This window comes from Rhodococcoides kyotonense, assembly GCF_900188125.1.
Lineage (GTDB): Bacteria > Actinomycetota > Actinomycetes > Mycobacteriales > Mycobacteriaceae > Rhodococcoides > Rhodococcoides kyotonense.
Genome location: NZ_FZOW01000008.1, coordinates 1 through 55,150, shown reverse-complemented (window position 1 = coordinate 55,150; position 55,150 = coordinate 1). Strand labels below are relative to the sequence as shown.

Below are 55,150 nucleotides of genomic sequence, written 5' to 3'. Positions count from 1 at the left end.
CGGCGGCGGACCCACAGCTCGGCCTGACGAGCAAACCGGCGTCCGCGGAGGAGTACGGGCAGTACGCGGGGCAAGTGGCACAGCACTTCTCGGGTCGCGTCCAGCACTACGAGATATGGAACGAGCCCAACGGCAAGGTGTTCTTCGCGCCGTGGGCCGACCCTGAACTGTATGCCGCGATGCTGCAGCAGGCGTATACACAGATCAAGGCCGTGGATCCGGATGCGGTCGTCGTCGGTGGGGCCATCGGAGCCGTCGGTGACAACGAGAACACGATGAACGGGCTGACGTTCCTGCAACGTATGTATCAGGCTGGCGCACAAGGATATTTCGATGTCCTGTCGGTTCATCCGTACTCGTACCCGGGCACGCTCGTCGGCACCGAGTCGATTCCCGACGGCGCGTTGCGGATGATCGCGGACATGCGACGCGAAATGCTCCACAACGGTGACGACCAGAAGCAGATCTGGGCTACCGAGTTCGGCTCACCGACCGACGTGGGTGCCGGAATCACCGAAGATCGTCAGGGCGAGTTGATGTCGTCGTTCATCCATGAATGGAGCCAGCTGCCCTATGCCGGGCCGATGTATGTGCACGAGATTCGTGATCGTCTGGCCGATTCGCAGAACCCGGAGGACAATTTCGGGGTTCTGCGTCGTGATTTCACGCCGAAGCCCGCGTACGAGGCGGTGACGTCGGCGATCGCGTCGGGCATGCTCGTCGATCCGGACTACCTCGGGATGCACGCTGTGGCGCAGAGTATGTCGTCGTTGGGAGAGGCGCTGACTCCGGTGTATCCGGGCCACGACAGGATCGGCAGGCCGTACGTCGCGCAACAGTTCGAGGGTGGGATGCTGTTCCGCTCGCACGACGGGTATGTCATGTCGCCGCATCAGGTGTCGGCTGCGGTGCTGGAGTCCGGCTTTCTTCCTTCGGGCCCGTATGTGCAAGGGATGCAGCAGTTGAACGCGGACGGCGGGGCTCGGGTGTTCTATTCGGAGCGGACCGGTGTGCATCTGGTGCGCGGCGCCATCCTCGACGCGTGGACACCGGAGATCGGTTATCCCACGTCGGAGGAGTACCAGGACGGCACGGCTCGGGTCAGTGACTTCGAATTCGGAAGTATCCGTTGGGAATCCGACTCGGGTGCGCAGGTGCAGTCCCAATGAGGATCGCAGCGGCAGTGATGCTCGCAGCGTCGGCACTTCTGGTATCGGGCTGTGCGGCCACGCCGTCGGTGTTCGCCGTGCCCGGTATCGCTGCGTTCGCGTTCCGCGACAAGCCGTCCGAGCCCATCGAGGTCGCCGATCCGGGAACCGGACCTGGCTCGATCGTCAGTGCCGAGACGATGCCGAATCTTCCGTGGACGGTTACCAGATCGGGGGTGAACGCTGCCCGCGTGGTGTATCGATCCGTGGACACCGAAGTGTCCGGGAGTGTGTTCACTCCGAGCGGTGTTGCGCCGGACGGCGGGTGGCCCGTCATCTCGTTCGGCCACGGTACGACGGGGATCGACGAAGCATGCGGTCCGTCGTTGTCGTCCGATCTGCTGGGCGTCGCGCCACTCGTAGCGGGGTACGCGGCAGCCGGATATGCCGTTGCGATAACGGATTACGAGGGCCTCGGGCACGCCGGGGTTCACCCGTATCTGGACAACATATCGGCCGGGTACACCATGATCGACGCCGTGCGTGCATTGCGGCACGTCTTTCCTGACGTCTCGGAGAGATGGGTCGCGTTCGGGGGTTCGCAGGGCGGCGGTGCAGCATGGGCGGCCAACGAACAAGCCGGTTACGCACCGGAATTGGACTTGCTGGGCTCTGTGAGCCTGGCCCCCGGCGCGAACATGGTGGGTCTCGTCGACAAAGCGGAGCAGGGAACGTTGACAGCGGATCAAGCTCCGCTGCTGCAGTGGGTGTTGGAATCTCTGTCGAGACGACTCCCGGGTCTGGACTTGGACCTCTACCGCAGCGGCAACGCAGCCGAGAACTGGGACGTGCTGAGTGGCTGCACCCCGGATGTCGCGTCGGCGCACAGTGATGCCGCCGATCGGATCGGTGCAACGGACTTCGCGCCCCGAACCCCCGAAGCGGCAACACGATTGCGCCGACTGCTCGAGCAGATGGCGGTCCCGCAGCAGGGTGCGTCGGCGCCGATGCTCGTCGTCTACGGCGACGCCGACACATACATCGATGCGGAGTGGACGGATGCCGCGCTGGACAAGGCGTGCGGCTTGGGCGACGTGATCGCGATCGACCGTCAGCCGGGTAAAGGACACGGCGATGTCGACGGGGATGCTGTGAATCGATGGATTGGCGAACGATTCGCCGGCGAACCCGCCGTCGACGACTGCGAGTAGAGGCGAGAAGTCATGAGTCTTGTTGTGCGGGCGAAGGATATCGTGAAGCGTCGATTGGGAACCGGAATCGCGGTGCCGCCGTCGAGCGAGCCGTACCTCGTCGTCGCAGTTCTCGGCCAGTCCAACGCGCACGGTGCTGGCATCGGCCTCGACCCGAGTGGGCTGGACAAGCCACATCCGCGGGTGCATCAGTGGGCGTCGTCGGGTCGTTCGAAAGACACGATCGTTGCGGGCTGCGACCCGCTGTTCCACGAAGTGCCCTCCAAGGCAGTGGGATTCGCGACGACGTTCGGACGCAATCTGGCTGAGGCGTCGGGCATGCCCGTTCTTCTCGTTCCGTATGCGCGTGGTGACTCCGCCTTTGCGCGGAAGTACGGGATCTCATGGGACCCGGCGGACCGCGGAGCACGCGTCAACCTGTTCTGGGATGCGGTGGCGCGCGTGAAGTCCGGGCTCGCTCTGAACTCCGAGAACACGCTGGCGGCCGTACTGTGGCACCAAGGCGAGAGCGACGTTCCGCTGACGCCCGGTCCGGTGTATGCGGCGAAGCTCGACCTCGTGATCGATACTCTACGAGCACAATTCGGCCAGGTGCCGTTCGTGATCGGGCAGATGGTGCCGGACGAGATCGAGTCGGGACATCCTGACTATCCGGTCATCGATGCGGTGCACCGTGATACGCCGAACCGTCGTCGCCAGGTGGTGTACGTGGAGGGTCCGCGCGGGCTGTACAACGGCGAAACCGAGAAGATTCACTACAACGCGGCGGGGCAGCGCGAACTGGGTGAGCGGATGTGGGCCGCGTTCCGCGCTGCCGCACCCGTGTCGGAGAAGTAGTGCTACGTGCGCTTCAACGCCGCACTCAGAGTGTCTGCTGCCGTCCTGGCCTCATGAGCGGACTTGCGGTACTTGTCCTGAAGCGCTCCTGCTTTCGCACGGACGGCGAGGGACGTCGCGAGGTGGATTCGCTCGTGCAGGCTGCGCAGCGCGATCGACAGCGCTTGTTCGATCCGGTCGTCCTGGGCGTCGAGGAGAGCAGCCCCGGTCCATCCGTGCCCGATGTGGCAGCGGTAGTTGTTGTTGTCGTCCACGGCGATCAGCGCACCCCCGCAGTCGGGGCACACATATCCCGACGGGGAGCCGAGGTTGTCTCCGGTGGGTCCGCGTTCGTACCGACTGCTGCGTGCGATTTCGTCTTCGAATTTCAGCCGGTCGTTCTGGGGCGGCGCGACGTCGACCGGGGGAATGACGAGGGTCGCGAGTTTCGGGCCGATCTGGCCGACAGGAAGGACGTGATCGACGGTGATGGCATCGATCGCATTGCACGGCAGGGTCGGGTAGACAGCGTCGTCGGGATGTTGCGCGACGGTCACACCGCCGCGTTCCGCGATGGCGGCGAGACCTTCCACGCCGTCGTCGCCCACTCCGGACAGCAGGACGCCGATGCCGCGAGGCCCGGAGTGCAACGCGACCGACCGGAAAAGAGCGTTGATCGACGGCCGGTGCCCGCTTTCCGTCGGGCCGTCGCTCAGCAAGATCGTGCCGTCGTGGACGAGAAGGTGACGATCGGGTCGCGCGGCGTAGATGACGCCGGGCTGCAGGTGCATACCGCTCTCTGCCGTGACGGCCGTCAGCAAGCCGGATCGGTCGAGGATGTGGGCGAGGGCGCTGGTCCCGTGCGCGGGCATGTGGAGTGTGACCAGAACGGCGTGTGGAAAGTCCCGGGGCAGGTGAGCCACGAACGCGGTCAGCGCCTCGACACCCCCGGCGGAGGCGCCGACAGCTACTACAGAGGGGGTGGACGATTCGGGCACGTCACGGGCTTACCCGTCGGAACCACTTCTAACCGAATTGTCGGGCTGTCCGATCAGGGCGCCGTGGATGCGTCAGAATGGACGCTGCAGTCATGGTCGCCGATCGGCAATGAACTGCGCTGTGAAAGGACTTGGGTGTGGCCGAGGAACTCGACGACGACTTCGAGGCGTTGCTGCGGTACCTGCGTGATGCGCGTGGATTCGACTTCACGGGGTACAAGCGCACGTCCCTGATGCGTCGGGTTCGCCACCGCATGGAACAGGTCGGAATCGAGGGATTCCCCGACTATCTCGACCACCTGCAGGTCAGTGCGGACGAGTTCGCGGCGTTGTTCAACACCATCCTGATCAACGTCACCGCGTTCTTTCGCGACTCGGACGCGTGGGACGTTCTTCGCACGATCGTCATTCCACAGTTGCTCGCGCAGCGTGGTCCCGACGATCCGATTCGAGTCTGGAGTGCCGGATGCGCGACGGGTGAGGAAGCCTATTCACTGGCCATGCTCATCGCCGACGCAGTGGGCGCGGAAAGCTTTCGGCAGCGCGTCAAGATCTATGCGACGGACGTCGACGAGGAGGCACTGTCGCAAGCCCGGCAGGCGTCGTACGAGGCGAAGGCAGTGGAGAACATTCCGGCCGGATACCTCGCGCGTTATTTCGATCAGGACGGCGCGCGGTACGTCTTCAGCAAGGATCTGCGTCGAGCCGTCATCTTCGGCCGGAACGATCTTGTTCAGGATGCGCCGATCTCACGAATAGACCTACTGGTCTGCCGCAACACACTGATGTACCTGAATGCGGAGACGCAGCGACGCGTTCTGGGCCGTCTCCATTTCGCTCTGGCACCGCACGGCATTCTGTTTCTCGGTCACGCCGAGATGCTGCTCAGTCACAGTGACCGGTTCGTACCGTTCGATCTCAAGAACCGACTGTTCCGAAAGTCGCTGAACCAGCGGGGCGTTTCGCTGCAGTCCTCTGCCGACGCGCTCGCCGACGTCGGTCACGACCAGCCTGCGGTGTCCAATCTGCGTGAGCTGGCGTTCCACTACACACCCGTCGCGCAGGTGGTGCTGACGAGCGACGAGACCGTGGCGATGGTGAATCAGCAGGCGGAATCGCTGTTCGGATTGTCGGCTCGCGATGTCGGACGACTGCTGCGGGACCTCGAATTGTCGTACCGTCCGGTCGAGCTTCGCGGATATGTCGAGCAGGCCAAGGTGGAGCGACGGTCGTCGCGCATCCGTGAGGTCGAATGGCTGCAACACGGGAGCCAACCGATCTGGCTCGAGATTCACGTGAATCCGTTGATCGATTCGAGCAACGGGTTGACGGGTGTGTCGATCGCGTTCTTCGACGTCAGCACCACGCGGGCATTGCTCGACAAGGTCGAGGAGACCAACAAGCAACTCGAGAACGCCTACGAGGAATTGCAGTCGACCAACGAGGAGCTCGAGACCACGAACGAAGAACTCCAGTCGACGGTGGAAGAACTCGAGACCACCAACGAGGAATTGCAGTCGACCAACGAAGAACTCGAGACGATGAACGAGGAGTTGCAGTCGACCAACGACGAGCTTCACGAGATCAACGGGACGCTCGGGGACAAGACGATGGAATTGACTCAAGCGCAGGAATTCTTCGATTCGATACTCGACTCGGCGAACGTCGGCATAATCGTCGTCGACCGCGATATGCGCGTGACGGTGTGGAACCGCGCGTCGACCGAGTTGTGGGGCGTGACCGACCAGGAAGCGCGGGGGAGGGCGCTGCTCAATCTGGATATCGGGTTGCCGACTTCCCCGCTGAGACCGCTGATGGGTAATGCCTTGGTCGACGAGAACTACTCCGAGTCCATTCGCCTCGACGCGATCAATCGCCGGGGACGTGCGGTCCGAGTTCTCGTGCGCTGCAGTCCGTTCAAGGTGCACGATCGAGAAATCCGAGGGTCGATGCTGCTGGTGCACATCGACGACGAGAACTAGCGGTACATCGAGAGGTACTGCTCGGGACCGAGAACGGCCCAGACGGTCTTGCCGTTGCCTGTGGGAGCGCTGCCCCACGAGTGCGACAACGCCGCCAGGATCGCCAATCCCGACACGTAGACGTTGTTGGTGGCCGCGGCTTCACGCAGCACTGCGGGAGCATCGCTGTCGTCGGACATCGCGAATTTGATCTGCTGACCGATCACCTCGATACGTAGATCGAGATCGCTGTCGGTGTGTTGGAGGACGTTTCCGCTCAACACCGAGACGATGCACCGCGCCGCGGGCACGCACTCGGGGAGGCCCCAGCCTTCGAACGTGTCGGTCACCAGGTCGCGCATCTGCACCAACGCGGAACCGCTCCGCGGGCGGTGATGGCGGACGCGCAGGCGCGTGCCCTCGTCGTGACGGTCGATGTCGACCGCGGCCAATGCGTCGTCGAGCGTCGCGTGCAGTGGCACGTATCTGGTGATGGCGTTGCGGGTGAGTTCGGTCTTGCGGCCGGGAGAGCTGGAGACGGCCAGAAGCGGAATGCCCGGCCACTGGCGGATGAGCCAGCTGGCGCTCGTCAATACCGTCCACGCCGAGGGCGACGACGCCACCAGATGATCGATGACGACGACGACGGCTTTCGGTCCGTCGGTTGCCGCCTTGACGATCGCGTTGCGAACGTGCAGGTAGCTCCGAGCGTCGAGAACTCCACACAGATGTACGACGGGGATCTGACCGACCCACTCGGTGGAGGTGGAAACGTCTACGGACACAGGGTCTGCCTCACGGAATCTGCCTCGCAGCCGCAATTCGGTCGGGCTCGTTTTCGTTTGGTACGAACGTTGCCGAGTCTACCCTTCGTCGTGGCCGGTCACGCGATGCCGAGCGTTCTATAGTGGAATGCACCGAGATCGAGGTAACGAGTAAGCGGATGTCCGGGCAGGTGAATCCGTGAGTGACGAAACGAGGCCCGTCGGCCCGGCCGAGCGGGGTAGCGCAGCGGCCGCGCGTGCGCGCGAGTTGCAGCAGCGACGCGTGGACTTGGGCGCCGGAAAGCCGTGTACGCCGGAGACCGCGCGGTCTGCTCAGGAACGCGCCGAACTCGCGTACGACCGCGCAGCGCGAGCGCATCTGGCTGCGTCCGTCGGCCATCATCGCGCGGCGATGGCACATGTGCGGGCAGCGGAAGTGCACGAACGCGCGATCGCGCAAGGGTTCGGCGACATCGAGGAGCACAGGCGTGCCGCAGCCGACCATCGTCGTGCTGCCAAGGAGAACGATATCGCCAGTGTCATCAGTGCGCGCGAGGCTAACGCGGACTTCAACGCGAAAAAGACTCAGCCGCAACGGAAGAACGTCAGGGATGCTCGGAATCGATGACTTGCTGAGCAAGTTGGAGTACGGGAATGTTCTGGTCTTGCGACAGCTTGCTCAATAGTCGAAACGCTTGAAGAGCGTCGATCGCGAAGCGCTCCATGACGATCCCCTTTGCCTGCCCGATGATGTCGCGCGAGGCGAGGGCAGAGCGGAACTGCTCGTCCCTACGCGCGCCCGAAATTCCGACGGCCGCATGTGCGGCGAGCGCCTCGGCCTGCTCGATGATGTCCTCGTCGAAGGAGTCGGTCGTTTCCGAATAGAGGTTGAGCGCCCCGATCGACTGCTGATCGGTGTACAGGAAAATCGAGAGGCTGGATCGGACGGCGGTGCTGCCGAGGATCGCTTCGGTCAGTTCCGGCCACCGCGCCTCGACGGTGTAGTCGGCGACCCGCAGAGTGGCTTTGTCGCGAATGGCATCCAGGCACGGACCGATCCCGAGTTTCTCCTGAAGATGATCGATGTACTCGGGAATGTCCCCGGTGGGAGCGACCGCCTCGAACGAGCGCTTCTTGCCGTGCTGATGAATGAGGCTGACGCCCGCGTGGTCGACGCCGGGAACGAATCGCGTCGCACCGGCTGTGACCTCGGCAATCACGGTGTCTGCAGTGACCGGATTGGAGCTGCTCGAGGTATGCATTGCGCGAGCCAACTCGGCGATCGCGCTATGTACTGTTTCAGCTCTGGTCCCCATCCGAGTCTCCCCGTCGTCTAGTGATCCCTCTCACCAGACTGCCATACCGACGCCGCTCAGGGGAGTCGCAACTCGGACACGATGGCGCCGATCAAGGGCTCATCCGGACCGGACGGTTTGTCGAAATGGCCATGTGGCGCGGTATCGAGGTGCACTGTATCGAAAAGAGTGCATTTCTCGGGGCCCTTTGTCTTGCGTCCTATCGGCAATTCGTTGCTCCAATTTCCGCATCGAGATCTACAGTGGTTAACCTGGGGGTAACTCACCGAACTTCGAAAGGCATCGGAACGTGGCCAAGCAAGTCATTTACGAATTGATCGACGACATCGACGGCACTGCAATCGATGAGGGGCAAGGGGAATCGATCGAGTTCTCGCTCGACGGCGTCGACTATGTGATCGATCTGAAGAACAAGAACGCCAACGACTTTCGGAAGAAGTTGGATTACTACGTCGGCTTCGCCACGCGCGTCGGCGGCCGTAAGAGGAAAGCAGCACCGGCCGGAGTGACGACCAAAGCGGCGCCGGCACCCGCAGCTCCCGTGAAGCGCGATGCCTCGCAGACCCGCGCCATCCGTCAGTGGGCGGCCGACAGCGGCTACGAAATCAACGATCGCGGACGCATTCCCGCGGGCATCGTCGAGGCGTATGAGGAAGCTCACTAGACGCTGCGCACGTAAGCAGAGAGGCTGCGCACGTGAGTGAAAATGTATAGCCCGCTATACATTTTCACTCACGACGGCAGTGGTCACAGCCTGCGCATCCCCCGCAGAATCTGAATCAGCGGGAGTGAAGAAGCAAGGCCGACAGACAGTTTCGTGTGAACGGCGCTGATGTTGCACAGCACCGCGTATCGAAGCCCGTGGTCACGCCACTCACTGGCTTGATCGAGAATCTCGGACGGAGTCCCCGTCAAACAGACCTCGCGAATCAACGACGGCGGCACACGCTTCACGTAGTCGAGCGCCGTCTCAGCATCGAAGTTCTGCGGCAACAAGTCTTGGATCCCTGAGAAATTCGCGCCCAGCGGATGCTCGACGCCGTGTCGTGCCCACACCTCGGCGGACACACACAGCGCATAGGCCCGGGCGCCGACGGATTCCACCATCTCGTCGACCTGTCCGGAACTGCGTGCGGTCAGCACGAACAGAGTCGCTGCAGGGATGATGGTGGTCGGGTCGCGGCCAGCGTCGACGGCGGCTGCTTGAACTGCGGCGAGCTTTTCGGCGTACTGTTTCGGCTGCTGCGGATAGGCGGGGAACCAGGCGTCGGCGTAGCGACCCGCGATGCGCAGCATGCGAGGACCGTGCGCCGCAACCCAGATCTCCGGCCATTTCCCTTTATGGGGAGGAATGTCGAACACCGCTTTGTCCAGCGGGAAGAACTGCGACTCCCGCGTGACGGGTGAGCCTCCGGAATTCCACAAAGCCCGAATCGTGGCAAGTGCTTCGCCGAATCGTGCGACGGGTTTCTCCCAATTCACCCCATAGGGTTGGTTGCCTTCGCGTTCGCCTGGGCCGATGCCGAGGATCGCTCGGCCGCGGCTGAGCTGGTGAATCGTCGCTGCGGCCTGGGCCGTCACCGCAGGATTTCGACGACCCGCATCGGTGACTCCTACGCCCAACCGCAGGCGCGTCAACCTGTTCTGTGCGGCGACGTACCCCAACGTGGTCCACGGCTCGAGTGTCGCATCGGCCTTGGGCAACAGTTTTGCCATGCCGAGATGTTTCGGCGTCCAGATCGATCGCGGCAGAATTCCGTTGAGATGGTCGGGAATCCACATCGAGTCCGCTCCGCCCGCAGCGGCGGTCTGTCGTGTGGTCCGAAGAAGTAGATCGGATGCGAACCGAGGGTGCAATGCACTGTCCATCAGTCCAGTTCTGAAGCCATTCATGAGTCCTCCCCGCGCAGTGCGATTTCACGCTCCCGCCCAGTGGCAGGGCCACATTCGCTGGCTGGCTCGGAGTGCGGCAGCCCCGCAATGACGAAGCGCGTTCCGACCGGTCGAGACGAGACCGGTTGTTTCGATCGTCCTCGCATCGGGTCGGGATGTCACTGACGGTTAGGGCACCGAAACACCGCGGGCTACCGCGCAGGCGTGATCGCCAGAGTCGTTGTATCCGCCAATTCGGCCGGCACAGGCGCACCGGTCGTCACGACAAGAGAAAAACGAGAAGGGTCGACGACGGTCTGGCCCCGCCTGAAGTAGCGAATTCGGCCCGGGTCGGTCGCTTCGGCGGCCATGGCTTCGCGGTCCTCTTCGCTGGGCATCCGCGCGATCGATTTCGACACCGTTCCGCCCTGCTCGGAAGTCTTGGCAGGCAAAGGGTCGTCGGTCGGGGCGTCGAGGTCCAGAATGCGCGCCGTCAGACCGGCGCGAATTCGACTGGCAGCCAGGGCGAGTGTCGACGGTTCGGTGAAGTCGATGGCGACCGATTCTCTTTTCTTCAACTGCTGCAACGCATCCCACGCCGGGTGTCCGGGTTCGAGGAGAGCAGCGCCGGGTGCAGCGGCGTCGAGCAGATGTCCGACGGTTTTCGTCGGCGTCTCGGCGGCCAACGTATCTGTACCGACCCGAAAAGGTAAGGGCCACACTGGGTAGGGCGGGGTGGGCCAGACGTATCCGGTGTCGCCGGACCAGTCCTTGGGATACAGGTCGGGGGCTTTGTTCGCCAGCGAGCGTCGGTGACTGTCGTGGACTGCGTCGTCGCCCAGCCAGGGCGGTAGCCGGCCTTCGCGGCTGAGTTCGTCGAACGTGAACGCCGGGCCGTAGTCGAGAAGCTGCGCTTCGAGTGCATCCGCGTGGCCACGCGCGGCCCATTCGCGGCACGTCGCGACGCCGTACGCGATGAGCGCCGGCGTGAACCCTCGCCACATGGTGACCGCGGGATGACGCTTCCATCCGTACGTCGGCCAGATCAGCGCACGCAGAATTTGGAACGTCTCGACACGTTGCTTCCCGAGGCGTCGGTCGTCGAGCGCACGAGCGGACCGTACGAACCCGGCTTCGGGCAGGAAGGTTTGCACGGGCGTAGCTTCCCCTCGTCCCGTCGAGGACAAACTCCCTCTTACATAACGACCGTTCGTGTTCTACAGTCATTTCACTAACGCACTAGTGAAATGGTGGCAAATGATCGCGTACCGGATCGACCGGCGTTCCGGCATCCCCGCGTACGTCCAGCTGGTGCTGCAGACCAAGCAGGCTCTACGCCTGGGTGAACTGACGGTCGGCGAACGGTTGCCGACTGCCAAGGACGTCGTCGGCGCTCTGGCGATCAACCCGAACACTGTGCTCAAGGCCTACCGCGAGCTCGAACGGGACGGGTTGGTCGAACCACGGCCGGGGCTCGGCACTTTCGTCGTCGCCACCCTTGCCAAGCCCGGGATGGCAGAGAAGGCGGCACTGACCGAAGAACTGGATCGCTGGGTCGCGCATGGCGTCGCGGCGGGACTGGACCGATCCGACCTCGAAGCGTTGATCGCCTCGGCGCTCGACACCCGCTATGCCGAAGAAGGAGATTCCGAGCGATGAGCGACACGGTCCTGTCCATGACAGGCGTCGACAAATCCTTTCGACGAAAAAAGGTGCTCGACGCCTGTTCTTTCGAGATCGAGCGAGGCAGCGTCACCGCGTTGGTGGGATCCAACGGTGCAGGCAAGTCGACGCTGATGTCGCTCGTCGTCGGACTGCTCACGCCGGACAGTGGCTCGCTCGAGGTGTTAGGAAACTCGGTGGGCCAGCGTGGAATCGCGCCTGGGCTTTCCTATCTCGCTCAGCACAAGCCGTTGTATTCGAGATTCACGGTGAAGGAGATTCTGCGCTTCGGCGGCAGGACGAACGACTCCTGGGACGACGCCTATGCCGCGCATTTGGTAGAGGTGGCAGGTGTTTCGACATCGGCGCGCATCAGGTCGCTCTCTCCTGGCCAGCGCACTCGCGTCGCACTTGCTCTCGCGCTCGGTCGTCGACCCGACGTGCTCTTGCTCGACGAACCGCTCGCCGACCTGGACCCGGTTGCCCGCCGAGCCGTCGCGCAGACGTTGATGCGTGACGCCGCCGAGTTCGGTACGACAATCCTGATCTCGTCGCATGTTCTGGCCGAGCTCGCCGACGTCGCAGATCATCTGATGTTGCTGCGTGACGGTCGCATTCGGCTGTCCGGTGGTCTCGACGAGCTCACCGGTGAGCACTATGTTCTTGTCGGTTCCGGAGATCCGGCGGAGGTGGTGGAGAACGGCTCGGTGGTCTCCGAGGCTCTCGGTTCGAACGGAACGGTGTTCGTCGTCCGAGGCGCCCGACCCGTTGTGCCACCGGGATGGCAGGTCGAGAGTGCGACGCTCGACGACGTCGTGCTCGCCCATCTGAGCGTTCGGAGTGCATCGTGATCTGGGTGACGTGGCGACAGTTTCGCGCCACGATCCTCGCCGGTGTCCTGACGCCGATAGTCATTGCTGCAGTCGTTTTCGGATTGACACTCACCATCGGCGGGAGTCGACCGCTCGGGGTTCTGTTCTTTCAATGCTTCGGCTACTCGTCGTCGCAGTGTTTCGCCGAGTCGACGCTCACGCTAGCGTCGATGGCGACCATCGTGCTTCCCGTCGTGCTGGGGTTGTTCGTCGGTGTCACAGTCTTCTCGCGCGACATCGAACGAGGGACACACGTTCTCGGCCTGACGCAGTCGGTGAGTCGACGACGCTGGTACTGGACTCGGGTTCTTGTAGTGTTCGTGCCGGTAGTGCTGGCCATGGCCGTACTCGGGGTCGTCTTCTTCTGGGCGCGTTACCAATCTTTCTCGGGCGCCTTCACTTTCGCGGGTGTCATCGACTCGCGGCTTCAATTCCCGGTGTTCGGTTCGGTCGGTCTGGCCCCTGCCGGATATACCGCCCTCGGACTGACTATCGGCAGCACGACTGCACTGTTGTTGCGGCACACTGTCGGTGCAATGATCGCGACCCTGGTCCTGACTGTTCTTGCGCTGGTGCTGTTTCCTGTTCAGATACGCGAGCATTATGCGACACCGCAGGTGCACGAACTGCCGCTCGAAGACATCTTCAACGGTGCGTATTCGTCGTACTCGCAGCTCGGATATGAAGATTTCTATCCGGAATGGTCAGTGGGGGCCGACTACGTGGACGCTGCAGGCGAGCGGGTGGTCGTTGCTCCCGATGCGTGCATCTCGAGTGCTGGCGACTGGATCGAACCGGGTCCGGACGAGACGAACGCCGAATACGAAGCCCGCCTCGACGCGCGGTACGCAGAGGACGCAGCGCTGCGAGCAGACTGTCTACGCGCTGCCGGCGTCGATCATTACGAGAGTCTCTATCACTCGGACAGGCTGTTCTGGAGGTTCCAGTTCACCGAAGTCGCTCTGTGCCTGCTGCTCTCGGCCGTCCTCGCAGGTTCTTCGGCGATGCTGGTGCGTCGGCTGCGGCCCTGACGTGCAGCTTCACAGGTCGCGAGGGCGCGGGGCTACCCTCGAGGAATGGCCGCACCAACTGCAGTTCTCCTGGGGCTCGAGAGCACCTACGCCGACGAGCTGAGTGACCTGACGGTCCCGTGGACAGGTGCGGAGGCGCCGGAGCCTCGGCTGCTGGTGCTCAACGAAGAACTGGCGACGACGCTCGGCCTGGACGCGGACGCCCTGCGCAGCGCGCCGGACGTCCTGGCTGGGGCCACCGCGCCGGAGGGTGCGAAGACGGTTGCGATGGCGTATGCCGGTCACCAATTCGGTGGTTACGCCCCTCTGCTCGGCGACGGCCGGGCCCTGTTGCTGGGCGAGTTGGCGGGCCCCGATGGGCGCGTGGACCTGCACCTGAAGGGTTCGGGACGCACACCGTTCTCCCGCGGCGGTGACGGCCTTGCGGTCGTGGGTCCGATGTTGCGTGAGTACCTGGTCAGCGAGGCCATGCACGCGCTCGGGATCCCGACGACGCGTTCGCTCGCCGTCACCGCGACGGGTCGCGACGTCATGCGCAGTGGTCCCGAGCCCGGCGCCGTCCTGACGCGGGTCGCGGCGAGCCACATCCGGGTCGGGACGTTCGAGTTCGCGGCGCGCAAGGAAGGCCTGCTCGAGCCCCTGGCCGACTACGCGATCGCCCGTCACTACCCTCACCTGCAAGGCCGGTGCCTGGAGTTCTTCGAAGCAGTGGTCGACGCGCAAGCCGCGTTGGTGGCCAAATGGATGCTCGTCGGGTTCGTGCACGGGGTGATGAACACCGACAACACCACCATCTCGGGTCAGACCATCGACTACGGGCCGTGCGCGTTCCTCGATGCCTACGATCCGTATGCGGTCTTCAGTTCCATCGACCACGGCGGCCGTTATGCGTTCGGCAATCAGCCGGGGGTGGTGCAGTGGAATCTCGCACGCTTCGGGGAAACGTTGCTGAGGCTCGTGACGGACGACCCGAACGACGCCATCCCCGCGGTCACCGCTGTGCTCGAGAGCTTCGCAGACCGATACGGGAGGTATTTCGCGGAGGGCCTCGCGTCGAAACTGGGTGTGGCGGAACTCGATCCGGCGTTGGCCGACGATCTACTGACCCTCATGCGCGAGAACGGCCTCGACTGGACCGGGACGTTCCGCCTCTTGGCCAGCGAGTTACGCTCCGGCGCAGCCGATCTGGGGGTGCTGGAGCCGTGGGTCGAGCGCTGGCGCCTAGTGTTGCCAGAGGATTCGACAGCGGTCGCCGACGCTATGGACCGAGTCAATCCCCTGTACATCCCGCGGAATCACCACGTCGATGCGGCGCTGAAGGCCGCAACCGCCGGCGACCTCGGCCCGTTCGAGGAGTTGCTCGACGTCGTTACCCACCCGTTCGAGGTCCGAGCCGGGTGGGAGGCGTTCGCCGAGCCTGCGCCACTTCAGTTTGCGGAGGGGTTTCAGACTTTCTGTGGCACCTAGGCATCCCACGACGGGTAATAGTCTCGCGCCCGATCCGACCCGATGATTCCCGGCCCCATCTTGTTCATGACGTAGGAGAACGTCGTCCGGGTGTTCGGATTCATGACGGTCAACGAACCACCCCATCCACCCCAGAAACAACCGTCCGAGATGTAGGGGACCGTATCCTGTTGGGGCAGTGCGTAGCCCATACCGAAACGCAGCGGGACTCCCAGCGCCAGGTCGATTCCGCTGGCCTGTTCTTCGAACGCGAGGGCCACCGCGTCTGGCCCCAACAACCGCACCCCGTTCACGACGCCGCCGAGCGACAGTGCCGACATGATCGTCGAAACAGATCGAGCGTTGCCGTGCCCATTCGCTGCGCCGATCTCGGCGCGGCGCCACTCGGCCGTGTTCGCGGCGCCCGCCTGTACGACGGGTCCCAAGAATGTTCGACGACGCACCTTCAGTGGGTCGGGTACTACGTCGGTCGGAGCCGGCGGTGGCACGATGTCGGCGATACGTCCCCGATCTTGCTCTCGGGCACCGATCTGGAAGTCCGCACCCAACGGTGTCGATATTTCTTCGGACACGAACTGGCGCAGTGTCTTTCTCGTCGTTCTCCGTACCAGTTCGCCGACGAGTGCGCCCTGGCTGACGGCGTGGTAGCCCGATGTCGTGCGTGAATCCCACCACGGCTCCTGTCGTGCCAACTGCGCGGCGGCGCTCGGCGCGTCGTACAGGTCCTCGATGGAGCATGGTCTGTCCCAACCGGATACGCCCGACGTGTGCGACAGAATGTGTCGCACCTCGACCAGTTCCTTCCCGCCGTCGGCGAATTCGGGCCAATACTTCGATACAGGTGCGTACGGATCGAGCACGCCGCGATCGAACAACATGAGCGCGGCGAGGTTGGTGACCAGCTTCGACGTCGACCAGACGTTGACGATGGTGTCTTCGGTCCAAGCCACCGACCGATCCGGATCTCGGTGCCCGCCCCAGATGTCGACGACGCGTTTGCCGTCGACATCGATGGCGATGGAGGCTCCGAGTTCCTCACCGGACGACAGATTGGATGCCAACGCGTCGTACACGCCCTGAAACGCGGGGTCGACGTACCCGCCGATCATCGTTGTCCGCCCAGGAGTCGGTGGACGGCGAGGTCGACGTATTCGTCGGCGACGTCATCGATACTCATGGCGCCGTCGTCGTGGAACCAGCTGCTGATTCCGTTGAGCATGTCGGCCAAGGCGAACGACGCCAATCGTGCGTCTCGAACAGTGAATTCTGCTGTGCGCATACCTGCGGCGATCACATCGCGAACACGTCGTTGGTACTGCCTACGATAGTCCTCGATGACGGCGCGGTGCTCCGGCGTCAGGGATGCCAATTCATGCAGTCCCACAATGTATTCCAGGCGCCGTCCGTTGAGGTGAACCAGATGCGCACGCACGAGCGCCGCGAGTCGCTCGGTTGGAGTTCCCGGCGCATCGAGCAACGGTAGCGTCTGCTCGACGGGCTCTTGTGTGACAGTGAGACACACTGCGAACAGAATGTCCTCTTTCGACGGAAAGTGGTGGTAGAGACTCGCGCCCTTGATTCCGACGGCGTCCGCGATGTCGCGCATCCCGACGGCGGCGTAGCCGTCGCGAGCGAAGATCTCTGCGGCCTTCGCTGCGATGTCTTCCTTGCGTCGACGTGTTCTGACCTCACGGGGAATGTCGTGGGTGTTGTCGGGCAGGGTCACACGGTCTCCTCGACTGCTAATTTTCTCAACTCGCGCTTGAGAATCTTGCCCTGTGGGTCGACAGGAAGCTCGTCGACGATGTGAACGGCCTTCGGTGTCTTGTACGACGCGAGCTGCCCTCGGCAGTGTTCGATGATCGCGGCGGGATCGGGGGAGGACCCCTCGGCGGCGATGACGAACGCGGTCACAGCCTCGGACCAGTAGGGATCGGGCATTCCGACGACGGCGGCACGCAGTACGTCGGGATGCGCGTGGATCGCTCGTTCCACTTCCTGAGACGACACGTTCATACCTCCGGATTTGATCATGTCCTTCATCCGATCGTAGAAGAACAGATTTCCGTCGGCGTCGACACGGACCATGTCACCGGTGTGGACCCATCCTCCGTCGAACACCTCTGCTGTCTTTGCATCGTCCTTGAAGTATCCGAGCATGACGGACGGAGTGCGACAGAGCAATTCGCCGATCTCACTGTCGTTTCCATCGGTGTCGACGACCTTGATTTCGAGGTGGGTCACCGGCTTGCCTATCCATGATGCATCCCCGCCGGGGATGTCGTCGAGCGTCGTGAACCAACCCACCGATCCCAGTTGCGACAGTTCCGACTGACCCCAGTAGGTTCCCCAGATTGCCTCTGGCGCAGCCGAAGCCCACGCCGAGATTGTGTGCGGCGAGACTTGCCCGCCATAGGTCAGGCAGCGTCGAACCTGGCCGACGGCATGTTGTCCGAACGTCGCCTGACGTGCGAGGGCGAGATAGAAAGTCGGTGTCTGTGCGATGACCGACACCTTCTCGTCGGCGATGATGCGTAACGACTGTTCGGGATCGACGGTCGCGGGGAGGACGAGGGTGGCGCCCATCAGCGTCAAAGTGGTCATCGAGCCGAGCCCGGCGATGGTGTGGAACGGCATCACGAACAGCCACGTGTCCTCGGGGCCGGTGCGCAGTCCCCAACTCCACGCGGGTGCTGTCGAGATGAGGAAGTTGCGGTGCGGAATCATCACACCCTTGGGCGCGGCCTCGGTGCCGGACGTGTAGATGACCATGGCGACGTCGTTTTCGTCGATGTCCACGTCGGGTTCGTCGGCAGGAGTGTTTGACGTCAGCTGTATGTAGTTCTCGCCGAACGTAACCAGCGTGGTGGCGTCTGGCTTCACTGATGCAATCAGATCGGAGAATTCCGCGTCTGCGACGACGACCGTCGGCTCGGCATGCTCGAGCTGGTGGCGCACTTCCGCTTCGCGATACAGGACGTTGATCCCGGTGAACGCTGCCCCGACCTTCAAGGTTCCGTAGTAGGCGACGACGACATCGACACTGTTTCGCGCCATCGAAGCCACGCGATCGCCGTGCCCGACGCCGAGGTCGATGAGCAGGTTCGCGAATTGGTTTGCCCGCGTGTCGAGTTGGCCGTAGGTGGTGACGTCGCGTGTGCCGTCCGTTCGATAGCTGATGAATGCGATCTTGTCGGGCTGTGTGCGTGCGTGGCGTCGTAACTGGTCGCCGATGGTGGCGCGGCCGATGCGAGAGCGGTGATGTGCGGCTGTGTCGGGCATGGCGTGGCTCCTCGGTCTACAGGGCGACAGGTCTACAGGACATAGCGGGTCTACAGGGCAGCGGCAGGAGTGAACATCGGCCGCGAGAACGTCTCGAGCGCGACGATCTCTTCGACGGGACTACGCGTCAGCTTCTTGGGAAACGACTTCTCCGGGTATCCGACGGCGATGTGTGCGGCGGTGATGTACTCGTCGGGAATCTCGAGAAGGTCGCGGATGGCCGGTTCCTCGTGACACAGCAGGGTCGTCACGGCGGTGGCTACGCCCTGATCGCGCAAAGCCAGGCACAGGTTCTGGACGGTCGGGTAGATGGATGCACCACCGACAACGGACAGTCGTCCGAGTTCGTGATCGGTGGGGTGAAGCCCGTCGAGTGCGGCGCACACGACGACGATGGCGGGCACGTCGGCGAGGTGGCGAGCGAAGTGATCCGCGTCTTGCACGGTTTTGGGCAGTGCACCGACTGCGACCGTACCCCCGGTGATGCCGGCGAAGTACGCGTCCCACATCGGGAGGTAGAGGTCGGCGAGGGCCTGTTTGCGGGCCGCGTCGCGCACGACGATCCAACGGACCGGCTGGCGGTTGCCACCTTGTGGACCGAAGCGCGCGACATCGAACGCGTTTCGGAAGACGTCGTCCGGTATCGGAGTGTCCGCGTAGTGGCGGCAGGTGCCGGTGGTGCGCATTGCCTCGGTGAGTTCCATGTCGTTCCCTTCGCCTGACCGCTGTTAGGTGTGGAGAACAGCATCATGTGGTGTGTGCCACATTGTCAAGGGCTAAAAACCCAGCGTGCTCGAGGTCTTGTGTTCCAGTGCCTAACCATGGTTAGTTTTGGAGAAGTTTCGTTCTGAGGAGGTAGATGGTGACCGTCACTGCTGCGATTGCGATCGATCGAGCTCGGCTGGCGCGTGCACTGGACGCTGCCAACATGCCGAGCCTCGTTGCGGTGCTCTACCAGCTGACCGGGGACGAAACGTGGTCCGACGAGCCGTACCGGCCGACCCGTAGCCGCGGTATGGACGACAACGACAGCGGTGGGTTCGCACCCGAGGTCGCGTCGACAATCCGGGCGGCAGCGCTCGACGCGATCGTCGACTGGTCCAATGGGACACCCATGGCTGTGCCGTCGCCGAGTGGTGAGCAGTTGGTCGAGATGATCAGCGTCGCGGTCGGTGAACCGGTCCCGGCCGAGTTCGCGTCGATGGTCGCCGAGGACATGGGCTTCGCCGAGGAGCCTGTACGACGCCCTGCGCGCAACGGTCTGTCGGTCATCGTCATCGGTGCGGGTGTGTCCGGAATGCTCGCGTCGATCAAGTTGTCCGAGGTGGGCATCGAACACGTTGTTCTGGAGAAGAATTCGGACGTCGGTGGTGGCTGGTTCGAGAACACCTATCCCGGTGCAGGCGTGGACACACCGAGCCACCTGTACTCCTACTCGTTCGCCCCGCGTTCGTGGAGCACCCATTTCGGAAGACGGGACGAGGTATGGCAATACCTCAGTGACGTTGCAGCAGAACATGATCTACGACGACGAATTCGCTTCGACACCGAGGTGGCCGATGCTGCTTACGATGCGAGTGGCCAGTGTTGGACGGTGACCACCGTCGGAGGCGAGGTACTCACAGCCGACGTCGTCATCACCGCCACAGGTCAGTTGAATCGGCCGAAGTTGCCGAAGATCTCTGGAATCGACACGTTCGAGGGGCCGATATTCCATACCGCCGAGTGGCCGGATGGGCTCGATCTGGACGGAAAGAGGGTAGCAATCGTCGGAACCGGTGCGAGTGCGATGCAGGTGCTGCCCGCCGTTGCGTCGAAGGTTGCACACGCCACCGTCTTTCAACGCTCGCCCCAGTGGGTCGCGTCGAGTGATGTGTATTTCGAGCCCATCGACGGCGACGTCAGCTACCTCATGGAGGCCGTTCCGCTGTACCGCTTGTGGTACCGGGCGAGGCTGGCATGGAATTTCAATGATCGCGTGCATCCGTCGTTGCAGGTCGATCCGGAATGGGGAACCCCGGACCGGTCGATCAACGCGATCAACGACGCGCACCGCAGGGTCTTCACGCGCTACCTCGAGAAAGAGTTGGAGGGTAGGCCGGATCTGATCGAGAAGTCGTTGCCCGACTACCCGCCTTTCGGTAAGCGCATGCTGCTCGACAACGGGTGGTTCGCGGCACTCAAGCGCGACAACGTCACCCTGGTGACGGAAGGCGTAGCGTCGATCGGCGCGAATTCCGTTGTGGGAACGGACGGAACAGAGGTGGAGGTCGACGTCGTCGTTCTCGCGACGGGTTTCGAGACGCACAAGCTGCTCAGCCCGATCGACATTCGCGGCCGGTCGGGGCGGTCGATCAAGGATTTCTGGGGACCGGAGGATGCGCACGCGCACCTCGGCATCACCGTCCCGGATTTTCCCAATCTCTTCATCACGTGTGGCCCGGGTACTGTTCTGGGGCACGGGGGTAGCTACATCACGATCGCCGAATGTCAGGTGCGATACATCGTCGATCTTCTGAACGCGATGTCGGACAACGGGATCGGTTCGGTCGAGTGCAAGCCCGAGGTCGAACAGGACTATGTGCGACGACACGACGACGCGCATTCACACATGATCTGGACGCACGAAGGTATGAGCAACTGGTACCGCAACGACGCCGGACGCGTCGTGTCGACGTTGCCATGGCGGATAGTCGATTACTGGGAGATGACGAGGCACGCGGACCTCGATGATTTTCTGACCGAATCCCCACGTGAGTGAAAATGTATAGCCCTCTACACATTTTCACTCACGACGGGCCCGGCAAGTGCATCCCGTGCTCCTCGTGATCGAGTTCATGTTCGAGCACCCGCATGTCGGCGTCGGGCAGCCGACCGGCATCGCGCCATCTCAGTAGTTCGTCCCTCTGTGTGGCGATGATCCGGCGGCGGGTGCCGAGCGACGCCTGCTGAGCAGGTGAGACCAGGGACGCGTCGTCGTCGTTGTCGAGATGATCGAGTCGCCGGCGGTAGCGCTCGATGCGATGCTCCAGCTCCTCCCGAAAAGCAGCCGCCGCCTCTGGCTTCAGCTTCTCGTCGCGCGCGATCCGATCGAGTTGCTCGAGTGCAGCCTTTGCCGCACCCTGTCTGGCCTCGTTACGTACCCGCGAGGTGGCCGCGTCGTCTGCGCGAACCTTCAAGCGGCGGACAAGGGGCGAGAAGGTAGTTCCCTGACCTACCACGGTCACGAGTACGACGAGGAAAGCGCAGAACAGCAACAGGTCTCGGGCCACGAACGGTTCACCGGAGTCGAGGGTCAGGGGCAGTGAGAATGCCGCTGCGACGGTGATGACTCCGCGCGTTCCTGCCCAACTCATGACTGTGATCTCGGAACCGGGCAGGCGCGGAACGTCGGCGGCGGCGCGATTCTTTCGACGCGGAACACGCTCGGTGACGAACAGCCACACGGGTCGGAGCAGCAGAACGCCTGCCAACGTCACGCCGACGGCGGTGGCCACTGTGGACAGCGAATAGGCGGACAGTCCGGCGACCACCGTGGGTAGCTGTTCGCCGATCAACAGAAAGACGAACCCCTCCAGCAGCACGTCGATCAGTCGCCACACTGCGCCGGTCTGCAGACGGCTTGCGCTCGACGCGGCGTGGCGAGTGTCGTGCCCGACGATCAGCGCGGTGACCACGACGGCCAGAACCCCCGACGCATGTATGTGCTCCGCTGCCAGGTATGCGACGAACGGTGTCACGAGCGAGACGATGTTGAGCAGCAGCGGGTCGTCGATGAGTCGCTGAACGAGTCGGATGACGAACGCGATTGCTGCGCCGACGGCGACGCCACCCACCGCCGCGAGAAGGAACAAGCCACCGGCTTCGGCGGGGGACATGTCGAACATGGCGATAGCCGTCGTGGCGACCGTGAGCATCGTCAGCGCGGTCGCGTCGTTGAGCAGGCCTTCACCCTCGATGAGGGTCACGAGCCTCGGCGGAATGCCGGCGCGTCGGCCGACGGCCAATGCTGCGACGGGATCGGGTGGCGCGACGGCAGCGCCCAAGGCCATACCGGCAGCCAACGTGACGGTCGGTATCAGCAGATACAGGCCCACTCCGACGACCGCCGCTGTGGCAACGACCAGACCGACCGACAGGCTCAGGATTGTCAGTGCGTTCTTTCGGATCGCTACCAGCGACGAGTTGAGTGCCGCGCTGTACAGCAGCGGTGGAATGACCAGCGTCAAGACGACATCCGGGTCGAGAACGATGTCGGGTAAGGGTGTCGCGGATACTCCGAGACCCGCCAGCGTCAACAATGCTGCGGCGGGAACGGTGGTCTTCTTCGACAACACCTGGGCGGCGACGATCAGCGCAACGGCAGCGAGAACCAGGCCGAGCCCGCTCAACATGAGGTGTCACAGGATGAGTACACGAAGGTGGGTTCCACCGGGCGGTGCGATCAAACCTCGGTTTCACCGCCCGGCCCCGACCGGGCTTACGTGAGAACGGGCACTGCCACGAACAACTCCGCCGTCGCGATCCGACGCACCGCGCGGTGCAGTGTCACCGACTGGAGGATCCCGTTGGGATCGAGTGCGAGGTCGACGTCGAGAATGCCTGCAGCCGTGCCGATTCGGAGCGAGCCGGGCCACCCGATTCGGGCGTTCGACGCGACGACGCCGCCAGACACCGTCGCAGCCGCTGCGACCGCCACCGCCGACGTCAGTCCGATCGCCGGGTGCGGAGCCATCATCGACATCATGCGGACCGAGATGTCGTAGTCGGCAGCATCCACGTCGGTACCGGCAGTGGTGCGGTAATCCGTTGGCGGGCCGACGATCCCGACCTTCGGAATCGCATGTGTGATCGGATCCTCCGGTCGGCTCAGACCCATGCGCAGAGCTGCCTGACGCCGTAGCGCGACGAGGGTGTGCAGATGATCAGCGATGTCTTCTGCGCCACCGAGCCCCAGGTCCGATGCGTCGAACAGTGCGGCGGGCGCTCCAGCATTGACGAAGGTCCCGCGAAAGGTTTTGTCGCGCAACGTAATCTCGTCCAGAGCTTCACCCGTGGGCAGCAAGGTCACTCTGTCGGCGTGAAGATCTGTGAACGTCAGTCCCACGGGAACCCCCAGCGCGGTGGTTCCGGGGACCGTGGCGTCGCCTTCGGTGGGGACGTGACCACCGGGGGTGGCGATTTCAGCGGACAACACTGCCCCGGTGTTCTGATTGCGCATTCGCACGACCGTGACCGCGTCGTCGACGGCTACCAGCCCTGCTTGCAGTGCGTACAGGCCGATGGCCGTCGCGCAGTTACCGCAGTTGCTACCCCACTCGACGGTGCGGCTGTCGATCGCCACCTGCGCGAACAGGTAGTCGACGTCGATGCCCGCGGCGCTCGACCGCCGGACGATCGCGGCTTTGGATGTCGTCGAGCTTCCGCCGCCCACGCCGTCGAGCTGGCGGGGATCTCCGGATCCGAACGCGGCCGTGAGGATGTTGTCGAGGCCGCCGGCGTCGGCGATGTACGGGTCGATGTCGACGGCATTGAACAGCCAGCACTTGCTGGTACCGCCGCGCATCCAGGTGCCTCGTAGGGTGAACATCTGTTGTGCCTTTCGTCGATCTCGGTGCACTCCAGCCTGCGTGGGCCAGGGGTAAAGCACAATTACGAAATATGTTCGAGCCGTTCAGGGATGCTTAAACCAGGCTGGGTGCGATGACCAGTACGAGCCAGCACAGCGCCGGAGCGACTGCGACGACGACGCCCGCGTTAACCAGAAGTTGCCGGTAGAACCGGGGACGTTCGATGTTCTGGGCATTGGCCAGAACGAGCGCACCGTTGGTCGAGAACGGGGAGACGTCGACGACGGTCGCCGAGATCGCGAGAGCGGCGACGACGCCCACTACCGGCAGGGCTCCTGTGCCCAGCAGAGGCATGGCCAGCGGGATGACCGCGGCGAGCAATGCTGTCGACGACGCGAATGCGGATGTCACGCCGATGACGTAGCAGAGAACGAGCGCCACCAGCATCGGAGCGCCGAGCGTGATCGCGAAGTGGGCGAGCGTGTCGATAGTCCCCACCTCTTCGAGAATCGAGATGTAGGTGACCATGCCGGCGACGAGGAGAACCGTCGACCAGCTGATACCTGCGATGGCCTCGCTCTGCTTCTTCAGGTCGGTGAACGCGAGGACGGCGCCTGCCGCGATGGCGATGAAACTGATCGGCAGGTGGAACACGAGAACCAGGACGAGCAAGGTTGCGGTCAGGAACAGCGTGAGCTTCTGAACACGGGTGACCGGTGCGGGTGCGTCGACCAGGGTTGTCGTCGTGGGTCTTGCCAGCACCTGGGTGCCGCCACTGCCACCCGACGGCAGGGATGGGGAGTCGTCGCGTGAACCCGTCGTCGGGAGGGGCTTGGTCGTTCCGGTCGCGGTGTACTCGAGACCGCGCATGCGCGACAGAGCTGCATATCCGACGACGGTCAGCACCGACAACAGCAGGTTGATGCCGTAACTGGCGAAGAACAGCGTCCACGGGTCGATGCTGAGCCCGTTGTTTTCGACGATGTCGCGAACCAGGACACCGGACACGCTGATCGGCGAGAAAGCGCCTGCGTGTGCACCGTTGATCGTCATGATGCCCATGACCAGCGGGCTCATCCGAGTGCGCGCGGCGAACGCCATGGCTGCCGGGGTGATCAGAGCAACTGCGGCTGGGCTGAAGGTGCCGAGAGCGGTGAGCACCGAGGCGACGAAGAAGAAGACCCACGGTACGACGGTGACGCGGCCATGCACGGCGCGTATGCACGAGTTGACCAGCAGGTCGATGGTTCCGTTGCGTTTCGCCATGCCGAAGAAATAGGTGACGCCGACGATGGTGAGGACGATCGAACTCGGGAATGCCTCGAGGATTTCCTTGTCGTCGTAGCCGAGTGCGAAGTACCCGACGGCGAACGCGCCGATGAAGCCAAGAATGCCGATGTTGATGGGGAAGAACGTGGCGATCACGAACATCGCGACGAGCGCGATGAGCGGGAGTATCTCGATGGAGGTCATGAGGGTCTTTCGGTGGCTGGAGTAGTGCTCGGTTCCATTCAGCGCTGAAACGTTGTCCAAGTCACACTATTGACCGCTTGGATTCAGGACAATACGGTTTTGCTACCACTCTGTTTAGCTCAACTGAAGGCAGGCATCGAGAATGCAGCAATCGTTCGACGTCGTGACGCTGTTCCTGCTTCTCGACATCGCCGAAGCCGGGTCGCTGACTGCGGGTGCCGAGCGCGCGAACATGACCGCGTCGGCCGCATCGCAACGAATTGCCAAGTTGGAGAACAGCATCAAACAGCCTGTCCTGACGCGTTTGCCCCGCGGCGTCCAGCTGACGGAGGCCGGGGAGATTCTCACCAGCCGAGCGAGATTGTTCCGACGCGAGATGCGCGCCGCCAGTGGTGATCTCGAAGCGATCCGCGGGTTGGAACGCGGAGCGGTGCGGCTCGGTTCGTTCCCGACGGTCAGTGCGTCGCTGTTGTCGGATGCGTTGAAGGAGTATCACGCACGATGGCCGGGTGTCGACGTGCGCGTCCGGTCAGCGGTACGCCCCCAATTGCTCGACATGCTGCATTCGAGCGAGGTCGATCTGGCGTTGCTGTGGAGCTACGCGTGGACCGAGGAGGCCGAGAGGTCGTTGTCGTTGGAATCGCTGATGGAGGACGAGACCAAGCTGCTGCTCCCCGTCGACGACGACCGTGCGTCCCACGAGATGGCGCTCCCCGACCTGAAGGGGTCGCGGTGGATCATTCGAAGCAACGACCATCCTGCGGCGGAAGTACTCTTTCGTAGTTGCAGGGCAGTCGGTTTCGAGCCCGAGGTGGTGTACGAGGCGCACGACTATCAGGAGATCGAGGCGATGGTTGCCGCCGGCGTCGGCATCGCGATGGTCCCGGGACTTGCGGTGGTGCACCACCGGCCCGACGTGCGTCCTCTCGCGTTCCGCGCAGCAGACCGGGTCCCGACGCGTGTCATCTACATCGCCTCCCTCGCCCGACGGCAGTACACACCGGCGATGTATGCGATTTCCAGCGCGTTGCGTGGGGCGGCGGACCGCATCGTGGGTTCCAACCTCCCCCGGTGACCGAATGCCGCCTTCGCACACTCTGAGTGACCGGATGCGTCATTCGCTCCCCGGGAGGCTGGTTATTCGACGGACAACCTGGGCATGCGGATGAGTGAACCCCGAGAAAGGACCACATCATGCCCGACGCTCGTCCGCTTGCTCTGGTTACCGGCGGATCCTCCGGTATCGGATTCGAGCTCGCGAAACAGTTCGCTCGGAACGGCTACGACGTCGCGATATCCGGCCAAAGCGAACGCGTCTTCGAGTCGGCCGATGCGCTGCGTGAACTGGGGGTCGACGCGTACCCCCACCGCGCGGACGCCGCTACGTACGACGGCGTGGAGGGCTTCTGGACCTTTGTCGACGACCTCGGTCGGCCGGTGGAGGCAGCTGCGTTGAATGTCGGGATCGGACACGGTGGAGCGTTCGTGGACAACGATCTCGATGACGAGCTGAGGCTTATCGCCATCAACGTCACCGGCACCGTTCACATGGCGAAGAGGGTTGTGCAGCATATGGTTTCGAACGGGCGTGGAAAGCTGTTGATCGTGTCGTCGGTGTCGGCGACAACTCCGACGCCGTATGAAACGGTGTACGGGCCGTCGAAGGCGTTCGGTTTTTCGTTCGCCGAATCACTGCGTGAGGAACTGCGCGACACCGGAGTGACGGTGACGGCACTGCTTCCGGGCGCGACGGACAGTGACTTCCATGCCAACGCGGGCATGGGGGATACCAAGTTCGGCGACAACAGTTGGAAGAACGACAAAGCCGTTGTCGCGCAGCAGGGTTACGACGCCCTGATCGCTGGGGTCGACCACGTCGTCGGCGGTGACGACGCGACCAAGAAGGAAGCTGTCGACAACCGCAAGACCCCTGAGCCCGAGAAGGCCGCCAAGATGGCGAAGCAGGCAAAGCCGGGTTCGCGGTGAGAACCGCCGATTAATTCCGTTGCGCCGCGTCACCTTGATCGCTGAGACTCGACTCCGGTCCGAGTGATCGAAGTCTGATGTGAGGTGAGCGTGGTGGAGGATCCGCCGGAAGAAGCGTACGGACGGGTGACGAATCCCGAGCGATTCGCGCCGCTGGTCCCTGCAGCCGAGGAGCTTATTGCTGACCTGCAGCGGAGGTTCGACGTCACCGTCACCCTCGGACCTGGAGCAACTGATCGAGAATTGCGAACGATGAAAGTGACTCCTACGCAACCGGATCAAGCGCCGCTGACTATAACCGTCACATCGTTTCCAGGTGTATACGTCGCTGCTGGTGCGTGGCAACAGATCGCGCTGCCGGCCTGTGGCTGTGACGCGTGCGACGAGGATGCCGACGACGCCGTGCAGGTATTGCACGAGTACTGCACGGCCGTAGTGGAAGGTCAACTGTTCGAACGTATTACAGGGCGGCGGATCTTGGAACACACCTGGAAGGGTGCCGACTGGAGTAGGAGCGGCAAGCGGCCCTTGTCCCGTCAACGCGCAGCAGCGTTGCGGAGCAAAGCCGTTCAGCCGCCGTCCGGCGGGCATTGGCGCCCCTGGTCGGTGAAGACCTCGTCGTGAGGCCGTCGGCTGCGGGTGACGCGCACACCCACAGCCGACGCGCCCGCGCCGACAGCTGCGCCGACGACAGCGGTCGAGATCGGTAGTGCCAACCACAGCGACACGGGGAGATTGTTGTCTGCCACTGGGGCGAAGTCCCAGAAGCCTGCGCCGGTGAACGTGGGATCGTCGGGTGCACTCTGAAACCCTGAAAACGGTTCGATCACATCACCTTCGGACTCGGACAGGTAGTACTGCGGACCGTCGATCTCCGGTTGGTCGACGGCCCATACCCCGGCCGCGACCAGACCCAGAAGGCCACCGAACGCCGACGCCACCGCAACTGTCCCGATCCATTGCCTACTCACCGGACCAGGATTCCACACGAAGACGCGCGGGTCGCAGGGCCCAGCCGCGTGCACCGGCGAATGTCGCCGTGAGCACGGCAACAACTGTCAGCACGACGGCCACTGTCGTCGACGCCGTCGTGGTGTAACCGAGCAACCGAGCTGTCTCGACGCCTGCTCCGGTGGCGGCCACGGTGCCGAGCGGCAGTAATGCAGCTACGAATATCATTGTGCGGCGGATGAACTCGTCTCTACTGACCCTCAATACCCCGTAGATGGCCGCTACCGCGGCGCAGTATGCGAGGCCAGCGCTGGCCAGATACGTTGCGATCAAGGTCTCGTAGGACACTGCGACCGACACGTCGGGAGCCAGGCCGACGAACGTTCGAACCACGACGATCAACACCGGGGACACGCCGATGAGTACTCCGACAAGCCCGGCGGTCACCACACGACCTACGTGAGAACCGCGTTCAGTACGACCCATCGGACCATCATGGCCCATGGCACGTTCGACCTACCCTGGTGGGACTGCCCTGTCGTCGATCGGAAGGATTCCGGTGTCACTGACCAAACGTGAACGCGCCGCGACCAGCAACGAACTGCACGCCAACCTGGTGCGGTCAGGGCTTTCACAGTCGGAGCTCGCAGCGAAGCTCGAGATCGTCGAACAGAGAGTGAATGCCGTCCTCGCTCTCGACGGCGCCCGGCCCGAGGACGTCTGGCTCGTCCGCGACTACCTCGACCGCGCGATACGGTCCGCGGGTCTGACTCCGCAGCCGTACTCGAAGCTGACCGAGGCCATGCGTGCGGCGGCGAAGTCGTGGTTCCCGCTGACCGACGTCGAGAGCAAGTTCGACTGTCCTCCTTCGGGCAACTAGCGGTTGGGCGTCCGGCTCAGCCGGTCAGGGAGCGACCGGGTAGTGGCTCGAGATCGCGATGCGGTTCCACCCGTTGATCGTGATGGCCACCCACGTCACGGCAGCGATCTGCTTCTCGGTGAGCGCTGACGCGACGTCGACTTCCGGGGCAGGCGCTGTGTGCTCGTCGCCGATACGCGTGATTCGCTCGGCGAGCGTCAGCGCTGCCTGTTCCTGCTCGGTGAAGTACTGCGATTCCCACCAGGCCGCGAGTACAGCGAGCCGGTCGGCCGTTTCTCCTGCCGCGACGGCGTCACGGGCGTGCATGCGCAGGCAGAACGCGCAGCCGTTGATCTGCGACACGCGAATCTTCACCAACTCGACCAGGGCGCGGGGCAGCTCCGCGGCCTCGGCAGCCTCCACGGCATTCTTCTCGAGCTCGATGTAGGTCTTGTAGGCGTCGGGGAATTGCTTGCTGATGTTGACGTGCGGGAGCATCGTGTCGTCCTTCGTCTCGTGATTCGTCCTGTCCCTTACTCGACGACGTAGCGCGTCAGATCGTGACATTTAGGGTGAGCTACTTCAGTGCGTCGGCGACAGCAGTGTGTCATTCGAACACATGAACATTCTGTTGAATCCGGCAATTAGGCTTCGGACCCGGCATGTGTCTCAGCGCTGACCGGATTCTGACGAAAACCATTGGAAGAAGCAGCTTCTTGTCGGACATCGCGGCCGGCGTGTATTGCTGCTACGACGGCGGTCGTCGCTGACAAAAAATGAAGTTCGCCCAAACTTGTTCTTGGATTGGCCGGCTGGGCCGCTCGGAGGTCTTCCAGCCGGTAGCCTGTAGCAAATCTAATTCGACGTTCAAGAAGAGGGCGATGAAGCCACCCCCAGGGGCCAGTTGGATGAATCCGGAAACTGGACGATACGAAGCTAACGGTTGCTACTGGGACGGCGAAACCTGGAAGCGGATCGATCAGCCAGTTACTCCTGACGATGGCAGCGTTCAGAAAGCCGGGCGGCCTCTGCCGGGCACGAACGTGACGCCGCCCCCTGGTTCGCACAAGTTGAATCCCGAGACGGGGCGATACGAGGCTAACGGTTGCTATTGGGATGGCGACAGCTGGCGCTCGATCAGCGGCGGTGCGATGCCGCCCGGACGCATGTCATCGCCGGTGATGAATCAGAGGCTGAAGGTCGGCATCGCGGGTGTCTGCATATTGGCGGTCGGAATCGGAATTGGAGCACTCAGCACCGGTGGTGACGCCGAGCCTGACCGGGCCACAACAACGACCACCCGGGCGACTGTCGCCGCAACTACGTCGGCTTTGAGCCCAGCCGAAATCGAAGCGAGAGACGCGGCGGTCTCAGCTGCTGCCAGCGCACGAGCGGAAGCAGCGGAGGTGTCCAAGGCCCGGGCATCCGAAGCCGCGGCAGAACAGAATCGCCGGGCAGTGGAGGCGCAACAGGCAGCGGCCGCCGCGCAAGCGGCAAAGTTCGACCGGTCCACTTACGCACGTATCTCTGAACGCGACTACGGGATTCTGGTACGAGATCCTAATGCGGCCAAGGGGCGCAAACTTGTCGTGTACGGGTATGTCACTCAGTTCGATTCGATAACTGGGCCGTCTACTTTCCGCGTAGAGACTGCGGCGAACCCGGGCTCGAACTGGTACGACTTCGACCACAACACGATTGTGAACTTCGATCCAACAGTCGGCGCTAACGTTATCGCAGAAGACATTGTGACGATGTACGTCGAGGTTGTCGGAACCACCACCTACGATACGACGCTTGGTAGCAGTCAGACCGTGCCGACACTCCGAGCGAATGTCATCGACGTCGTCGGTTAGTACTTACTGCAGGAGTGGCACGTGTTGACAAAGTATGGGCGAGTAGCGTCCAGCGTCTACGACCTGCTGGGCAGAAACGAAGTGGACCTCACGGCGGCACTCGGATGGGCGCTCTCGCAGTCAGATGCGCTGCTTACGGCATTGGCCGCGCATATCGGATCTGTGACACGATTGGATCCGCCAAAGGTGCTGAAAACCAGCGATGCCCATCGCTCGTTGTTGCCGGGTGGCCCCGTGCCCACCCTCGCTCTCGTTCGACCAGCACACGGTGGTGTGATGTACGCGGTGCACCGTCGTGCGTGAAATGTACTGAGCTGCATTGTCCGTGTCGGGCGCTGCTCACCACGCAGGAGGTTGGTCGGATGTCCGCCGACCGCGGATCGTGCTCGCTTCGAACGAAAGCTACCTACTACCCGGCAGGATTTCAGTCGTCGATCAGGTCGTATTCCCAGTTGACGCGTTGGATGTCGAGGTCGATCTGCCGGATCTGCCCGGCTAGGTCATCGGCAGTCGCACGCAACGATGAAACAGGAAGCGCTGCAACGTAAACCAACTCCGAACGTAGCTGGCGTGGCCCGTAGCGGTGTTCGTGCTCTCGACCGGATGCTGCGTCGGCAGCCGCGGTGATCGCTTTGTGCCTGATGCGCAACACATCTCGGTGGGCGAGCGCGTCGGTGATCGTGCCGCCTCGAATCGTCGCTGCACTGTTGGATCGGTTGATCCGTCGGATCAACACTTCCAGGCGGTCGAGTGCGGCAGCATGCTCCAGCAGGAGTGCAGACGCATCCTCCGCTGGTGATTCACCATCTTGGTGGCGAGCATTCGCCAGAATCCGAACCTTCAGATGTTCGGTGCGCCTTGTCAATTCGCCTCGTTCTGCGAGGGCTTCGGCGAGCTTCATGATCTGCACCCCGGTGCCTCTGCACCGAAAGTGGGCAACGTGCGGGCGCTCATGCGCCTTTCGACGTGTCGAATGTATTCATATCCAAGAAGTACCACACCGATCGGCTGAGGTCTACCCGAGTAGTTTGGAGCCGCATGTACCCCTGGTCGCAGTTTCTCTGGGTAGTAACGGCATTCGTCGGCCTCCCGACGGTCGTATGGGCGTATTCCATTCGAGCGGTGAAGATGAAGGAAGACCCTCGGGCCGACGGCCTCGGCCTCGTGGCGACCGGGTCCGTCGCCTTCCTCGGCGGTTTCGTCGCCTGTGCGGGCTGGCTCAGTTGGTCCGCATACGGTCGCGGCCCCGGCCTCCCGGCGCCCAGGGAATTCCCGACGTGGCAAGTGGTCGCATGTGGGATCACGGTCGTGTCGGTGTGCTTCGCTGCGGCGCACCTGTCGCGCTGGGTCAAAGCCGGGGGACTGGCCGCCGCTGCGGGTGCGACCGCCGGATTCACGACGGCATTCAGCATCGACGCCAGTACCGACGACACCGGCCAGGCAGGTGTGGGCATCCTGCTGTCCGAGCTCGGATGGGGCATCACCCTGAGCATCCTGGTGCTCGTCCGCGCTGGGTGGGTGCGATCTAGATCGAGTTGACACGGCTACCTGTGACGCGCGACACTTCCCCGGACCGAGCGATCGCTCGGTGACAGCGGAAGGGGCCACGAATGGCAACACTCGTCGACGCCTGGACAACGCGGGTCGCAACGCACCCCGATCATCCAGCGATCGCGTACTTCGACGGCATCCTGAGCGCCGCAGAAGTCGACGAGCTGTCCGACGCCCTCGCCGCAGCCCTGGAGAGCAAGGGCGTCCGGCACGGCGACAGGGTCGGCATCCACCTCCAGAACATTCCGCAGTATGCACTCGCATTCCTCGCGCTGTGGAAGCTCGGAGCCGCGGCGCTCGTCTTGAACCCGATGTACCGCAAGGCAGAGCTACGACACCTCGTCGACGACGCCCGAGCCGTCGGCATCATCTGCGCCGATTCTGCGGTCGAGGAGAACGCAGAGACGCTGCGAGACAGCTCGATTCGCTGGACCATCAGTACCAGCGACCTGGACTACCAGACGCGCAACGACCCGCGCGTGTTCAAGAACGGAGACCGCCGGCGCCACGACGGGGTCGACGACCTTCTCCAGCTCGTCGAGCAGTTCCGCGGCAAGAAGCCCGAGAAAACGAGAATCGCCGACGACGACACAGCCATCCTCGCCTATACGTCGGGAACCACCGGACCGCCCAAGGGCGCGTTGAACTCTCACGCGAATGTTCTGGCCGTAGCGACGTCGTTCGGCGAGTTCGCGCACGTCGACGACGGCGACGTAGTGCTTGCGGTCGCGCCGCTGTTCCACATCACCGGTGCCGTCATCAACGCCGCGATCGCGCTGATCCGCGATTGCACTCTCGTGTTCGCCAACCGATTCTCGCCCGACGTCACACTCGACGCGTTCGCAGAACACCGCGTCACTTACACCATCGGTTCGATCACCGTCTTCAATGCGCTCTACAACTCGCCGAGCGCTACTGCACAACACTTTTCGTCGATCAAGGCTCTCTATTCCGGAGGTGCGCCGATCCCGCCGGCGTCCGTCGAGAAGTTCGAGAAGAAGTTCGGCCACTACATCCACAACGCCTACGGGATGACGGAGACCTCGTCGGGTGTCATCGCCGTCCCGCCCGGCCGTCGCGCACCCGTCGACCAGGAAAGTGGCGCGCTGTCGATCGGAATCGCACTGCCGCACGCCGAGATTCGCGTCGTCGACATCGACGGCACACCGCTGCCCGACGGAACCCAGGGTGAGCTGGAAATCGCTGGGCCACAGGTGGTCTCCGGTTACTGGCAGAAGCCCGAAGCGACTGCCACGACCTTTCCCGACGGTCGATTGCGCTCCGGCGACGTAGCGATCCGCGATCAGGACGGATGGATCTACCTCGTCGACCGACTCAAGGATCAGATCAACGTGTCGGGGTACAAGGTGTGGCCGCGCGAAGTCGAAGGTGCACTGCACGAACACCCACTGGTCAACGAAGCTGGTGTAGTCGGCACACCCGATGAGTATCAGGGTGAATCGGTCGTCGCGTACGTCTCACTCGTTCGCGGTGCCGACGTCACCGAACAGGAACTGATCAGCTTCGTCGGCGACAGGCTCGCTGCCTACAAACGACCCAAGACCGTCCATATCGTCGACGAACTCCCCAAGACCCAGACCGGCAAGATCCGACGCACCGCACTGCGCGACCCGGAAGCAGAGGCCACACGATGACCAACTCGACCACAGCCACAGCCCCAGCCCTGACGATGCGGGCAAAACGTAAGTCCCTCTTCGCAAGTGCCGTCGGCAATGTCCTCGAATGGTACGAGTGGAGCGTCTACGCGGTGTTCGCGCCGTTCATCGCGGCGGTCGTGTTCAACAGCGACAATCCCGTTTCGGCACTGCTGTCCACCCTCGCGGTGTTCGCGGTCGGCTTTCTGATGCGCCCTCTCGGCGGCATCATCTTCGGGCGTATCGCCGACCGGCGCGGCCGAAAGTTCGTGCTGATCTGCACGATGCTGATGATGGCAGGAGGCAGCCTGATCATCGGCGTCATGCCGACGTACGAGTCGGTGGGCGTGTGGGCATCGATCATCCTGCTCGGTGCCCGCATGGTGCAGGGCTTCGCGCATGGCGGTGAATCGGCGACGGCGTACTCCTACGTCAGCGAGATCGCGCCGCCACACCGGCGTGGCATGTGGGGCAGCGTCGCGTTCATCGCGATCTTCGGTGGTTCCGTTCTCGCGTACACGATCGGTGGCGCGATCACGTCGACCCTGTCGGAAAGTGCTGTCGGCCAGTGGGGTTGGCGTATTCCGTTCCTGATCGGAGCCGTGCTCGCGCTGGTTGCGCTCTATCTGCGACGCAGCATGGAAGAGAGCGAGGTGTTCGACGACCAAGCCGCTGCACCCGAACAGGTGAAGATCCCGCGTCGCACCATCGTTCGTGCAGTGTTGCTGATGATCTGCATGACGTCGGGAATCACTGCCGCGCACTACACCTGGACGTCGTACATCTCGACGTTCGCGATCACGCAGAAGGGGATGGATCCCGACGTCGCGTACTGGATGCTCGTCGTCGCGCAGTCGATTGCGCTTGTGTCCTTGCCGTTCTGGGGCCTGCTGTCCGACAGGATCGGCCGTCGTCCGATGTTGTTCGCGTTCGCAGTCCTGCTCTTCGCCCTCCAGGTGCCGCTGACGATGATGATCACCGATGCCGGCTGGACTCTGCTGGTCTCGACCACCGTGGCACTGCTCATCGTGTCGATTCCTGCGTCCGTGTTGTCGGCGACGCTGTCCGAGAGCTTCCCGACTCAGCTGCGTACCCAGTCGATCGGGTTCGCGTATTCGCTCTCGGTCGCGATCTTCGGTGGTACCGCGCCGTACCTGAATCAGCTGCTGATCAACCTCGAGATCGGGTGGGCGTTCGGCGTCTACATCATGGTCCTGTGCGTTCTGACCGGCCTGGCCTGTGTGTTCATGCGCGAGACCAAGGGAATCCGGCTCGAGGACGCCTGAGTCTCTGCCACCTTCACCATAACGCGTGGACCTGGTCTTGCGGCAAGGGCCCGGTGGTGATGCAGACTCGTCCGCATGCATGACGTCATAGTGGTCGGAGCTGGACCGACAGGGTTGATGCTGGCCGGTGAGCTGCGGCTGCACGGAGTCGACGTCGTCGTGCTGGATCGAGACGAGGAACCGACGTCGTTCGTTCGTGCTCTCGGCATCCATGTACGGACGATCGAGATCATGGAGCAGCGCGGTCTGCTGGACCGATTTCTCGAGAGGGGCAAGCAGTATCCGCTGCACGGATTTTTCGCGGGGATCGCGAAACCTGCACCGAGTCAACTGGATACGGAACACGGCTATGTCCTCGGCATACCGCAGCCCGAGATCGACGCCATCCTCGCCGATCACGCAGTCAAGGTGGGCGCCGACCTCCGGCGCGGCAAACAGGTGGTCGACGTCCAGCAAGACGATGACCGAGTCACAGCCCAATTGTCCGACGGCACAACACTCGACGCGCGATATCTCGTCGGGTGCGATGGTGGCCGCAGCACCGTGCGCAAGCTCGTCGGTATCGACTTCCCCGGTGACCCGTCGACGGCCGATACGCTGATCGGCGAGATGGACGTGACCATGCCGGCCGACGAACTGGCCGCCAAAGTCGCCGAAATTCGACTGACGCAGAAGCGATTCGGAATCGGACCGGCGGGAAACGGCGCGCACCGAGTGGTCGTACCCGCAGCGAGCGTGGTCGACGACCGAAGTGTGACAACTACTCTCGACGACATCAAGCGGCAGCTCGTCGCCGTCGCGGGCACCGACTTCGGTGTGCACTCTCCGCGATGGTTGTCGCGCTTCGGTGACGCGACACGTCTCGCCGAACACTACCGTCATGGTCGGGTCTTCCTGGCGGGCGATGCCGCGCACATCCATCCACCGATGGGCGGGCAGGGCCTCAATCTGGGGGTGCAGGATGCGTTCAACCTCGGGTGGAAGCTCGCGGCTGCGATCGACGGATCGGCACCCGAAAGCCTGCTGGACACCTACGAGTCCGAGCGGCGGCCCGTCGCTGCCGATGTCCTCGACAACACCCGTGCGCAGGCGGTGCTGATCTCCACGGAACCGAAAGCGCAAGCGGTACGACGACTGTTCTCGCAGCTGATGGACTTCGACGACGTCAACCGTTTCCTTGTCGAAAAGATCACTGCGATCTCGGTCCGGTACGACCTCGGCGGAGGTCACGACCTTGTGGGACGCCGGCTGCGGAACATCGCGTTGAGCCGCGGCAGCCTCTACGACCTGATGCACGACGGCCAGTGGCTGCTCCTCGATCGGACCGGTCGGCTGTCGGTGGGTGAGTGGCAGGGACGCGTCGGGCATGTCGTCGATACCAGCCCCGATCTCGACGCGCCCGCGGTCCTGTTTCGCCCCGACGGTCACGTGGCGTGGGCCGGTGACTCGCAGGCAGAACTCGTTGCGGCTCTAAGGAAATGGATTTTAGTGAGTTGATGGAACCCCTGACAGGACGTCGGCGACCGTACTCGGTTCATGCCCGATCAACGTGGCCAGCAAAGGATCTACACCGCGGAACCACCCTTCGCCCGCAGCCTGGAACATGCCGAGCGTGAATCGAGCCATGGTTTCCGGCTGTCCGGCCGCGATCCGATTCGCAAGCCATGCGTCTTCGCCGACGACGACCGTCTCGATCCTTCGACCGGTGACGTTCGATGCGATGTCGGCGATGTCCGCGAAAATCGGTGCAGCGCTTGCAGTCAGAGTGGTCGGACCGTCGTACTGACCTTCCGACGCCAGGATGACGGCGGCGCCGTGGGCCGCGTCGGCGCGGGCGGTCCAGGACACGGGACCGTCGACGGGGACCGAGATGACGCCGCTTTCTCGCCAGTCGCCGAGTAGCCAGTCCAGGCTGTGGGCGTAGAACCCATTGCGCAGCGAGGTCCATCGAATCCCGGAGTCGGCGAGTATCTGTTCCGTTGCTGCGTGGATCTGCCCCGGCCGGAAGGGGCTGTCCAGCCCTGCACCTTGGTGACTGGTGTACAGAATGCGGCCTACTCCGGCTGTTGCGGCTGCCTCGATGGCGGTGCGATGTAGAGCCACGGCGTCGGCTGCCGGGTCGTTCGACGACACGAGCAGCAGTTGGTCGGCGCCCTCGAACGCGGCGGGCAGTGACGCTGGATCCGCGTAGTCACCCCGGCGTACCTCGATGCCCAGGTCAGCAAAGCGCTGTGCGCGTTGCGCGTCGCGGACGGCGACGGCGATATTCCTGGCGGGAACGAGGTCGAGCAGACGGTCGACGGTCGCGCCGTTGAGCGCTCCGGTTGCACCGGTGATCACGATCATGGACGTTCCTTACCTGTTATCAATGGAATCATTTCGACGGTATCACCGATATTGTTCGATAACAACAATGCGTTATCGTTGATCCATGAGTGAGTCGAACTCCCGGGAAGGTGCCCGGCTGGCAATCGTCGACGCCGCCGCGTCACTTCTGAAGGAACACGGACCTGCGGCGGTGACGACCCGCGGTGTCGCCGAGGCCGCCGGCGTCCAGGCGCCGACCATCTATCGCCTGTTCGGCGACAAGGACGGGCTACTCGACTCCATTGCAGAACACGTCTTCGCGACACACGTGTCCGCGAAAGAGGCGTCTGCGCAGGCCGAGATCGCCGGTGGAGGTGATGCTGTCGACGATCTCCGGGCGGGGTGGCGCAGTCAGATCGAGTTCGGGCTCGCCAATCCCACGTTGTTCACGTTGATGAGTGATCCGATTCGCGGCCGCAGCTCACCGGCGGCTCGGGCTGGGGCGGCTGTGCTGGCAGAACGTGTGCGACGCATCGCGCGGGCCGGGAGGCTCGCTGTCAGTGAGCAGCGTGCCGTCGACCTGGTTCACGCAGCGGGAACCGGGGCCGTTCTCGCGCTTCTCGCAGCCCCGTCCGGCGGTTCGGACACGGCTTTGGCCGACGACTTGTTCGACGCGGTGCTCGGCCGCATCCTGGTCGAAGCGCCCGAGTCGGAGCGGAATGGGCCGGTGGCGGCGACGGTTGCGTTTCGAGCGGTCGTCGACGATCTCGAATCGCTGACCGATGCGGAACGCACGTTGCTGGTGGAGTGGCTCGATCGGGTCGTCGGGTACTAAATGCAATACCTCTGTTTCAGAGGTACTGTCGGAAGGTGGGATCTTTCGATGAACAGCTGCCCGGGGAACAGCCTGCCGAGGAGCTACTGCCCGGCGATCTGTTCGTTCGCGTCGGGCGATTTCGACGTCAGCTGCGCCGAGTAGCCGGCCGCTCGTTCGAGGACAAACGGCTGACCGAGTCGCAGGCCGAACTCCTCAGGCTCGTCGGGCGGCGTCCAGGGACATCCGTAGGCGATGCGGCGTTCGAGCTGGGCCTTGCCGCGAACACTGCGTCGACTCTTGTATCGCAGTTGGCAACTCGTGACCTCTTGCAACGCACGCCTGATCCCGACGACCGTCGCATCGGCCGGCTCGCGCTCACACCCGAGGCCCAGGAGGCAGCGGACCGATCGAGGTCCAGGCGGCACCAGCTGATCGGCGAGGTGTTGCAGCAGTTGACATCCGAGGAACGGCACACCCTGATCGCGGGCCTCGACGTTCTCGAAACCCTGACCGATCTTCTCCATGAACGTGAAATCGAGGGCATAGCATGACAATCGAGCATCCACCCGCCGTCGAATGCGTCGGGTTGACGCACCGGTACGGGGATTTCGCGGCGGTCGACGACCTGTCGCTGACGATCGAAGCCGGTGAGGCATTCGCGCTTCTCGGCCCCAACGGAGCCGGCAAGACGACCACGATCAGGGTTCTCAACACCCTGACGCCGATCCAGCAGGGCTCGGTGAAGATCTTCGGCCTCGACATCTCGTCGCACGCGATGGATGTGCGCTACAACATCGGCTATGTGCCGCAACAGCTGTCGATCGAATCGACGTTGACGGGTCGCCAGAACGTCGCCTGGTTCGCGCGACTGTTCGACGTCCCGAGGCGTGAGCGCGCCCAACGCGTCGACCAGGCTCTCGAGTCGATGGATCTGCTCGATGTCGCGGATCGGATGGCGTCCACCTACTCGGGCGGGATGGTGCGACGCCTCGAGTTGGCTCAGGCTCTCGTCAACCGGCCCGCGCTGCTGGTCTTGGACGAGCCGACCGTCGGGCTCGACCCCATCGCACGCGACAGTGTGTGGGAGGTCGTCGCGCAGATGCGTGAAAAGTACGGCATGACAGTGCTTCTCACGACGCACTACATGGAGGAGGCCGACGTGCTGTGCGATCGCGTCGCGCTGATGCATCGAGGAAGGCTGCAGGCCGTCGGAGCGCCCGCAGATCTGAAGCGCGAGTTGGGCGTCGACGCCTCGCTCGAGGATGTCTTCCGACACTACGCGGGAGCCGATCTCGCCGAACAGAACGAGGGAGGGATGCGCAATGTCCGAAGCAGTCGCCGCACGGCCTGACGAGACGTACTTACGTGCGCCGAGAGGCGTACGGAAGCTGACCGTTCTGGCGTCGCGCATCGGTGCTTTCTCGCTCGTGGAGCTGCAGAAGCTGGGCCATGATCGTAGCGAACTGATCACGCGCGCAATACAACCCGCACTGTGGCTGATCATCTTCGGGACGACGTTCAGCAAGCTGCACGTCATCGACACCGGTTCGGTGTCCTATCTGGCGTTCCTGGCTCCCGGAATCATTGCCCAGTCCGCCCTGTTCATCTCGATCTTCTACGGAATTCAGATCATCTGGGATCGTGACGCGGGCATCCTGAACAAGCTCCTGGTCACCCCGACGCCTCGATCGGCGCTCATCACCGCGAAAGCCTTTGCGGCAGGGGTCAGATCGGTAGCGCAGGTGCTCATCGTCGTCGTGTTGTCGTACATCATGCAAATCTCACTGACGGTGAATCCGCTGAAGATTCTGGGTGCGTTCGTCGTCGTAATTCTCGGTGCGGTGTTCTTCTCGTGCCTGTCGATGACGCTCGCCGGACTCGTGCGCAAGCGTGATCGGTTGATGGGAATTGGGCAGGCAATCACGATGCCGTTGTTCTTCGCATCGAATGCTCTGTATCCGATCGACGTCATGCCCGGTTGGCTGAAGGTCATCAGTTACGTGAATCCGTTGAGCTACGAAGTGAACGCGCTGCGGGATCTGCTCGTCGGGATCCCGTCGAATTTGGCACTCGATTTCGGTGTGCTGCTCGCGGCAGCCGTGCTCGGAATTGCGGCGGCGAGTTCGACTCTCGGGCGGCTGGTGCGGTGACGAAATCCCCGAACAGGTGAATCACCCAATTCGTGAGTAGTTTTCGACCATTGGCTCGAAAGGTTTCGGTCCGCTCTTTTCGGTGAAAGCAATCGTTCCGATAAGTCCTACTCACCGAAGAGGATTCACATGCGACCACTGGCTCGTGTTCTGATCGGCGCCGCAGCGTGCACACCACTGATGCTGGCAGTTCCCGCAACAGCATCCGCCGCGGAGCCCACCGATGTGACATACGCCTTCGCGGTCGAGGGATCCTCGGTGACCAATACGATCACCAACAACTCAGGCCTTCCGCTCAACTGCAGCACCTCCCTCGCACCCGCGCCAGGCGGAGTACTACCGCCGGTGGATCAGGTCATCGGCAACGGCCAGACCCTGTACGCGTCAGGCAACGCAGGGCAGCCGGGAGTCAGCGCGCAAACCGTGGTGAACGTTCCTGCCGGCAGTTACGTCGTTCTTGCGTCGTGCGGGACTCAGGACGTCGAGCCTGCGTTCGCGTGGATCTCCGACTACCCGGGCCTCGAGGGATATCTGGGCACCTTCCCGTGGACGCCGTTCACGGTGCAACAGGAGTCGACCGTCGTCACTGTCGAGCCAGGGCTTTTTCCTGATCTCGGCTCACTCCTCCCCAGCGGCAGCGCCTTCTGATGTCGCAGACCGCCGACAGTTTGCAGGCGTTGTACGACAGCGCTCCCAACGCACGGCTGATCCTCCAGGAAGGTCAGCTCGTTCTCGACGTCCCTGAGCAGCACGTCGAGAACGACGTCGTGGTGGTGTTGACGCGCGAGGGCCTGCTCGACCGACTGGCAGAGCAGGGAGCGGCACACCCGTCGCCCGACGACTTGGAGAATTTCGCGCCGGTCGTCGATGACATCGCGGCCAAGCTGGGAGCCTGAGACCGGGGGCTAGCTGACATGCGTTCGGACCCGCTGGAAGTAGACGAGAGCGAGTCCGACGAGTGCCATGGGTAGAGCCACGAGGAGCTCTCGCCAGAAGCCGGTCCAGTTCGCGAGACCGATGAATGCCAGCGCAAGCAGTGCGACGACGGCCAGCCACGACACCCACCGGCGCATGGCGAGTGCGGCGACCAGAGGTGGTGCGGCGAGCGACGCTCCGAGAATCAGCAACGGCTGCACGCCGAGTACGTCGATGATGCGGTCGTCGCAGGTGGCGCCTTCGGCGGACAGCTCGCCGATCTTGGAGCACGACAACGAGACCGTCATCATCGGTGAATCCGCGGCCATCACGGCAGAGGCGACTCCAGCAACGGCCAGCAGCAGCCACACCGTGCGTACGACGACCATCAACGCTCCTCACGCGTCAGGCGGAAGCCCAGACTGTGCAGGGCAGGTCTGACCGTCATGATTAGCAGGAGTGGGCGCACAGTAGAAGGCTATTCAGCTGGCTCAGTGCTGCTAGTGCCAGGCGTCGCCGCCGACGTTCTCGATGGTGCGTTGGAGGACGCGGATGGTCGTCGCGAAGTCGTCCTGGCTGATGCCCTGCACCGGGGGCGCCCCTCGGTCACTCAGAGTGAGCGAGGGCAACCTTCGGTCACCTGAGGGCGAGGGCTGCGATGTCCTCGAGCTGCGCTGCCCGGGACTCCGAGTTCTGGCTCTGGATCTGCAGGAACAACACCGACCTCGCGTGCAGCTGGGCGGTGTCGGTCCCGACGATCCCGGATCCGGCACGCGAGATGACGAGTGCCCGCGAGATCTCGCTGAGCGAACGGAGAGTCTCCACTTTGAGTGCCAGCCGTTCCTCGAAGTACTGCGGCCCCTTGGGGTCGGCTCCCGCTCTGTCGCTGAGTCCGTAGGCCGACGCGCGGTAGTGCGCGAATCGTGGCTCCCACGCACTCTGTACCGCAACGGCTTTGGGGTTGCTCGACGCTCTCAGCTCGTCGAATATGGCGCGGGCGACCCCGAATGCCTGAGCGCGCACATCGCTGATGATGTTGCGGTCCTTGGTATCCCAGTCGGAGATGGGACCGCGTGTGACGACGTCGGATTCGGGGACGAACACGGCGTCGAACGTCACCCGCCACGTTCTGCTCCCGGTCGCCACGACCAGCGGCAGCTTTTCCGCCTTGACGCGCGTGTCGGTGACGTCGACGAGAACCAACAGACGCGTTTCGGTAGCTGGATCGATCGCTGCGACCGTCAGGAATTCGTTGACGCCCCAACCACTGACCCACGACACCGTTCCGTCGATCGCCCATCCACCGGCAACCGCCGTCGCCGAGATGTAGCGTTCGGGGTAGTGCCTGACGTCGCTGATCGCTGTGCCGGTGAGGATTTCGCCGCGCAGAACTCGTTCACCTGTCTCGCCGACGGGCTGTCCGGACTTGGCGTGCTCTGCGTACTGCGTCACCAACCCGCTGTGCTGAGCCCACACGAGCCAGGTGTTGAAGTCGCCGTGCGCGATGTGCTCGTGGATCGCACGCTCACCCGCCTTGTCCACCTGTGCACCGCCGAATGCTGTCGGTGCATGCGCGTTGAGCAACCCGAGCTCGCGGAGGCGGTCGACGGTCTCCGCGCTCACACCGTCGCTATCGGTGCGTAAAGCGTTCGGAGCAAGTTCGTTTCGCGCAAAGTCACGCGCGCGTGCGACGACTGGAATCGAGTCGGCAGCGTCGACCGCGTCGGCACTGGTGGTATCGACCGAGAATGCGATGGTCGTGATCCTCTTCCGGTTGTCAGGCGAAATCGTGTGTGAGTAAAGCGATCTCGAATCCGCGTCGCTGCAACCAATGTGCGACGACGGCAGCACGTGCGCCGGTTTCGTCGTCGATCAACACGACGCGAGCACCCCGCACGGCGATGGTGCGATGCGAGACTCCCAGCAATTGACCACCTTCGGCGTTGATCGAACCATCGAGATGCGATCGCTCGAATTCCTCTGGTGTGCGGACGTCGAGAAGGTAGGTGGTGCGCTGCGGATCAAGTGCCCATTCATGTGCAGTGTCGATGTCGATACGTGGAAAGCTGTCGTCCGCAGCGATGGTGTCGACGCGCTCGCTGGCGAGCTTGCGTCCCTCGTCGTCCACCGGTCCGTAGGTGGCAGTGGCGCCGACTTCGAGATCGAACTTCTCGTTCGTCCATGCCTTGGTTCCGTCGTACAGGTACGAAACCTTGTTGGCCACACCGGAATCGATCAGTGTCTGCGCGCCGATGATGGCGCGGGGCAATCCCGCGCACGAGACGACGACGTGCGTGTCCGGCGACGGGACCACATCGGCGAACCGAAGCAGTAGCTCGGCGCCCGGCACGGCAACAGCTCCGGGCACGTGGCCCTTCTCGAATTCGGGGAGAGTTCTGGTGTCGAGGACGACGACGTCGGCGCCGTTGTCTTTCAACGCCTTCAGTTCGGCGGCGGACACCGAGGGAGTGTCGCGCTCGTCGCGGATCTTCAGCGAGAAGTCGCGGCCGGGTATGTCGAATGTGGGCTGTTCCGCGTCGGGGTTCTTGGTCCACTCGGCGATTCCACCGGTCAGCGTGAAAACGTCTGTACGCCCGGCAGTGTCGAGCTGAGCCGCAAGAGTGTCCGCTGCGCCGTCGTCTCCGTCGACGAGCACTGTCCGCACCGAACTGCGCGGGATGAACCTGTCGATCTCGGCGAGCGCGCGGTCAACCGGGAGGTTCGTCGCGAACAGAGGAGACGCATACCCGACCTCCTCGGCCGGACGAATATCCAGGACCGCCAATTCAGCATCATCGGCGAGCCATGCTCGGAGGGTGTCGACGTCGATCGCTCTGCTCATGGAGTCAGAGGGTAGCGGCGATCGAGGGGCTCGCGGTGGTGTCGGCGCAAGGGTTGCGAGGGCTGAGACCGGGTTGACCAGGGGGAACCCGGGTGGACGAGGGTATCGTTCACGCTGGTTCTAATTCGGGAGGGTAGCTTCGCCAGCTGTGTGTCCGAGCGAGGACTTGCTGTATTCGGTATCGGGCGCGACAGGAAAGTTTCGGCTCTCATCAGCGTCTGAGGGCGGAGTCGCGCTAGGTATCAGCCTCGCCCCACGTACGGCATGCGGTTGGCCATGATCGTGAGGGTGGGGACGTTGACGTCCAGTGGAAGTCCGACGAGGTGGACGATCGTGTCGGCCACATGTCGTGGATCGAATGTCGGTTCCGCGCGAGTCGAACCGTCGGCCTGGGCGGCGGCGTGGCCGATGCCAGCAGTCATGTCGGTTGCTGCGTTGCCGATATCGATTTGGGTGCAACAGATGTCGAAGTCACGCCCATCCAACGCGATGGATTTCGTCAGTCCGGATACTCCATGCTTCGTTGCGGTGTACGCGACGCTGTGGGGCCGGGGAGTGTGTGCGGACAATGACCCATTGTTGATGATTCGGCCTCCACGCGGACTCTGCGCTTTCATCATTCGCACCGCCTCGCGGGCGCAGAGGAATACTCCGGTGAGATTCGCCGCGACAGTCTCGCTCCAGGCCTGCGGGTCGACAGTGTCTACGCTGCCCGACGGCCCGAACGTGCCTGCGTTGTTCACGAGAACATCGAGGCGGCCGAATCGTGTTGCCACCGAATCGAACAGATCGCGCACCGATTCCGGCGACGAGACGTCGGCAGGTGTCACGACCGCCCGGTCGTACCCGTCCGCCGTCGCGTCGAGCTTGTCCCGATTGCGACCGGCCAGAACTACGTAGTCACCCACGTCGAGCAACGCCGTTGCCATGGCGCGTCCGAGCCCGGATCCGGCACCTGTCACCACGACGATCCTCGGTGTGCGGTCGGTGCTCGTCATCGGGTTCCTCCGTCGTCTCGGTCGCTGGTCACAGGGTAAAGGATGGTGCGGCGAAGATTGTGTATCCGAAAATACGGTGGCATCTATGCCGTCCATACGCATTGCCGGAACCTTTTGATGCGGACTGATTTCGGTTGCTACCGTCGTACATCAATTTCTTCGAACCAAAGGACTCTGACATGCGCCTTTCGACCCGTAATCAGCTGACCGGTGTCATCACCGAAGTCACGCTCGGAAGTGTGATGGCGACGGTGAAGATCAAGCTCGACGGTGGAGAGCAGACCGTCACCTCCTCGATCACCAAGGAGGCAGCTGTGGAGCTCGGCCTCGAAGTCGGCCAGGCTGCAACGGCATTCGTGAAGTCGACCGAAGTGACCATCGGCGTCGAATAACTTCAGAGGTCCAGCAGTTCCTCGTGGAACCCGCCGATTCCGCGTCGGCGGTCCACGAGGTGAATCTCGAGGATCCAGTGGCATCGGCGTCCGGACCGGTCGTCGCGGCGCATCTGCTGGTCGCTGCCGGGTGCGATGTAGGAGCCGATTTCCTCGCCGGCGATCTTCTCGTGCGGGAATTCGCCGACGAGGTGGCCGGCGATCGAGCCCCCGAACTCCCACCCGGCTTCTTCGGCGAGCTCGACGACCCGGGCATAGAGCTGGTCTCCGGTGATGTCTGGATGCGCCTCGAAGTGGGCGCGGCCTGCGTCGAACACCGTCGGTAACGCGTCGCGCAATCGGTGTTTGATCGGGTCCTCGCCGAGCACGAACGTGCGGCCGAAGTCCGCCTCCCACTGTTCGAAGATGGGCCCGAAGTCGCAGAAGACGATGTCGTCGTCGGCGATCGTGCGGTTCGGAGGGTTCTCGCGATACGGCTGCAACGTGTTGATCCCGCTGCGGACGATGCGTTTGTGCCAGAACTTGGTGGTGCCGAACATCTCCGAGGCCAGATCCCTGATCTCGTTGCTGACCTGTTTCTCCTGCGCACCCGGCCGAATCAGGCCGCGCTCGGTGATCGCGTCGAACAGTTCGACGGCTTTTGCCTGCGCGTCGAGCAACTTCGCGACACGGGTGGACTCGTTCTCGATTCGCTCGGGCATGTCCCGAATCTAGCAACCCGAGGTTTCGCGTTCGCGGAACGATTGGCTTGCTGAATCCGCACACGCTGATCGAAGGTGCATCGCGTGACGCTTCCGCGAAGCGCCACTACGTCGTGGACGTGTCGAAATAGAGGTGGCTGTGGAGCCTGCACCCGGGATTGAACGCAGCCGAGCACTGCGGACACTCGGTGACGTTCAAGTAGTCCGCAATGCTGATCTGGGTGATACAGACGCCGCACAGAACAGCGGGTGAGTCGAAGCTGTCGCGTGGCCACATCGTGCGCGGGTGATCCTCGGACTCGTCGTGGCACAGGTAGCAGGGGTAGAACTTGCTGCAGCAGTGGAACTCCATCGCAACGACGTCGAGGTCCGTCGAGTAATGGATGCACCGGGTCTGGTCGTCGACCGTCGGGCCGTACACGTGAACCATGCTGTCGGACGTTACGCCGGATGCTCGGTCGACGGTGATCCGAAGCCCTGAATCCTCACTCGGATTCTCGGTCCTCCTTCGAAACATTGGATGAGGATTATCAGGCGGCGTGAGGATTTCATCGTCTCGACGCTGTCTCGACGGCGCGGCGGAACATCTCGACTACTCGGTGGAAAGTCGCAAGGTGCGGCCACCTCCAGCGGATGAACAAGAAGCCTCGCGAGCGAAGAGCGTCTTCTCGGTCCTTCTCCTCGGCGTAGGCCGCGCCTGAGCCTTTGTACTTGGTCATTCCATCGAACTCGCCGATGATTCGGTACTTGGGCCAATAGAAATCGACGCGTACGCGAAACTCCGGAAACGAATGTTGCAACACCGGCATCGGAATACCATGCTGAAGGAACCTTAGGCGACTCAGTGACTCGCCTGGACTCTCACTCAACCCGTCCATCAGGTCGACGGCCCGCTTGGCGGCATCGATGCCTGTCATACCGGCCGCGCCGTCCAGACGGTCGACGAGCTGGGGCTTGATAAGCGACGTCTTGCGGAGAGCAGAGTCCCCGATGACGACGGCATGGTCCAGATCGAGGGTCCGTGCACAATCGACGACAGTGTCCGCAGGTGATGATGTTGGAATGCCTTTGACCTGGATGGCTTGGATGTTGTGTCGGCAGTGGATATGCCGATCCGTCTTTCGGCTTCCCCCGGTGGCCCGAGGCACAGTCAGATGAACGCGAGTCAGATCGGTGTCCCACAGGTCGAGCCCGTGCACTGCTGCTGCAGATTGGTGGCTGACGACGCCCGACTTGTGCCGCCGCGTCAGAGCGTGCGCGCGAACGACGTGTCGACCGCGCTCGTCCAGTGGGGTGAAGGTCTCAGCGGGAACGAACAAACCGGGCGCCACCTTGTGGAGGAGGCCGTCTCTGCACATGCGAGCTAACTCGTTGTCGGTGTAGCCGGCTTCCAACGCTGCAGCACGGGTGATGAATCCGGATGTGTCAGGTTGCATGCGATGAATCGTGCAGAGGCTCGGAGGGTTTCGGTAGCCCCAATGTCGAATCTGTGGATAACTTTCGGGCTGTGGATAACGCGCTGGACGGATAGTCGGGGGTGATCTATGGTCAGGGGTTTCTGTCCAGGCGGAAATGCTCAGCGGTTCCAGTAATCCTCAACCGACGTATTGGATGAGAATCAAGATTCCGAATGAGGATTTATTCGAGCATCAGGAGATGCTCGACGAATTCTCCATCGAGTCGCATTCTTTCCGAACGATGTTCGGTCCCCTTTAGGGAGCGACAATGCACGCTGGGCCAATGGGTGTCGCCGGATTGACGGTGACCGTCTGGATCGGCCCACCTGCCGACGTCTGGTAGGCCATCAAGGAGTGTTCACCCGGAGCGGTGGGGGTCCACAGCGTGACCTTGTGTCCGAGAACGACCGGTGTACTGAAATACGGGTCGAAGTTCCACGCCAATTCCTCTGGGAACATGACTGATTCGTTGGTGTAGTCGACGATGTCAGTGCGTGGTTCCGCCAGATTCTCGGTGCGGGCCACCACAAGATACGTACACCCGACGCCGAAGGGTGTGGTGGGTCCGGCACTCAATCCCGGCACGATTGTCAGGTCGACTACCTCGGCCGACGCTGTGGAATTCGAAGCCAACGTAGCGGCGGCGCAGATCGCGAGGGCGGTGAGGGAGAACCGGATAGTCTTCACACCGATGGGTCGGTTTCGACGGGATTGCTGTTACAAGACGCTTGCCTCTCGTGTACGTACCTGCACCTTATGCTGGTCAGCGTGTCCAGTAACTTTGCCCGACGAGTGCTCGCCCTACTCACCGTGTTCGCGGCGGCCTTCGTTGCGGCGATCGCACTGACCACGTCCGTGCCGCGCGATTTCGCGTTCGTCTCGGGCGGCGACCGCCTCGATATCTTCTTCGACAGCGCAGCATCTGCGGCGACGCTCGGCAGCATCGTGGCTGTGGTGGCGGCGCTGTCGCTGACGCGTACGCGGTGGGCGCTCGTTGCAATGGGGTGCGGAATTCTACTGCTGGGCGTCATGGCGGTGTTGACTGTTTCGTGGGTGCTGCATCCGCGAGCATTCGCCGCCGGCCTGATCCTCGGCGGTGCTGCCGCGTTGACCAGCTCGGACGGCCGTCGAACAGCGCAGTGTTCGTTGATCTCCGGTGTGCTGAGTGGTGCCATGCTGGCCGACCTGATCGTCAGCGGGCCTATTCGCTATCGCGACTACCTGGCATCGACGGCGCCTCAGTCCTACTTCTGGATCGCGGTGGGTGTGCTGGCGGTGTTGCTGGTTGCGTCGGTGGGGGTGTCGGCGTTCGGGCAGGTGAGGATGGCGTCGAATCGGCTTCGAATGTTGTTGGTGGGCATCGTCATTCCTCTAGTCGGTCTGGTGCTGTACTGGTCGTTCGATCGCGCGCTGAGCTCGTTGGGGTCGGGCGGTGTCATGCAGAATCGTTGGGTGATAGGCATTTTCGTCATTCCACTGCTCGTCGGCGCGGCGTTGGCTCTACCTGCAGCGACCGGTTCTGTTCTCCTGGCCGCGCTGGCGTTCATTTCTGCTGCGGGTGCCGGGACGTTCGGCTGGTCGTCGGCGATCATGTTCGTTGCACTTGTGTTGGTGGGCTTCGGGATCGGTCTGTGGCGGCGGATGCCGTTGGCGGCCTTCGGGATTCTTGCGGTCGTCGCCGCGACCGGGATATTCACGGCCCCACCGCTCGATGTGATCACCACGGTTGCGACGGCCGTCGTGCTGCCTGTGGCTGTCGGGGTGGCGTTCGCGTCGCTGCTCCCCACGGAGGCGCCGGTGGCTGCGATGGCTGCGACGACGCCGATCGTGGTGACGGTTCCGATCGTCGTCGAATTCGGTTGGACGGCATACACGCCGCTGACCTCGATCGAACCGAGCTACTCGCCGAGCACATGGGTCTGGACGTCGACGGGGGTTTCCGTGCTGTCGGTAGTGGCGGCGGTTGTCGGTCTCATTCTCTTGCGTCGGCGGGAGCTGGGTGTACTCTCGTCCGAGTAGTAGATCCTCCTCACCGGGCCGTGTCTCCGTCATGACACTCACGATGACACTTGCTTTCGAAAGGGCTACGGTCCCTTTCAGCCGGTGAACCGGCACAGACCGCGTCGCCCTCGGCGGGACGGCGGAGCCATCCTCCTTCTCGCACAATGGCGTAAGCGCGTCGAATTCGTCGAACGCCGAGCGCTTACCGGGCGAAGGCCAAGGAATGCACTCGATAATCGAGTGGCGCCCTCAAGTCTCATGACAGGATGTCCGGCGTGCGATGGCGCCTTCATGGGGTACGGGTGCCGAGATCGACTCGAATCACTGATACGGCGGAACAGCCGTCGGACTCACCGCCTCGCAGTGGAGGTCGCGCGCCTCGACGCGAGGTATCGTCTGGCGACAGTGGAAGTCGATGCGCCCGGCGGGTTTCCGTGGTGGGACCGGCGCGTGCCGTGGGCGTGAGTGCTGTACACCATGCGCCCACGCTCCCTCGTCCGGGAGAGGGATCGCACACTCGCCCGATCCGTGGCGTCGGCATGCTTGGAACACCCCTAGGGCATGCTCAGATCGGGCCCGAAACGTCCTCGACCTCTGTGCATTTGACGAATCCAGTGAACGAGATCGGCACGGGCGATTCGGGTTCGACTTCGTGACTTGTCGCCGAGAAGCCTATGCCGTCGTTCGCGACCTGGATTTCCAGACGGTCGAGGACTGTCAGTGTGTGGTGGATTCCATCCCGGTCGACGAACTTCAGCAGTAGGTAGTCGGTGCGCTCGCCTGCCGCATTCCGTACAGAAGAGGGGTTCAGGAGCACTTCCAGATCGAAATCCGTACCGGGACTTGCACTACCTCGGTCGAACGGGGCGAAGTCGCTGGTCGCAGCGCGGAAAGCGCGGGATCCTTCGGAATTGGCTCTGCATTTCGAATATTTGTCCGCAGCAAGGGCTCCCGAACCGGACAGGCCGGACTCGAACTTCACGAACGTTCCCTGGCCGTCGCTGTTCGGGGTGGTGGGAACGGGGTACCGGGCTTCGACAGACGGCGAATCTCCTGTGCCGATAGTGCAAGCGGAGGCGAATGCCATCACCAGCAGGCTGCCGATGATGGCGGACGATCTGTTCGGCATGTGCGGTCCCGCTGCCTACTCGACTATTGCTGACCCCGACAACATACCTTGTGGTCCACTATCTGTCGTAACCGCCGAATCCGACGACGAGCGCGACCACAATCACGACCGCGCCGGAGATCCACAGTCGTCTGGAACGAGTCACCGAAGATCCGATTGTCCTACTGGCGAAGTCGGATCAACTGCACGACCGAGAGAACGCTGACCAGCGGCCAACAAACGATCGCGATCCAGACACTCGTGCTGTGCTGCCCTTGGCTGATGTCGTAGATCGCCACTATGGACAGCGCAACGCCGACCACGAGTGAAACCCATTGCAACTTGATCCGCGTCTCGCGAGAGGCGGCCGACCAACCAGTCCTCATGGACGTAACTGTAGGGCGTGTCGAGCTGGGGCGCTGAAGAACAAACCACTGGGTTTACGGTAGTCGCGTGAACACCGCTCGTACGCACGCTCGAGGATCTGCATGGTCGACGGCTGCAGTTATCGTCGGGATCGTCGCGGCGGGAACCGTCGTCGCAGGGCTTTTGAACGACCCGCAGTCCGAGGCGATCACGATCCCCGGTTGCGACGAGGTGGTCCAGCCAGAGGATATGCAGCGCATCAACTATGCATTCGTCGGTGCAGATTCCTACGATGATCTGTGGTTCTCAGAAGAAAAAGCGACAGCGATGTCCGACGCGTTGGCCGGGGCGTTGCCGGCTGATGCCGTCGTCGAACCGCCTTTGTCTTTCGACAGTGACGCCACAGCACACGGAACGGTGTCGGTGAACGGAAATTCGGGACAGCTGACCGTCCGCGTGTGGCAGTCCGACGAACCTGCCGGACCGTGTTTCGCCGGGTACGTGGACGAACGACGGAGCCTCAGCGACGGGACCGTGCTGGATATCTCCGGAGAGCGCGTGATTGCGTACGTACCGGACGGCAGTCGTATCGATGTGAACGCCGACAACGTGTTCACCGTGAAACAATTGACCGACATAGCAACGACTCCCGGCCTGCGAGTGAGTGAATCGTCGGTGCCAGAATGAGTTTCGAGCTGTGTGGCGACGCGTCCTCGGCGAATTGGCTTGTCGAGCAGAATCTTCCGTGGTATCAACTGGCGGTTCGAGGGCCGGTCGGATTCCAGAAGTACGCGCGGGTGAGGTTCATCCCCGACCCGGACTTCATCGGGCAGAAGACGAACGAGGTCGAGTTCGAGCACAAGGAACTGTCGGAGTTGGGGCAGGTCGGCGTCGCACTCGATATTCTCGCCGAGTACACGACCACGCCCGGCGAAGTGTATTTCTGCATGTGGGACGGATGGGGCAGCATCACAATCGATTCCCGGCCGAACTTCAAGATTCCTGATCGTGACTACTTTCTGTTCCGCGGCACTCTCGCGGACTACGCGGACTGGAGCAGCGACGATCCCGCGCGCTGGCATTACGGAGATTCGCCTGATCCGGCGTTCATCTGGCCCGCCGACCGCGCGTGGTGCGTCACCAACGATGTCGATCCGCACTTTGCGACGGTGGGAGCAGTTGGGGAGGCGATCGATCGGATCGTTGCGGACAGTCGGATCGATGCAGTGCCCGACGACCCGGGAAATTGGCCTCCGAATTGGGACTGACGGGCAACGTACTATCTCGGCTATGGGTTCATCCAACGTTGTGTTCGACGGGCGCATCGACGTCCACTACGGCCAGTTCTACGTCCACAGCACGGATTTCGACGGCGGGGACGGTGACCTGAATGCTGCGTTCGCAGGCCAGTCCAACGGGTTGTGTGGAGCTGCCGTCGAACATGCTCTGTCGCTGCTGACGGGTCTGCACACTGGAAGTGTGGGTCTGACAGTCGAAGTGCGCACGACCGAGCCCACCGCCGACGACAGTTGGGAGGACGTCGTCGAGGTGTCGTTCTCGGTAGGTGAAGCCAGCAACTACTCGATCGTGGAGTGGGAGGGCGATGTCGTAGGTGAGCCAATCGAATTGGCTGCCGGTGACTATCGCGCGCGCTACAGCGCCCACGGCATGGACGCTGGTCGAGGGCTGGACACCGGCGACGGGCCGGACAAGTATCTGCTTCAAATCTGGCCTGCGGCAATAGCTCCGGACCGGGTCGTCAAGCAGACATCCGAATCGGCCGAGTACTGGCACTCGGCGTGGTCGGATTAGGAGTCAGAACAAGTCAGTCAGGAATCGCCGCGACATCGGGAGCTACGACGCCGAAGAGATCCGAGATGGCCGCGAGGCTGGCTACCTGCAATGCGCTGGCATCCGCGTCGGGCAGCCGTCTCGTTGCAGTTGCGCTGGCGACGACCGTCGGCTGATACCCGAGGCTGAAGGCACCACGTGCGCTGGAGTTGATGCACATGTGCGTCATGAAGCCGGCCAGCAGCAACTTGTCATGTCCGAGAGCCTTCAGTGTCTCGTCGAGTTCGGTGCCGACGAAGGAGTTCGGGAAGTTCTTCACGATGACCTTCTCGTCACCCCGAGGTGCGACGCGGTCGACGATCTGGCCGATCCGAGCGCTGACGTCGTACGGAGTTCCGACGCCCGCGTCGTGCATGATGTGCACGATCGGTGTGCCTGCGGTTCTCGCACGGTCGAGCAGGGTCGCGGCGGCGTCCAATGCGGGCTGAACTCCGTCGAGTTCGAGGACACCCTCGGTGTACGTGTTCTGACAGTCGATCATCACGAGAGTGGAGTCGCCGAGCGCGGCTGGGGCGTCGGGAAGTCCGGTGAGCTGGCGCAACGTAACTGGTTCGGTCATGTCTGCCTCCTGGTCGGCCTCGAACGTACCCGGCGTCCAGTTGCATGCGGGTTGCACGCGTCTCGGGCTTGTCCGCGATCAGATCGACTCTGCGGAATTCGATGACTCCACGAATCGCGACCAGATCGGTACTTTCACCTTGATGGGCACGTGTTCCTTGATCCCTTTCCCCGGAGGCAGCTCGTTGACCAGATAATGGATGAGATTCGCGCCGTAGTAGATGATGTCGGTCTGCCACACGGAGAACACCGGAGAACCCGAAGGCGCAGGTGCTGCAGGCGTGTACCGGTGTCCGAAGATCGGTACAAGACGAGGCCACGACGCCAATTCACGTCGCACGGCCGTGGCTACCTCGTCCGGATCGGACGGCATCGGGCCCCAGGAAGCGCCCCAGAACGGTGGACTCTGGTTGAGTGCATCGAAGATGAATCCTTCGGCGACCCAATCCAGTTGACGTCGAATCGGGTTGTCGTCTTCGTTGCGCCAATCGGGCCACTGATCACCAAGTGGTACAGCCTCTTCGAGAAGGCTGCGGTGGTCCGGGTTGAACTGGAAGCCGAAACGTTCCTCTACCGAAGCGAATTCGTCGTCGGTGAGCCCAGGGCTCAGCTGAATACCTGCCTCACCTAGCATCGAAGACGCTTCGCGTCCGATATGTCCCATGTATCGAGTCTCGCAGATGTTCGACGGCCCTGGGCGTCGTCAGTAGGGTGCCGGGTCGTCGGCGTCTGCCCTTTCGCCGGGTGACAATTTCATGCTCCAGCAGGTGGTCGGTGTGGGGCGTGGCCTGGTGGTCGACGCGGTATCGCCGGGCGCAGCAGTGATCGTCGCGGTGGTGGTCGTTGGCTCCTTGTCTTGGTCTTCTTTCTGTTCGGAGTCGGCCTGCGCTGTGTCAGGTTCGGTGGTGTGCTTGGGTCGGCGTTTGCGTGGGATGTGTGGGGTGAGTGTGTGGCCGGTGAGGTCGGTTGTCCCGATGGTGTTTCCAGGCAGTGTGACCGCGGTGCTGCCGGAGTTCGATTGCCAGTATTCGATGGCGCCGGCGAGCATGGTCGGATGCCAGGCGCCCATGGTTTTGAGGGAGTGGTGGTATCGGCACAGG

General features: G+C 63.0%; 60 protein-coding genes and 1 pseudogene (1 of these 61 cut by a window edge). 31 read left to right on the top strand and 30 right to left on the bottom strand.

Annotated features, from left to right (window positions below; genetic code table 11):
• The 3 genes in view from CHB96_RS14675 to CHB96_RS14665 are tightly spaced (at most 42 nt apart) and all read left to right on the top strand, a layout consistent with a single transcriptional unit that may run on beyond the window.
• Positions 1-1,169, top strand: the 3' portion of a protein-coding gene (locus tag CHB96_RS14675) for a cellulase family glycosylhydrolase (RefSeq protein ID WP_089247452.1). 382 nt of this gene lie to the left of the window's left edge; 1,169 of the gene's 1,551 nt are visible here — the last part of the coding sequence; the start codon falls outside the window, past its left edge; the stop codon is at positions 1,167-1,169.
• Complete coding sequence (locus tag CHB96_RS14670) at positions 1,166-2,359, top strand: lipase family protein (protein WP_089247450.1); 1,194 nt, start codon at positions 1,166-1,168, stop codon at positions 2,357-2,359. Before CHB96_RS14675 ends, CHB96_RS14670 begins: the two co-directional genes overlap by 4 nt.
• A 42-nt stretch (positions 2,360-2,401) precedes the next feature.
• Positions 2,402-3,196: a sialate O-acetylesterase gene (locus tag CHB96_RS14665; RefSeq protein WP_245865705.1), complete on the top strand. Its 795-nt coding sequence runs from the start codon at positions 2,402-2,404 to the stop codon at positions 3,194-3,196.
• 2 nt (positions 3,197-3,198) lie between these two features.
• On the opposite strand, the gene CHB96_RS14660 is transcribed toward CHB96_RS14665, so the two are convergent.
• A complete protein-coding gene (locus tag CHB96_RS14660; RefSeq protein WP_089247447.1) occupies positions 3,199-4,173 on the bottom strand; it encodes a chemotaxis protein CheB in 975 nt (324 codons plus the stop codon).
• A 137-nt stretch (positions 4,174-4,310) separates the two neighbouring features.
• Between CHB96_RS14660 and CHB96_RS14655 the strand changes: the two genes are divergently transcribed.
• On the top strand, positions 4,311-6,155 hold the full coding sequence (locus CHB96_RS14655) for a CheR family methyltransferase (RefSeq protein WP_245865702.1): 1,845 nt from the start codon (positions 4,311-4,313) through the stop codon (positions 6,153-6,155).
• Here the strand turns inward: CHB96_RS14655 and CHB96_RS14650 are convergent.
• On the bottom strand, positions 6,152-6,919 hold the full coding sequence (locus CHB96_RS14650; protein ID WP_141136489.1) for a sulfate transporter: 768 nt from the start codon (positions 6,917-6,919) through the stop codon (positions 6,152-6,154). The genes CHB96_RS14655 and CHB96_RS14650 overlap by 4 nt on opposite strands.
• 178 nt (positions 6,920-7,097) lie before the next feature.
• Between CHB96_RS14650 and CHB96_RS14645 the strand changes: the two genes are divergently transcribed.
• The gene (locus CHB96_RS14645) at positions 7,098-7,526 is read left to right on the top strand and encodes a hypothetical protein (protein ID WP_176444300.1); all 429 of its coding nucleotides are present in this window, start codon (positions 7,098-7,100) and stop codon (positions 7,524-7,526) included.
• Here the strand turns inward: CHB96_RS14645 and CHB96_RS14640 are convergent.
• Positions 7,504-8,160: a GAF and ANTAR domain-containing protein gene (locus CHB96_RS14640; protein WP_089247443.1), complete on the bottom strand. Its 657-nt coding sequence runs from the start codon at positions 8,158-8,160 to the stop codon at positions 7,504-7,506. The two genes, CHB96_RS14645 and CHB96_RS14640, sit on opposite strands and share 23 nt — an antisense overlap.
• A 343-nt stretch (positions 8,161-8,503) precedes the next feature.
• Here CHB96_RS14640 and CHB96_RS14635 point away from each other — a divergent pair, with 343 nt between their 5' ends.
• Complete coding sequence (locus CHB96_RS14635; RefSeq protein ID WP_089247441.1) at positions 8,504-8,878, top strand: histone-like nucleoid-structuring protein Lsr2; 375 nt, start codon at positions 8,504-8,506, stop codon at positions 8,876-8,878.
• Between the two features lie 83 nt (positions 8,879-8,961).
• On the opposite strand, the gene CHB96_RS14630 is transcribed toward CHB96_RS14635, so the two are convergent.
• The gene (locus tag CHB96_RS14630; protein WP_089247439.1) at positions 8,962-10,107 is read right to left on the bottom strand and encodes an LLM class flavin-dependent oxidoreductase; all 1,146 of its coding nucleotides are present in this window, start codon (positions 10,105-10,107) and stop codon (positions 8,962-8,964) included.
• A 191-nt stretch (positions 10,108-10,298) separates the two neighbouring features.
• Positions 10,299-11,240, bottom strand: coding sequence for an MSMEG_6728 family protein (locus tag CHB96_RS29695; RefSeq protein ID WP_176444299.1), 942 nt, complete (start codon positions 11,238-11,240; stop codon positions 10,299-10,301).
• A gap of 103 nt (positions 11,241-11,343) precedes the next feature.
• On the opposite strand from CHB96_RS29695, the gene CHB96_RS14620 reads away from it, so the two are divergent.
• The 4 genes from CHB96_RS14620 to CHB96_RS14605 are packed head-to-tail and all read left to right on the top strand — an operon-like array spanning position 11,344 to position 15,118.
• Complete coding sequence (locus tag CHB96_RS14620) at positions 11,344-11,745, top strand: GntR family transcriptional regulator (protein ID WP_089247437.1); 402 nt, start codon at positions 11,344-11,346, stop codon at positions 11,743-11,745.
• Positions 11,742-12,599 carry an ABC transporter ATP-binding protein gene (locus CHB96_RS14615; protein ID WP_089247435.1) on the top strand — a complete coding sequence of 286 codons (858 nt, stop codon included), beginning with the start codon at positions 11,742-11,744 and terminating at the stop codon, positions 12,597-12,599. Before CHB96_RS14620 ends, CHB96_RS14615 begins: the two co-directional genes overlap by 4 nt.
• Before the next feature lie 5 nt (positions 12,600-12,604).
• Complete coding sequence (locus CHB96_RS14610; protein WP_176444298.1) at positions 12,605-13,651, top strand: ABC-2 membrane transporter-related protein; 1,047 nt, start codon at positions 12,605-12,607, stop codon at positions 13,649-13,651.
• A gap of 45 nt (positions 13,652-13,696) precedes the next feature.
• On the top strand, positions 13,697-15,118 hold the full coding sequence (locus CHB96_RS14605; protein WP_089247431.1) for a protein adenylyltransferase SelO: 1,422 nt from the start codon (positions 13,697-13,699) through the stop codon (positions 15,116-15,118).
• On the opposite strand, the gene CHB96_RS14600 is transcribed toward CHB96_RS14605, so the two are convergent.
• Genes CHB96_RS14600 through CHB96_RS14585 form a run of 4 tightly spaced genes read right to left on the bottom strand, consistent with a single transcriptional unit; the run spans position 15,115 to position 19,104 of the window.
• Positions 15,115-16,227, bottom strand: coding sequence for a serine hydrolase domain-containing protein (locus CHB96_RS14600; protein ID WP_089247429.1), 1,113 nt, complete (start codon positions 16,225-16,227; stop codon positions 15,115-15,117). The genes CHB96_RS14605 and CHB96_RS14600 overlap by 4 nt on opposite strands.
• Positions 16,224-16,844 carry a TetR/AcrR family transcriptional regulator gene (locus CHB96_RS14595; RefSeq protein ID WP_089247427.1) on the bottom strand — a complete coding sequence of 207 codons (621 nt, stop codon included), beginning with the start codon at positions 16,842-16,844 and terminating at the stop codon, positions 16,224-16,226. Before CHB96_RS14595 ends, CHB96_RS14600 begins: the two co-directional genes overlap by 4 nt.
• Positions 16,841-18,400, bottom strand: coding sequence for a class I adenylate-forming enzyme family protein (locus CHB96_RS14590; protein ID WP_089247425.1), 1,560 nt, complete (start codon positions 18,398-18,400; stop codon positions 16,841-16,843). The genes CHB96_RS14595 and CHB96_RS14590 overlap by 4 nt, the downstream gene beginning before the upstream one ends.
• Positions 18,401-18,450: 50 nt before the next feature.
• The gene (locus CHB96_RS14585; protein WP_089247423.1) at positions 18,451-19,104 is read right to left on the bottom strand and encodes a nitroreductase family protein; all 654 of its coding nucleotides are present in this window, start codon (positions 19,102-19,104) and stop codon (positions 18,451-18,453) included.
• Positions 19,105-19,259: 155 nt separating this feature from the next.
• On the opposite strand from CHB96_RS14585, the gene CHB96_RS14580 reads away from it, so the two are divergent.
• The gene (locus CHB96_RS14580) at positions 19,260-21,161 is read left to right on the top strand and encodes a flavin-containing monooxygenase (RefSeq protein WP_176444297.1); all 1,902 of its coding nucleotides are present in this window, start codon (positions 19,260-19,262) and stop codon (positions 21,159-21,161) included.
• Between the two features lie 28 nt (positions 21,162-21,189).
• Here the strand turns inward: CHB96_RS14580 and CHB96_RS14575 are convergent, their stop codons facing one another.
• The 3 genes from CHB96_RS14575 to CHB96_RS14565 all read right to left on the bottom strand — a co-directional run bounded on the left by CHB96_RS14575 (position 21,190) and on the right by CHB96_RS14565 (position 25,443).
• Positions 21,190-22,794: a Na+/H+ antiporter gene (locus CHB96_RS14575; RefSeq protein ID WP_089247421.1), complete on the bottom strand. Its 1,605-nt coding sequence runs from the start codon at positions 22,792-22,794 to the stop codon at positions 21,190-21,192.
• A gap of 86 nt (positions 22,795-22,880) precedes the next feature.
• A complete protein-coding gene (locus tag CHB96_RS14570) occupies positions 22,881-23,990 on the bottom strand; it encodes a PrpF domain-containing protein (protein ID WP_089247419.1) in 1,110 nt (369 codons plus the stop codon).
• 94 nt (positions 23,991-24,084) lie between these two features.
• Entirely contained in the window at positions 24,085-25,443 is a 1,359-nt protein-coding gene (locus CHB96_RS14565) for an SLC13 family permease (protein WP_089247417.1), read from the bottom strand.
• A 142-nt stretch (positions 25,444-25,585) separates the two neighbouring features.
• On the opposite strand from CHB96_RS14565, the gene CHB96_RS14560 reads away from it, so the two are divergent.
• The 3 genes from CHB96_RS14560 to CHB96_RS29975 all read left to right on the top strand — a co-directional run bounded on the left by CHB96_RS14560 (position 25,586) and on the right by CHB96_RS29975 (position 28,053).
• On the top strand, positions 25,586-26,518 hold the full coding sequence (locus CHB96_RS14560; RefSeq protein ID WP_089247415.1) for a LysR family transcriptional regulator: 933 nt from the start codon (positions 25,586-25,588) through the stop codon (positions 26,516-26,518).
• A 119-nt stretch (positions 26,519-26,637) separates the two neighbouring features.
• A complete protein-coding gene (locus CHB96_RS14555) occupies positions 26,638-27,429 on the top strand; it encodes an SDR family NAD(P)-dependent oxidoreductase (RefSeq protein WP_176444296.1) in 792 nt (263 codons plus the stop codon).
• An 84-nt stretch (positions 27,430-27,513) separates the two neighbouring features.
• Positions 27,514-28,053 (top strand): DUF6226 family protein, encoded by a 540-nt coding sequence (locus CHB96_RS29975; protein WP_141136488.1) that lies wholly within the window; start codon positions 27,514-27,516, stop codon positions 28,051-28,053.
• Here the strand turns inward: CHB96_RS29975 and CHB96_RS14550 are convergent.
• Positions 27,999-28,400 carry a hypothetical protein gene (locus CHB96_RS14550; RefSeq protein ID WP_141136487.1) on the bottom strand — a complete coding sequence of 134 codons (402 nt, stop codon included), beginning with the start codon at positions 28,398-28,400 and terminating at the stop codon, positions 27,999-28,001. The two genes, CHB96_RS29975 and CHB96_RS14550, sit on opposite strands and share 55 nt — an antisense overlap.
• The gene (locus tag CHB96_RS14545) at positions 28,393-28,827 is read right to left on the bottom strand and encodes a hypothetical protein (RefSeq protein ID WP_141136486.1); all 435 of its coding nucleotides are present in this window, start codon (positions 28,825-28,827) and stop codon (positions 28,393-28,395) included. Before CHB96_RS14545 ends, CHB96_RS14550 begins: the two co-directional genes overlap by 8 nt.
• Positions 28,828-28,882: 55 nt before the next feature.
• On the opposite strand from CHB96_RS14545, the gene CHB96_RS14540 reads away from it, so the two are divergent.
• Positions 28,883-29,260 (top strand): DUF2316 family protein, encoded by a 378-nt coding sequence (locus tag CHB96_RS14540; protein ID WP_089247409.1) that lies wholly within the window; start codon positions 28,883-28,885, stop codon positions 29,258-29,260.
• Between the two features lie 24 nt (positions 29,261-29,284).
• Here CHB96_RS14540 and CHB96_RS14535 read toward each other — a convergent pair whose 3' ends face one another.
• Positions 29,285-29,737 (bottom strand): carboxymuconolactone decarboxylase family protein, encoded by a 453-nt coding sequence (locus CHB96_RS14535; RefSeq protein WP_089247407.1) that lies wholly within the window; start codon positions 29,735-29,737, stop codon positions 29,285-29,287.
• 410 nt (positions 29,738-30,147) lie between these two features.
• Between CHB96_RS14535 and CHB96_RS14530 the strand changes: the two genes are divergently transcribed.
• Entirely contained in the window at positions 30,148-31,095 is a 948-nt protein-coding gene (locus CHB96_RS14530) for a hypothetical protein (RefSeq protein WP_141136485.1), read from the top strand.
• Positions 31,096-31,519: 424 nt separating this feature from the next.
• Here the strand turns inward: CHB96_RS14530 and CHB96_RS14520 are convergent, their stop codons facing one another.
• On the bottom strand, positions 31,520-31,996 hold the full coding sequence (locus CHB96_RS14520) for a DIP1984 family protein (RefSeq protein WP_089247816.1): 477 nt from the start codon (positions 31,994-31,996) through the stop codon (positions 31,520-31,522).
• A gap of 137 nt (positions 31,997-32,133) precedes the next feature.
• On the opposite strand from CHB96_RS14520, the gene CHB96_RS14515 reads away from it, so the two are divergent.
• The 4 genes from CHB96_RS14515 to rox all read left to right on the top strand — a co-directional run bounded on the left by CHB96_RS14515 (position 32,134) and on the right by rox (position 37,084).
• Positions 32,134-32,634: a hypothetical protein gene (locus CHB96_RS14515; RefSeq protein ID WP_089247401.1), complete on the top strand. Its 501-nt coding sequence runs from the start codon at positions 32,134-32,136 to the stop codon at positions 32,632-32,634.
• A 71-nt stretch (positions 32,635-32,705) separates the two neighbouring features.
• Positions 32,706-34,301: a class I adenylate-forming enzyme family protein gene (locus tag CHB96_RS14510; RefSeq protein WP_089247399.1), complete on the top strand. Its 1,596-nt coding sequence runs from the start codon at positions 32,706-32,708 to the stop codon at positions 34,299-34,301.
• Positions 34,298-35,587: an MFS transporter gene (locus tag CHB96_RS14505; RefSeq protein WP_089247397.1), complete on the top strand. Its 1,290-nt coding sequence runs from the start codon at positions 34,298-34,300 to the stop codon at positions 35,585-35,587. The genes CHB96_RS14510 and CHB96_RS14505 overlap by 4 nt, the downstream gene beginning before the upstream one ends.
• A 75-nt stretch (positions 35,588-35,662) precedes the next feature.
• A complete protein-coding gene (gene rox, locus CHB96_RS14500; protein ID WP_089247395.1) occupies positions 35,663-37,084 on the top strand; it encodes a rifampin monooxygenase in 1,422 nt (473 codons plus the stop codon).
• On the opposite strand, the gene CHB96_RS14495 is transcribed toward rox, so the two are convergent.
• Positions 37,073-37,933, bottom strand: a complete 861-nt coding sequence (locus CHB96_RS14495; RefSeq protein WP_089247393.1) for an NAD(P)H-binding protein — start codon at positions 37,931-37,933, stop codon at positions 37,073-37,075. The genes rox and CHB96_RS14495 overlap by 12 nt on opposite strands.
• Before the next feature lie 85 nt (positions 37,934-38,018).
• Between CHB96_RS14495 and CHB96_RS14490 the strand changes: the two genes are divergently transcribed.
• The 6 genes from CHB96_RS14490 to CHB96_RS14465 all read left to right on the top strand — a co-directional run bounded on the left by CHB96_RS14490 (position 38,019) and on the right by CHB96_RS14465 (position 41,757).
• The gene (locus CHB96_RS14490; protein WP_089247391.1) at positions 38,019-38,729 is read left to right on the top strand and encodes a TetR/AcrR family transcriptional regulator; all 711 of its coding nucleotides are present in this window, start codon (positions 38,019-38,021) and stop codon (positions 38,727-38,729) included.
• 86 nt (positions 38,730-38,815) lie between these two features.
• Positions 38,816-39,262 (top strand): MarR family winged helix-turn-helix transcriptional regulator, encoded by a 447-nt coding sequence (locus tag CHB96_RS14485; protein ID WP_089247814.1) that lies wholly within the window; start codon positions 38,816-38,818, stop codon positions 39,260-39,262.
• The gene (locus CHB96_RS14480) at positions 39,259-40,062 is read left to right on the top strand and encodes an ATP-binding cassette domain-containing protein (protein WP_089247389.1); all 804 of its coding nucleotides are present in this window, start codon (positions 39,259-39,261) and stop codon (positions 40,060-40,062) included. Before CHB96_RS14485 ends, CHB96_RS14480 begins: the two co-directional genes overlap by 4 nt.
• Complete coding sequence (locus CHB96_RS14475) at positions 40,034-40,861, top strand: ABC transporter permease (protein ID WP_089247387.1); 828 nt, start codon at positions 40,034-40,036, stop codon at positions 40,859-40,861. Before CHB96_RS14480 ends, CHB96_RS14475 begins: the two co-directional genes overlap by 29 nt.
• Positions 40,862-40,990: 129 nt before the next feature.
• Entirely contained in the window at positions 40,991-41,509 is a 519-nt protein-coding gene (locus tag CHB96_RS14470) for a hypothetical protein (RefSeq protein WP_089247385.1), read from the top strand.
• Positions 41,509-41,757 carry a hypothetical protein gene (locus CHB96_RS14465; protein ID WP_089247383.1) on the top strand — a complete coding sequence of 83 codons (249 nt, stop codon included), beginning with the start codon at positions 41,509-41,511 and terminating at the stop codon, positions 41,755-41,757. The genes CHB96_RS14470 and CHB96_RS14465 overlap by 1 nt, the downstream gene beginning before the upstream one ends.
• Before the next feature lie 9 nt (positions 41,758-41,766).
• Here CHB96_RS14465 and CHB96_RS14460 read toward each other — a convergent pair whose 3' ends face one another.
• The 4 genes from CHB96_RS14460 to CHB96_RS14445 all read right to left on the bottom strand — a co-directional run bounded on the left by CHB96_RS14460 (position 41,767) and on the right by CHB96_RS14445 (position 45,616).
• Positions 41,767-42,165: an ABC transporter permease gene (locus tag CHB96_RS14460; RefSeq protein WP_245865698.1), complete on the bottom strand. Its 399-nt coding sequence runs from the start codon at positions 42,163-42,165 to the stop codon at positions 41,767-41,769.
• 247 nt (positions 42,166-42,412) lie between these two features.
• The gene (locus tag CHB96_RS14455; protein WP_089247381.1) at positions 42,413-43,627 is read right to left on the bottom strand and encodes an acyl-CoA dehydrogenase family protein; all 1,215 of its coding nucleotides are present in this window, start codon (positions 43,625-43,627) and stop codon (positions 42,413-42,415) included.
• A complete protein-coding gene (locus CHB96_RS14450; RefSeq protein ID WP_089247379.1) occupies positions 43,554-44,618 on the bottom strand; it encodes a rhodanese-like domain-containing protein in 1,065 nt (354 codons plus the stop codon). Before CHB96_RS14450 ends, CHB96_RS14455 begins: the two co-directional genes overlap by 74 nt.
• Positions 44,619-44,860: 242 nt before the next feature.
• On the bottom strand, positions 44,861-45,616 hold the full coding sequence (locus CHB96_RS14445; protein WP_089247377.1) for an SDR family oxidoreductase: 756 nt from the start codon (positions 45,614-45,616) through the stop codon (positions 44,861-44,863).
• A 179-nt stretch (positions 45,617-45,795) separates the two neighbouring features.
• Between CHB96_RS14445 and CHB96_RS14440 the strand changes: the two genes are divergently transcribed.
• Complete coding sequence (locus CHB96_RS14440) at positions 45,796-46,008, top strand: TOBE domain-containing protein (RefSeq protein WP_089247375.1); 213 nt, start codon at positions 45,796-45,798, stop codon at positions 46,006-46,008.
• A 2-nt stretch (positions 46,009-46,010) separates the two neighbouring features.
• Here CHB96_RS14440 and CHB96_RS14435 read toward each other — a convergent pair whose 3' ends face one another.
• From CHB96_RS14435 to CHB96_RS14420, 4 genes are all read right to left on the bottom strand, one after another.
• The gene (locus CHB96_RS14435) at positions 46,011-46,709 is read right to left on the bottom strand and encodes a M24 family metallopeptidase (RefSeq protein ID WP_089247373.1); all 699 of its coding nucleotides are present in this window, start codon (positions 46,707-46,709) and stop codon (positions 46,011-46,013) included.
• A gap of 106 nt (positions 46,710-46,815) precedes the next feature.
• Positions 46,816-47,139, bottom strand: coding sequence for a CHY zinc finger protein (locus CHB96_RS14430; protein WP_089247810.1), 324 nt, complete (start codon positions 47,137-47,139; stop codon positions 46,816-46,818).
• Positions 47,140-47,257: 118 nt separating this feature from the next.
• Positions 47,258-48,145, bottom strand: a complete 888-nt coding sequence (locus CHB96_RS14425) for a hypothetical protein (RefSeq protein WP_089247371.1) — start codon at positions 48,143-48,145, stop codon at positions 47,258-47,260.
• Between the two features lie 276 nt (positions 48,146-48,421).
• Positions 48,422-48,853, bottom strand: a complete 432-nt coding sequence (locus CHB96_RS14420) for a hypothetical protein (RefSeq protein WP_245865696.1) — start codon at positions 48,851-48,853, stop codon at positions 48,422-48,424.
• An 81-nt stretch (positions 48,854-48,934) separates the two neighbouring features.
• Here CHB96_RS14420 and CHB96_RS14415 point away from each other — a divergent pair, with 81 nt between their 5' ends.
• Complete coding sequence (locus CHB96_RS14415; protein ID WP_245865693.1) at positions 48,935-50,185, top strand: hypothetical protein; 1,251 nt, start codon at positions 48,935-48,937, stop codon at positions 50,183-50,185.
• 547 nt (positions 50,186-50,732) lie between these two features.
• Here the strand turns inward: CHB96_RS14415 and CHB96_RS14410 are convergent.
• Both CHB96_RS14410 and CHB96_RS14405 read right to left on the bottom strand, forming a co-directional pair.
• The gene (locus tag CHB96_RS14410; protein ID WP_089247365.1) at positions 50,733-51,296 is read right to left on the bottom strand and encodes a hypothetical protein; all 564 of its coding nucleotides are present in this window, start codon (positions 51,294-51,296) and stop codon (positions 50,733-50,735) included.
• A 161-nt stretch (positions 51,297-51,457) separates the two neighbouring features.
• Entirely contained in the window at positions 51,458-51,661 is a 204-nt protein-coding gene (locus CHB96_RS14405) for a hypothetical protein (protein WP_089247363.1), read from the bottom strand.
• A gap of 67 nt (positions 51,662-51,728) precedes the next feature.
• Between CHB96_RS14405 and CHB96_RS14400 the strand changes: the two genes are divergently transcribed.
• Genes CHB96_RS14400 through CHB96_RS14390 form a run of 3 tightly spaced genes read left to right on the top strand, consistent with a single transcriptional unit; the run spans position 51,729 to position 53,453 of the window.
• Positions 51,729-52,328: a hypothetical protein gene (locus CHB96_RS14400; RefSeq protein WP_089247361.1), complete on the top strand. Its 600-nt coding sequence runs from the start codon at positions 51,729-51,731 to the stop codon at positions 52,326-52,328.
• Positions 52,325-52,909 (top strand): hypothetical protein, encoded by a 585-nt coding sequence (locus CHB96_RS14395; RefSeq protein WP_089247359.1) that lies wholly within the window; start codon positions 52,325-52,327, stop codon positions 52,907-52,909. Before CHB96_RS14400 ends, CHB96_RS14395 begins: the two co-directional genes overlap by 4 nt.
• 22 nt (positions 52,910-52,931) lie before the next feature.
• On the top strand, positions 52,932-53,453 hold the full coding sequence (locus CHB96_RS14390) for a hypothetical protein (protein ID WP_089247357.1): 522 nt from the start codon (positions 52,932-52,934) through the stop codon (positions 53,451-53,453).
• Positions 53,454-53,466: 13 nt separating this feature from the next.
• On the opposite strand, the gene CHB96_RS14385 is transcribed toward CHB96_RS14390, so the two are convergent.
• The 3 genes and pseudogenes from CHB96_RS14385 to CHB96_RS30140 form a co-directional block, all read right to left on the bottom strand.
• The gene (locus CHB96_RS14385) at positions 53,467-54,051 is read right to left on the bottom strand and encodes a cysteine hydrolase family protein (protein ID WP_089247808.1); all 585 of its coding nucleotides are present in this window, start codon (positions 54,049-54,051) and stop codon (positions 53,467-53,469) included.
• Positions 54,052-54,129: 78 nt separating this feature from the next.
• Positions 54,130-54,714 carry a hypothetical protein gene (locus CHB96_RS14380; protein ID WP_089247355.1) on the bottom strand — a complete coding sequence of 195 codons (585 nt, stop codon included), beginning with the start codon at positions 54,712-54,714 and terminating at the stop codon, positions 54,130-54,132.
• 39 nt (positions 54,715-54,753) lie between these two features.
• Positions 54,754-55,150 (bottom strand): annotated as a pseudogene (locus tag CHB96_RS30140) (hypothetical protein); the annotation flags it as partial.

Excerpts from the sequence above, each read along its gene's own strand:
- CHB96_RS14445 (WP_089247377.1), bottom strand. The coding sequence starts at position 45,616 with ATGACGAGCACCGACCGCACACCGAGGATCGTCGTGGTGACAGGTGCC.
- CHB96_RS14615 (WP_089247435.1), top strand. The coding sequence starts at position 11,742 with ATGAGCGACACGGTCCTGTCCATGACAGGCGTCGACAAATCCTTTCGA.
- CHB96_RS14465 (WP_089247383.1), top strand. The coding sequence starts at position 41,509 with ATGTCGCAGACCGCCGACAGTTTGCAGGCGTTGTACGACAGCGCTCCC.
- CHB96_RS14640 (WP_089247443.1), bottom strand. The coding sequence starts at position 8,160 with ATGCATACCTCGAGCAGCTCCAATCCGGTCACTGCAGACACCGTGATT.
- CHB96_RS14495 (WP_089247393.1), bottom strand. The coding sequence starts at position 37,933 with ATGATCGTGATCACCGGTGCAACCGGAGCGCTCAACGGCGCGACCGTC.
- CHB96_RS14585 (WP_089247423.1), bottom strand. The coding sequence starts at position 19,104 with ATGGAACTCACCGAGGCAATGCGCACCACCGGCACCTGCCGCCACTAC.
- CHB96_RS14410 (WP_089247365.1), bottom strand. The coding sequence starts at position 51,296 with ATGCCGAACAGATCGTCCGCCATCATCGGCAGCCTGCTGGTGATGGCA.
- CHB96_RS14505 (WP_089247397.1), top strand. The coding sequence starts at position 34,298 with ATGACCAACTCGACCACAGCCACAGCCCCAGCCCTGACGATGCGGGCA.
- CHB96_RS14590 (WP_089247425.1), bottom strand. The coding sequence starts at position 18,400 with ATGCCCGACACAGCCGCACATCACCGCTCTCGCATCGGCCGCGCCACC.
- CHB96_RS14510 (WP_089247399.1), top strand. The coding sequence starts at position 32,706 with ATGGCAACACTCGTCGACGCCTGGACAACGCGGGTCGCAACGCACCCC.
- CHB96_RS14560 (WP_089247415.1), top strand. The coding sequence starts at position 25,586 with ATGCAGCAATCGTTCGACGTCGTGACGCTGTTCCTGCTTCTCGACATC.
- CHB96_RS14630 (WP_089247439.1), bottom strand. The coding sequence starts at position 10,107 with ATGAATGGCTTCAGAACTGGACTGATGGACAGTGCATTGCACCCTCGG.
- CHB96_RS14520 (WP_089247816.1), bottom strand. The coding sequence starts at position 31,996 with ATGAAGCTCGCCGAAGCCCTCGCAGAACGAGGCGAATTGACAAGGCGC.
- CHB96_RS14395 (WP_089247359.1), top strand. The coding sequence starts at position 52,325 with ATGAGTTTCGAGCTGTGTGGCGACGCGTCCTCGGCGAATTGGCTTGTC.
- CHB96_RS14390 (WP_089247357.1), top strand. The coding sequence starts at position 52,932 with ATGGGTTCATCCAACGTTGTGTTCGACGGGCGCATCGACGTCCACTAC.
- CHB96_RS14425 (WP_089247371.1), bottom strand. The coding sequence starts at position 48,145 with ATGCAACCTGACACATCCGGATTCATCACCCGTGCTGCAGCGTTGGAA.
- CHB96_RS14460 (WP_245865698.1), bottom strand. The coding sequence starts at position 42,165 with ATGGTCGTCGTACGCACGGTGTGGCTGCTGCTGGCCGTTGCTGGAGTC.
- CHB96_RS14385 (WP_089247808.1), bottom strand. The coding sequence starts at position 54,051 with ATGACCGAACCAGTTACGTTGCGCCAGCTCACCGGACTTCCCGACGCC.
- CHB96_RS14555 (WP_176444296.1), top strand. The coding sequence starts at position 26,638 with ATGCCCGACGCTCGTCCGCTTGCTCTGGTTACCGGCGGATCCTCCGGT.
- CHB96_RS14450 (WP_089247379.1), bottom strand. The coding sequence starts at position 44,618 with ATGAGCAGAGCGATCGACGTCGACACCCTCCGAGCATGGCTCGCCGAT.
- CHB96_RS14575 (WP_089247421.1), bottom strand. The coding sequence starts at position 22,794 with ATGTTGAGCGGGCTCGGCCTGGTTCTCGCTGCCGTTGCGCTGATCGTC.
- CHB96_RS14670 (WP_089247450.1), top strand. The coding sequence starts at position 1,166 with ATGAGGATCGCAGCGGCAGTGATGCTCGCAGCGTCGGCACTTCTGGTA.
- CHB96_RS14620 (WP_089247437.1), top strand. The coding sequence starts at position 11,344 with ATGATCGCGTACCGGATCGACCGGCGTTCCGGCATCCCCGCGTACGTC.
- CHB96_RS14440 (WP_089247375.1), top strand. The coding sequence starts at position 45,796 with ATGCGCCTTTCGACCCGTAATCAGCTGACCGGTGTCATCACCGAAGTC.
- CHB96_RS14480 (WP_089247389.1), top strand. The coding sequence starts at position 39,259 with ATGACAATCGAGCATCCACCCGCCGTCGAATGCGTCGGGTTGACGCAC.
- rox (WP_089247395.1), top strand. The coding sequence starts at position 35,663 with ATGCATGACGTCATAGTGGTCGGAGCTGGACCGACAGGGTTGATGCTG.
- CHB96_RS14470 (WP_089247385.1), top strand. The coding sequence starts at position 40,991 with ATGCGACCACTGGCTCGTGTTCTGATCGGCGCCGCAGCGTGCACACCA.
- CHB96_RS14600 (WP_089247429.1), bottom strand. The coding sequence starts at position 16,227 with ATGATCGGCGGGTACGTCGACCCCGCGTTTCAGGGCGTGTACGACGCG.
- CHB96_RS14490 (WP_089247391.1), top strand. The coding sequence starts at position 38,019 with ATGAGTGAGTCGAACTCCCGGGAAGGTGCCCGGCTGGCAATCGTCGAC.
- CHB96_RS14530 (WP_141136485.1), top strand. The coding sequence starts at position 30,148 with ATGAATCCGGAAACTGGACGATACGAAGCTAACGGTTGCTACTGGGAC.
- CHB96_RS14430 (WP_089247810.1), bottom strand. The coding sequence starts at position 47,139 with ATGGTTCACGTGTACGGCCCGACGGTCGACGACCAGACCCGGTGCATC.
- CHB96_RS14605 (WP_089247431.1), top strand. The coding sequence starts at position 13,697 with ATGGCCGCACCAACTGCAGTTCTCCTGGGGCTCGAGAGCACCTACGCC.
- CHB96_RS14380 (WP_089247355.1), bottom strand. The coding sequence starts at position 54,714 with ATGGGACATATCGGACGCGAAGCGTCTTCGATGCTAGGTGAGGCAGGT.
- CHB96_RS14405 (WP_089247363.1), bottom strand. The coding sequence starts at position 51,661 with ATGAGGACTGGTTGGTCGGCCGCCTCTCGCGAGACGCGGATCAAGTTG.
- CHB96_RS14570 (WP_089247419.1), bottom strand. The coding sequence starts at position 23,990 with ATGTTCACCCTACGAGGCACCTGGATGCGCGGCGGTACCAGCAAGTGC.
- CHB96_RS14565 (WP_089247417.1), bottom strand. The coding sequence starts at position 25,443 with ATGACCTCCATCGAGATACTCCCGCTCATCGCGCTCGTCGCGATGTTC.
- CHB96_RS14540 (WP_089247409.1), top strand. The coding sequence starts at position 28,883 with ATGGCACGTTCGACCTACCCTGGTGGGACTGCCCTGTCGTCGATCGGA.
- CHB96_RS14535 (WP_089247407.1), bottom strand. The coding sequence starts at position 29,737 with ATGCTCCCGCACGTCAACATCAGCAAGCAATTCCCCGACGCCTACAAG.
- CHB96_RS14515 (WP_089247401.1), top strand. The coding sequence starts at position 32,134 with ATGTACCCCTGGTCGCAGTTTCTCTGGGTAGTAACGGCATTCGTCGGC.
- CHB96_RS14580 (WP_176444297.1), top strand. The coding sequence starts at position 19,260 with ATGGTGACCGTCACTGCTGCGATTGCGATCGATCGAGCTCGGCTGGCG.
- CHB96_RS14435 (WP_089247373.1), bottom strand. The coding sequence starts at position 46,709 with ATGCCCGAGCGAATCGAGAACGAGTCCACCCGTGTCGCGAAGTTGCTC.
- CHB96_RS14475 (WP_089247387.1), top strand. The coding sequence starts at position 40,034 with ATGTCCGAAGCAGTCGCCGCACGGCCTGACGAGACGTACTTACGTGCG.